Here is a 57,532-nt window from a genome sequence, read left to right as displayed (position 1 = left end):
GCACCCTGGGGCAGATCATTCCACCCTCGACCGTCCTGATCTTCATGGGCGACATCCTGCAGGGGGCCAATGCCCAGGCCCAGATGGCGCTCGGCAACTTCGCGCCCAATCCGGTCTCGGTCGGCGACCTGTTCGTCGGGGCCTTCATCCCGGGCTTCATCCTGGTCGGCCTTTACATGGGGTGGACCATCTGCCTTGCGGTCGCCCGGCCGCAGTCGGCTCCCGCCATGGTGATGTCCGCCGACGACCGGCGCGACCTGCCGAGGAACGTGGCCGTGGCGCTGATCCCGGCGCTGGCATTGATCGTGGCGGTGCTCGGATCGATCCTGGCCGGCATCGCCACGCCGACGGAATCGGCGTCGGTCGGCGCGGTCGGCGCCATGGCCCTTGCCGCCGCGCGCCGGCAGTTCAGCTACGCGATCCTGCGCCACTGCATGATGGCGACCATGCAGATCACGTCGATGGTGTTCGTCATCCTGTTCGGCGCGTCCATGTTCGCCCTGGTCTTCCGGACGCTGGGAGGGGACGCGCTGCTGGAGGAGTTCCTGACGGCGCTGCCGGGGGGAGTCACCGGGGCGATGCTGTTCGTGATGTGCCTGATGTTCGTCCTGGGTTTCATCCTGGACACGTTCGAGATCATCTTCATCGTGATGCCGCTGACCGCGCCGATCCTGCTCCAGATGGGAGTGGATCCGGTCTGGCTGGGCGTGATGGTCGGAATCAACCTCCAGACCAGTTTCCTGACCCCGCCGGTGGGCTTCTCGCTGTTCTACCTGCGGAGCGTCGCCCCGCCGTCGGTCGCGACGGGCCAGATCTACCGCGGCGTGATCCCCTTCGTCCTGCTCCAGATGGCCGGGCTGGCGATGGTCTGGTGGTTCCCGCAGCTCGCCACCTGGCTGCCCGCCATCGTCTTCGGCTAGGAAGCTCAGGCCCGGCGGAGGGCCACGATGGGGTCGAGCCGGGAGGCCTGCCAGGCCGGATAGAGGCCGAAGACCACTCCGATCGCTCCGGCGCCCGCGAAGGCGCCGAGGGCGGTCAGCGGCTCGAACGCCGGCCCGATCTCGGTCAGGGCATCCACCGCCAGGACGCCGCCGAAGCCCAGCAGCACGCCCAGCAGGCCGCTGACCAGGGCCAGCGCCGCCGCCTCGATCAGGAATTGGGACAGGATATCCCGCCTGCCGGCGCCGACCGCCAGCCGCAGCCCGATCTCCGCCGTCCGTTCGGTGACGGACACCAGCATGATGTTCATGATGCCGATGCCGGCGATCAGGAGCGACAGCGCCGCGATGCCGATCAGCAGCACGGTGAGCATCCGGGCGGAGGCGGCGCGGGCCTCGGCCACCTCCGACAGGTTCCGGATGTCGAAATCGTCCGGCTCGTCGGGCATCAGCTTGTGCCGCTGTCGCAGCAGTTCCCTGACCTCCCCGGTGGTCGCCTTCAGGCCCGCGGTGTCCCGGGCCTGGATCATCAGCGCGTTGACCGCCCCCGCGAAGATCACCGACGGGTTGGCCTTCAGCTGCTCGACCTTCTGGAAGCCGCTGGTGCCGGTCCCGTCGAAGCGCTTCTTGCCGGTGATGGCGCTGACCGCCTGCACCTTGGGCGCCGGCTTGTTGTTCAGCCGCATCCGCGCCGTCGTCAGGGGAACATAGACGACGTCGTCCTGGTCCGTGCCCTGGGCCGACTGGCCCTTCCGCTCCAGCACGCCCACGACCTGGAACGGCACGTTGCGCAGCCGGATCACCCGGCCGACCGGGTTCTCCCCGGGCTCGAACAGCCGCTCCAGGACGGTCTGCCCGAGCAGCGCCACCTTGGCGACCGTGGCGTCGTCCTCCGCCGTCAGGGTGCGCCCGGCGATCACCGGCCAGCCCCTGACGTCGAGGTAGCCGGCCGAGATGCCGTGCATGCGCGACCAGGAGTTCCTGTTGCCGTTGATCGACTGGCCGCTGCCCCACCACATGGCGCCGACTTCCCGGACCGAGGGAATCTCGGCGCGGATCGCCTGCCCGTCGTCCTCCGTCAGCAGCACGTTGGCATCGCCGCTCAGGCGGACGCCGCCCGGCCCGATCCGCTGCCCGGGCACCACCATGATCAGGTTGGCGCCCAGGTTCTGGATCTGGGCTATCACCTTCTCCTGGGTGGCGGTGCCGATCGCCACCATCAGGATCACCGCGGCGATTCCGACGGCGATGCCGGTCATGGTCAGGAGGCTGCGCAGCCGATGCAGCCAGAGGGCGCGGACGGCCGTCCGCAAGGCCATCATGTTCATCACGCCGCGCTGTCCTCGACCACCTGGCCGTCGCGGAAGGCGATGCGCCGCGTCGCATGCTCCGCCACGCCTCGGTCGTGGGTGACCAGCACGATGGTGCGTCCCTCCTCGTTGAGGGAGCGGAACAGCGCCAGGATCTCCTCCCCCGTGGCCTGGTCGAGCGCCCCCGTCGGCTCGTCCGCCAGGAGGATGCGCGGGTCGTTGACCAGCGACCGGGCGATGGCGACGCGCTGCTGCTGGCCGCCCGACAGCTCGGCCGGCCGGTGGTGCGCGCGCCCGGCCAGCCCGACCGCGGCGAGATGGCGAAGCGCCCGTTCCCGGCGCTCCCGCTTGCCCACGGCCGCATAGGTCAGCGGCAGCTCGACATTCTCCAGCGCGGTGTGGGTCGGCAGCAGGTGGAAGCTCTGGAAGACGAAGCCCAGCTTGCCGTTCCGGATGCGGGCGCGCCGAGGCTCGGGAAGGCTGCCGACCTCGTCCCCGTCGAGCCGGTACTGCCCGCCGCTGGGCGTGTCCAGGCACCCCAGGATGTTCATGAAGGTGGACTTGCCGGACCCCGAAGGCCCCATCACCGCGACATACTCGCCGGCCCCGATCGCCAGGCTGACGCCGCGGAGCGCGTGGACGGTCTGGCCGGCCATGCTGTAGGTCTTGGCAAGGTCGATGGCTTGGAGCAGGGGGCTCATGTCCCGGCCCCGGCGCGGCGGCCGATCACGACCTGCTGGCCCTCGCTGAGGTTGCCGCCCGTGATCTGGGTGAAGCCCAGGTCGGCGATCCCGGTGGAGACCGGCACGGCGGTGAAGGTGCCGGCCTTGTCGAGCACATAGACCTCCCCCCGGTCGGCCGGCCGCGGCGACCGGGGCTGGCCGGCCGGGCGGGACCCGGGCTCCGCCGGCGCCGGCCTGAACCGCAGCGCCGCCGAGGGCACCCGGAGCGCGTCCCGCTGCTCGGTCACCCTGATGTCCACGGTCGCGGTCATGCCGGGATAGAGCTGGAGGGAGTCGTTGGCCGCGGTGATGATCACCACGTAGGTGACCACGTTCTGGATCACCTGCGGCGCCTTGCGGACCTGGGAGACGGTGCCGTCGAACCGCTCGCCCGGAAAGGCCGAGACGGTGAATCCGACGGACTGGCCGGGCTGGACCGCCCCGATATCGGCCTCGTCCACGAAGGTCTCCACCTGGAGCCGGCGGAGGTCGCGCGCGATGGTGTAGAGGACCGGAGCCTCCAGGCTGGCGGCGACGGTCTGCCCGACATCCACGTTCCGTTCGATCACCACGCCGTCGATCGGCGAGCGGATCGTCGTCCGGTCCAGGTCCACCCGGGACTGGGCCAGGGCCGCCTCCCGCTGCGCCAGGGTCGCCCGGGCGACCAGCACCTCCGCCTCGGCCTCGCTGACCGAGGCGTCGGCCCCCTGGATCATGGTCTCCTGGGCCGCTTCCTCCGCCTGGGCCGCGGCGAGCCCCGCCTGGGCCTGGTCGAGCGCGCTGGCGGCCCGCTCCCGCTCGGCCACCGCGACGAAGTCGGCTCGGCCCGAGGCGAAGGCGCGCCGATGGTCCCGCCGGGCCTGCTCCGCGACCGACTGCGCGCTGAGCGCCTTGGCCTTGAGGATCTGCCGGGCCGCCCGGGCGTTCTCCGCCTCCGCCCGCGCGCGGGCCAGCTTCGCGGTCGCCGCCGCGATGCCGGAGGCCGCCACGTCCCGCTGCGCCGTCGCCTCCGCGACCTTGGCGGCGAAGCCGGCGGGGTCGATCTGGGCGACCGTCTGGTCCCGGGTCACGGTCGAGTTGAAGTCCGCGTCGAGCGACTGGACGCGGCCCGACACGGCGGACCCGACCTGGACCAGCCCCACGGCGTTCAGGGTGCCGGTCGCCGAAATGGTCCTGACGATGGTCCCGCGATCGACCGCCGCCAGCTCCACGTCGGGAATGTCGTGCCGGTCCTCGTCGAGGGCGGCATAGCCGCCGACCGCGCCGGCCAGGACGGCGGCGCCGACGGCTATCCACAATACGACGGCACGTCCCACGCTCTCGTCCTCCGCCTGATCAGGAGAGCATCATCCTGAAGGAACATGGCGTCGGCATGGCGGTGTCAAGGTGCCGCGGCCGGTGCTGTCGATGGGGGCGCCTGGGTGAGGTCGCCGAGGCCGAGGCGGAACCAGCCTTCCGGGCCCAGCGCCTCCAGGGGTTGGAAGCGCGCCTTGTACGCCATCTTCCGGCTGTTGCGGATCCAGTAGCCGAGATAGACGTACGGGATCCCCTCGGCCAGCGACTGGGCGACCAGCGACAGGATCATGAAGGTCCCCAGGCTCCGCTTCTCCTGGTCGGCGTCGTAGAAGCTGTAGACCGCCGACAACCCGTCGCGCAGCCGGTCGGTCAGGATCGCGCCGACCAGCCGGTCGCGCCGGTCGCGGACCTCGAACAGGCAGGTCTCGGCCCGGCCCTCGTCCACCATCGCGCTGTAATCGCCCAGGCTCATCCGCGCCATGTCGCTGTCGCCGTGGCGCGACGACTGGTAGGCGTGGAAAAGCCTGAACTGCTCGTGCGTCGCGATGGCGGGGACCTCCGCGACGCTGAGATCGGCATTGGCCTTCAGGATCCTGCGCATGCTGCGGCCGGGCTGGAAATCCGCCACCGGGATGCGCACCGGCACGCAGGCATTGCATCCCGGGCAGACCGGCCGGTACACGATGTCGTGGCTGCGGCGGAACCCGGCGCGGGACAGGGTCGAATTGACCTCGGACGCGTAGGGAGTGCTGAGACGGGTGAACAGCTTCCGCTCGACCCGGCCGGGCAGATAGGGGCACGGCATCGGGCCTGAACGGAAGAACTGCTGCAACGGCCGCGGTGGCGGCGGAATGACGGACATCTCTCCTGACCTATTGCTCCGCCATCGCCTCGGCCGGGACCGCGCCGAAGTAGGCCTTGCTGATCTCCGACGTCACGGCGTTCAGATGCAACTGCAACCAGTCCAGATATTCGTGAAGACCGGTCCTGATCACGTCCTCCACCGTCCGGGAATGGAGCGCGGCCTGGATCTCGTCGACCCGCTCCATCGCCACGTTGCCCCCTTTCAACATATAGCGCGACTTCAGCCTGACCAGCAATCCGTCTATCTGACGCACGCAAGTGGTAACCGACCGGGGGAAGCTCTCGTTGTACAGCATGAAGCCGGCCACCGCCGCCGGCGTCATGCCGCGCGGGTAGACCCGGCGGAAGGCGTGGTAGCCCGCCGCCGAGCGCAGCACCGCGTTCCACTGGCTGACGTCCAGGGCGGACCCGACATCGTCGGAATTCGGCAGCAGCGTATGGTACTTGATGTCGAGCAGGCGGGTCGTCTGGTCGGCCCGCTCCAGGTATTTGCCGAGCTGGTAGAAGTACCAGCCCTGGTCCCGGTAGAAGGTGCCCTCGGTGATGCCGGTATGGGCCTGGCACGCCTCCTTCACCATGCTGCACAGCCGCGTCAGGTTGTGCGGCGCTATGTCGGACGGGCCGAGCGCCAGCAGCCGATTGTAGAAGACATTGATCTGGGTCCACATCTCCGTGCTGATCAGAGGCCGCAGGGTCCGGGCGTTCTCCCGCGCGGCCCGCACCGCCGACACGATCGACGTCGGGTTCTGGACGTCGAGGACGTAGAAATTGACGACGTTCTGGGCCGTCGCGGACTGGTACCGGGCCAGGAAACGCTTCTCGTCCGCGTTGAGCTGGACGATCGACATCCAGTTCTTGGCGCCGCGGGTATCGCGGGAGAAGGTCTCGTGGACATCGAGGATGCGGGCGAGATTCTCGGCGCGCTCCATGTAGCGCGCCATCCAGAAAATGCACTCCGCGTAGCGGGCAAGCAGACTACTCAAGGACCCACGTGTCTTTCGACCCGCCCCCCTGCGAGGAATTGACGATCAGCGTGCCCTTGCGCAGGGCGACGCGGGAGAGGCCGCCGGGAAGCACCCAGGTGCTGCGCCCGGTGATGGCGAAGGGCCGGAGGTCCACGTGCCGCGGCTCGATGCCTTCCTCCACCAGGGTCGGGCAGACCGACAGGGGAATCATCGGCTGGCTGATATAGTTGGCGGGGTCGGCCAGGAGCTTGGCCCGGCAATCCTCCAACTCCGCCTTGGTGGCGCGCGGCCCGATGGTGATGCCGTAGCCGCCGGCCTCGCCCACGGGCTTGACCACCAGCTCGGACAGCCTGTCCAGGGTCAGGGCCAGACCTTCCGGCTCCCGGCAGATGTTGGTCTCGACGTTGGGGATGATCGCGTCCTGGTCCAGGTAATACTTGATCATGCGGGGGACGTAGCAATAGACCGCCTTGTCGTCCGCCACGCCGGTCCCGATCGCGTTCGCCAGGGTCACGTTGCCCTTGCGGTAGGCCTCCATGATGCCGGGCACGCCCAGGTGGCTGTCCGGCCGGAAGGCCAGGGGGTCGAGGAAGGCGTCGTCGACCCGGCGGTAGATGGTGTCCACCCGCGCCAGCCCGTTGGTGGTCTTCATGTAGACCCGGTCGTCGCGCACCACGAGGTCGCGCCCCTCGACCAGCGGCACGCCCATCTCGCGCGCCAGGAAGATGTGCTCGAAATAGGCCGAGTTGTAGGAGCCCGGCGACAGCAGCACGACCTGAGGATCCTGGATGTCCGCCGGCGCCACCTCGCTCATGGCTTCCAGCAGCTTGACGCCGTAATTGTCCACCGGCCGGATGCCGATGTCGCTGACCAGGTCGGGGAACGCGCGCATCATCATGTGCCGGTTCTCGACCACGTAGGACACGCCCGACGGGACACGGGCATTGTCCTCCAGCACGCGGAAGATGCCCTGGCCGTCGCGCACCAGATCGACGCCCATGATGTGGACGTAGGTGTCGAAGGGCACGTCCAGGCCGATCATCTGCGGCCGGAAGTTCTGGTTGCCGGTGACCAGGTCGGCCGGGATGATCCCGTCCTTCAGGATCTTCTGGTCATGGTAGATGTCGTGGAGGAACAGGTTGAGCGCGGTGACGCGCTGGACGACGCCGGCTTCCACCGCGCCCCATTCCCGGGCCGAGATCACGCGGGGGATGACGTCGAAGGGCAGGATCCGATCCACGGCGTCCTGGTCGGAATAGACCAGGAAGGTGATTCCGAGGTTGTACAGCTCCCGCTCGGCATCCTTGGCCCGGCGCTGGAGATCCGCGAAATCGAAACTGGAGAGACGCCCGCGGATCGCCGACGTATGCTCGGCCGGACTTCCCGGTCCGCCAAACAGCTCATCGAAGAATCCACCTGGGTCGTAGTTCGCGAGTAAGTCCGTGGGGACGGTACCGGATGGGTTCACGCTTGTTCCTCGGGGCTTGGACGCACGCAACGGGAGAAAGGCCCGCAGCCGAGCTGTTGTTCCGCAATTATGACCCGATTTTTTCGGTATTGACCAGAGTTTCTGAAAGGATTCTGCGGTGCAGCAAAAGTGCCGCAACCAGCCTTTCGAAATGCAGTGCGGGTCAAAAGTCAGGTGTGGGAACAAGGTGTGCCGTCGAGCAAGCAGCCGAGCTTGCCGAACCCAGGTATCCGGGTCCACAGGGCAGCGATCGCCGGAACGGATCGCCGCACTCGGGTCGCTCCCGCCGGCCCGGACAGCCGGAGGAAGCGACCGCGAAGGAAGATCGGGTCCGGCTTACAGGACCGAGTCGACCCACTGGTACAGGGCGCCCTTCGGCAGGGCGCCGATCTTGGTGGCGGCGACCTTGCCGTCCTTGAACAGCATCAGGGTCGGAATGCCGCGCACGCCGAACTGGCCGGGGGTCTTGGGGTTCTCGTCGATGTTCAGCTTGGCGACGGTGATCTTCTCGCCGTATTCGGTCGCCAGATCCTCCAGGGCGGGAGCGATCATCTTGCAGGGTCCGCACCATTCAGCCCAGAAATCGACCAGAACCGGGCCGGGCGCCTTGAGGACGTCAGACTCGAAGCTGGCGTCGGTGATCTTGGTGGTGCTCATGTTACCTCATCTTTGTCAATGGTGCGACGGCCAGGACATCCGGCAGGGATGGTGGCGGCACCCTCGTCCTCGTTGAAATGTAGGGGTGCCCCGTGCCCCGGGTCAAGCAGCGGGGCGTTCCCCATTTCCGCATGTGTGGAATGCCCTGCCGTCGTGACGATTGTCACTGTGAAAATTCACGGGAGGGAGAATGCTTCCGGTCGGGAGTCCGCTTGGTGACGAGGCCTCACCGCGCGGCGGCGGCCGGCATCCGGAAGGGCGGCACCGGCGCGGACAGGGAGGTGGAGCCGAACAGGCCGGCCCTCGCCGGGGAGGTCACTGTCGGGAAGGCGGAAAGGTCGCTGTTCCGCTTCGGGACGGGCTTGGCGGCGGCGGGCTTGGCGGGGGAGGTCACTATCCGGAAGGCCGAAAGGTCACTATTCCGCGTCGCGGCGGGCCGGGTGGGCTTCACCGGTGCCGACCCGGAGTGCCGGGCGGCGGGCTTCGCCGGCGCGGCCTGGGCGGGTTCGTCGTCCGGGTCGCAGTCCAGGCTCTCCAGGTCGGCGTCGGGGTGCGACCTGTCGCCGAGGAAGTGGTGCGGGACGCGCTTGTCCTGGACCACGCCACGCAGCTTCAGCCAGAGCTCGATCGCGCGCAGGCTGAGCCCGAGGCTCTTGCGCTCCAGCGCCTCCTCCATGATCGTCCGGACCAGGGCGGCCGCCTCCTCCAGGTCCGCTTGGTGATCGGCGAGGCGTCCGGCGCGGAGCTGGGCGACGCGGACCTGGATTTCCGGCTGGCTCATCAGGACGGCGCCGCGCTGCTTCGCGCCCTTGGGCGAGTAGCCCGCCCGCCGCGCCGCCTCCGCCCTGCCGACGCCGCAGGCCACGGCTTGGCAGAAGGCTTCCTGGCGGGGCGGCAGGACGATCACGGGCGGGGCGGATGCGGCGGAGGTTGGGGACTGCTGGTCGAGCATGGCTGGAGCGCCTTGGCCGGATGAGAACAATACAGGAACATTAGCTTTAATTCGCCGATGATGCAAGGGATGGGGAGGGGGCGCGTCCCGCGCACCATGGGCGGCGGGACGCCGCCCCTCCGCGTTCCGGTGCTTGCCGCCGCTTGGGTCGTTCTGTTCAACGCCCCCTTCTCGTCATGCGCGGGCTTGACCCGCGTATCCACGTGGTACCACCAACGCCTTCCCGGTTCGCGCGTGGAGGCGCGGCTCAAGCCCGCGCATGATGGAATGGTCGCAGGGGCAAGAGGGTGGGCGGAAACCCGTGCAGGCCGTGCCCAGCGTGTTTCATGCTGGCGTGGCCAATGCGGGCGTGGCCAATGCCGGCGTGATCGTCGCTGCTCCCGGCGGCGGGGAGACTGCCGCCGGGAGCGTCGAGGCGGTCCCCGGAGGAACCCGGACTCAGGCGTTGGCGGCGGCCCCGTCGGAGGCGGTCAGCAGCGCCATGAGTTCGCGCCCGATGCTGGCCCTCTCCTTATTCAACCGGTCGATTTCCCGGTTGAAGGGGGTGAGGCCGGCGCGGTCTAGCCAGTCCTTCTGACGGGCCTTGCGCTTCTTGTAGGCAGCGAGGCGAGCCTTGAACTGCCGCGTCAGCTCTTCCCGGTTCTCGGGATTCAGGGTGACGGCCCGCAGGTGGTGTTCCTCCAGGTCGGCCTGCGAGAAGCGCCGCGGCATGTCGGGCGGCAGTCCGAGTTGCCTTATCTCCTCCACCGTCCATTCCGGCCGGCCGACCTGCGGCTTGCCGCCGGACGGCCCGCGCCGGTACATGGCCGGCACCGCACTGTAAGCGCCGGCCCGGGTGGCTTCGGCGTCGCGGAGCCGGAGACCGACGGCGCGATACCGCTCCAGCACGGCGGCCACGCCGGCCGGGAACGCCGCCGGCGCCGATCCGGGCGTGAGCCCCGCCGACGCCAGGGTGACCGGGGCCGCCGTGGCGACGGAGAACAAGAAACGACGCGAAACCGCGCCGGGTATGGTAAGGCTGCTTTCAGCCATGATGTGGTTCTCACAGTGTGCATCGTGGTCAGGCCGGGTCGGGGAGGTGCGAACTCTCCGGACCGGCCGCCCTGCCGCGACTGCGGAAGGTGGCGGGAGACTGGACCGAATACGGGCGCAGGTCAAGGCGATAGGCTGATTTCGGGAGTAACCCGGCGGGTATGCGCGGCAAATGGTGTTTCGAGACGACATCTGATCGCTTTTGGCGTCTTCGGTAGCGATCCGTGGTCTGTCTCGGCTTTTCAAAGCGGCATTCAAAATCGTCTTGACAGACTACCGGTTGTGGTGCGTACTGCCGTCTCGCTTGCGAGCGGTTCGATACCGCCAAAAACCCCGGACCCGCTCGCAAGCCGCCAAGTGCTTGATATGGCACGCGGATCTTTGACATTGTGAAACGCATGCGGTCGAAGAATGCCGCTCCGGAACCCCCTGTCGCGACCCGCTCGAAATGGCGGCGAATTTGGTAGTGATATCAGTGGGTTATGGCAGGGGAGCTCTCCCGGGCAGAAATGCCTGGGCCTCATTGAAACGCCGAACTCCGCGCCGGCGAGGCTGAGCGGAACCGCCGGCTCTCCCGGGCAGAAATGCCTGGGCCTCATTGAAACCGGCCGACATGGTACCGGCGCTGCGGGTCGGCCGAGCTCTCCCGGGCAGAAATGCCTGGGCCTCATTGAAACGTTGCCTCCATTTTTCCCGTTTTTCTTCGCAATCCGCTCTCCCGGGCAGAAATGCCTGGGCCTCATTGAAACCGCCATGAGCGCGACAATCGCGATGGTGGCGACGACCATGACTCTCCCGGGCAGAAATGCCTGGGCCTCATTGAAACGTGGAACATGCCAGCGACGATCAGGGTGACTAGGCCGCTCTCCCGGGCAGAAATGCCTGGGCCTCATTGAAACGAGGTGTCGCGCGGCGTCATCGGCGTGACCGCCGCGAAGCTCTCCCGGGCAGAAATGCCTGGGCCTCATTGAAACTATGGAGCGGAGGGGCCTTAAGGCGTTGGGATCATTGAGCTCTCCCGGGCAGAAATGCCTGGGCCTCATTGAAACCCGTCCAGGTGGATCAGTGGAGCCGAGCGCAGCAGTGCAGGCTCTCCCGGGCAGAAATGCCTGGGCCTCATTGAAACAGGTCCTGCACGATTTCCTTCTGCGTGGGCTTCTTCTCTCCCGGGCAGAAATGCCTGGGCCTCGTTAAAACAAGTACATATCGACGACGCCGCCGGCCATCATGTTGTACTCTCCCAGGCAGCAATGCCTGGGCCTCATTGAAACGGCTCGTTGGAGACCGGCGCGGGGTTCTTGTACAGCTCGCTCTCCTGGGCAGAAATGCCTGGGCCTCATTGAAACACCAGGCGAACGGCTGGCCGGTGTCGTTGAGGATTTCGTCTCTCCCAGGCAGAAATGCCTGGGCCTCATTGAAACAGCTCAGAGCCGACGTAGGCGATGCGGCAGGCCGGCAGCTCTCCCGGGCAGAAATGCCTGGGCCTCATTGAAACACGTTCCAGACCCGCTCGATGTTCCCCGTGATGTGGGAGCTCTCCCGGGCAGAAATGCCTGGGCCTCATTGAAACACGCGCTGGCGGATCAGCAGCTTTCGGTGGGCGGCGCTCTCACCGGCAGAAAGGACGGGACGGGAGCCGAGGCAGCGCTGTGCCCGATCAGGTCGATCCGGCCGGGGGAGTCGGAACGACATCTGATCGCTTTTGTCGTATTCGGAAGCGATCCGCGGTCTGTTTCGGCTTGTCAAAGCGGGATTCAAAATCGTCTTGACAGACTATCGGTTGTGGTGCGTACTGCCGTCTCGCTTGCGAGCGGTTCGATACCGCCGAAAACCCCGGACCCGCTCGCAAGCCGCCAAGTGCTTGATATGGCACGCGGATCTTTGACATTGTGAAACGTATGCGGTGGAAAAATGCCGCTCTGGAACCCCCTCTCGCGACCCGCTCGAAATGGCGGCGAATCTGGTATTGATATCAATGGGTTATGGCAAGGGACCCTCCCAGGCAGAAATGCCTGGGCCTCATTGAAACCTGTTGCCGCTGTGCCGCAGGATCTCCAGCAGCAAAGCCCCTCCCAGGCAGAAATGCCTGGGCCTCATTGAAACAGCGATGGATGGAACACCTTGTCGATGTAGTACCGATTCCTCTCCCGGGCAGAAATGCCTGGGTCTCATTGAAGCTTTTCCTTGAACTCCAAATCGGAGCACTCGGCAGTCGCCTCTCTCCAAGGCAGAAAGGCCGGGGCGGGAAGTGAGTTTGAGATGTGCCCGATCAGGTCGATCCGCCCGAGACAGCTGATCCGATGCGTTGCGCCATGGGCGCAACCTACGATCTTCGGCCCGCATCACCTCTGCCCTGCATCGAGCCGTAGGTTGCGCCCATGGCGCAACATAGTGCGGAGAGTGGAACGGCCGGCTGCGATGACCGGAGCGGTTCAGCCTGATCGGGTTCCGCTCTAAGTATACTTGGATGGCGCGGAAGGGATTAGCGAAGAGTGACTTTGATTCGATTTCTCCGCCAGTTCATCGCTGCACCGAAGACAATAGTCATTCCGCCGGTGTGGGTCTCGACCGCAAGGAAGGGGAAGACCAAGGTGCAGTTCACTGCCGCGCTCGACGTCGCCGGAGTCACGCAAGGTGGCTTTGAGCTGATCGGCCGCGCGACCATCGAGATTGCCGACGAGGATCTGACGTTTCAGCTTCAATACACTGAGACCAAAGGCCGCAGAACCACGCCTTTAAGTAGAATAGACTGGCGGCCCAGGCATGAACACAGCAACAAAGGCATTGGACCTCTTGAGCTTCGCTGGAGTCCATTTACAGAATGCCACATCCATGACTTCAACGATAACGCCGAGTTGGGCGACGAAATCATGAGGGAGGACAATTTGCCCGTTGCAGTCCTGTTCCAAGATCCTGGATCTTTCGAGGGGCTATTGACTTTTGCTGGCGAAAAAATGAATATCATGAACATGGAGTTGGCAAGCTCGCCAGCCTGGCCGTCCGCATTCACGTTGACATCATGAACGAGGAACGCAAGAACCTGGAGGCGGTCGCTGCGGAAGTCGCAAAGCAGCTCGCGACTTCGCTGGCACGCAGAGACGGCGTGTACATCAAGACGCCTCTGATGTACCCTAGTGGAACATCCGTGCTCGTGCAGATCCTTGAAGAAGAAGGCCGCTTCGTCGTCACGGACTTCGGTGGCGGTGCGGATGAGGCTGACCTGATGGGCGGTCAGATGGTTTATGCAAGGCATGCCGCTTCTCTGGCGAAGAGAACTGGAGTCCATTTCGATGACTATTCCTTTTTCACCATGAGGGTGGCACGGGAACAGTTACCGGGAGCGGTGATAACCATAGCCAACTGCGCCCAGCGTGCGGTTCACATCACTGCCCTTAAACTGGCGGAGCGCCGGGTGGTCGAGGCCGAGGATCGCCTATACGACCGACTGGTGGGCGTCTTCTCTCGGCCGAAGGTGGTGCGTCACGCCGAACTGGTGGGTAGTTCCGCGACATCTTGGCATGTCGCCGCCCTTGTCGTGAACGACAACGATAAAAGAGTGGCGTTCGATCTGGTCAAGAACCATCCCGCGTCCGTCGCGTCGTCGGTGACAAAGTTCATGGATCTCGCTCGCCTGGAATTGGCCCCATCGCTGGTTGCTGTTGTTCAGAAAAAGGATGTGATGGGGACTTACATCAACTTGCTTTCAGCGGCGGCGACAAGCGTAATCGAGGAAGGCGCGCCGGATCATCTTCTGAGGCGGCTGGCCGCGTAGACTTGGTGAAGGCATTTCCTCACCCGACCTCCGGGGCTTCGTTTCGCCGCTGATGCAAGGAATAGGGAGGGTGCGCGTCCCGCGCACCGTGGGCGGCGGGACGCCGCCCCTCCGCACGGTTTCCGCAGAGGTGGCGCTGAACCCCCTCACCCCGACCCTCTCCCCCAAGGGGGGCGAGGGGGCGCCGCGTGGGGACCGTGCGCGGGCCGTGCGGAACTGTCCGGGATGGGCCGGAGCCGGCGTGTGGAAAGCGATCCCGGCGCGCTCCGCATGTCCTGGTCCAGGAGCGGCCCGGGAAAGGGTGTCGTCCGGACCCCCTCACACTGGCCCTCTCCCCCAAGGGGGCGAGGGGATCTTGTGTGGGCATGTTGGGAGCGATCGTCGCTAGCAAAGCTCCCTCTCCCCCTCGGGGGAGAGGGTCGGGGTGAGGGGGCGGGCGGAAGGGTTCCGCGGGTCACGGGGCGTGGGCGTCCAACAGGGCTTCCGACAGTTCCATCAGGCGGGGGCCGTCGGTCCAGAGCAGGACGCAGTGGACGGGGCGGTCGGGGTAGATCGCGGCGATCGCGGCGCGGTAGGCGGCCATCTGGCGCAGATAGACCGGCGAGACCTGCGATTCCACCAGCGGGGGCGGGCGGTTGGTCTTGTAGTCCACGATCCAGACTTCCTTGTCGGTCACCAGCAGGCGGTCGATCTGGCCGGACAGGGCGCGGCTGGAGACGAGGCCGACCACCGGCACCTCCGCCCGGCTGCCGGGGCCGAACAGGGGGGCGAAGGTCGGGTCGGACAGGACGGCCAGGGTTTCCGCCGTGATCATCTCCTGTCCCTCGGCCGTCAGGTTGTGGGCCGGGCGGGCGAGGAAGCGGCGGCAGGCGGCTTCGCGCAGGGCGGGGTCCAGGTCGGGCAGGGTCTGGAGCAGGCGGTGGATCAGGGTGCCGCGCAGGAAGCGAGCGCCGTCGTCGTTGCCCAGGGGGGAGCGGACGGCGGGTTCGGCCTCCTCCGGTCGGGAGGGGGTCAGCGGGCGGGAGGGCGTCGGCTCCTCCGGGGCAGTGGCGCGCGCCCACTGGGGCAGCGGGGCCGCGTCCAGGGCGAGGTCGTCGTCCCGGTGATCGTCCTTGGCCGGCACTGTCTGGGGGCCGCGCAGGCGCCAGCCCTCGCCGGACCAGCCGTCCTGGGGGGAGATCGCCGTGAAGTCGAAGCCGCAGGGCTCGCCGATCTCGCGCATCGCCTGTTCCGCCAACCGGTACCAGCAGGCGTCGGCCGGGTCGCGCTTGCCCTGCCAGCCGCAGATATACAGCCGGTCCTCGGCCCGGGTCAGGGCGACGTAGAGCAGGCGGCGGTATTCCTGGTCGCGCTTCTGGTCGGCGACGGCGCGGGCCCGGGCGCACATGCCGTCCTCCAGCGCCCGGCGGGGGGCGAACAGGGGCACGCCGTCGGCGCTTTCCGGCCACAGGATGCGGGGGCTCTGGTTGGGCACGCCCATGCTGTCGGGCAGGAAGACGATCGGCGCCTGCAAGCCCTTCGAGCCGTGGACGGTCATGATGCGGACGCGGTCGCCGCCCTGTTCCAGCTCGCGCTTGATCTCCGCCTCGCTGGCGTCGAGCCAGTGCAGGAACGCCTGGAGCGAGGGCGGGTGGCTGCGTTCGAAGGCCAGGCAGGCGGACAGGAACTCGTCCAGGGGGTCCTGGGCGTCGGGTCCCAGCCGCTTCAGGATGGCGCGCCGCCCGCTGACCGGGTCGGCCGGGCAGGGCGCGCTGAGCACGCGGGCGAACAGCTCGAACGGCCGGATGAAGTCGGTCTCGTTCTGGAGCGCGCGCAGATAGTCGCGGGCCGGCCTGAACAGCAGGTCCTCCTCGGCGCGCTTGCGCAGGGCCTGCCACAGGTGGCCGCGGCGGCCGTGGGCGATGTCGAAGAGCTGCTCCTCGGTCAGGCCGATCAGGGGGCTCTTCAGGACCGTGGCGAGCGTCAGGTCGTCTTCCGGAAGCAGCAGGAAGTTGGCCAGCGCCATCAGGTCCATGATGCTGAGCTGCTGGGTCAGCACCATGCGGTCCACGCCGGCGACCGGCACCTCGCGCTCCTTCAGGGCGCGGACCAGCTCCTCGACGAAGCCGGTGCGGCGGCGGACCAGGACCATCACGTCGCCCGGCCGGATCGCCCGGCCGCGCGCCGGCAGCTCCTCCCCGCGCGCCAGCCAGTCGCGGACCGTGTCGGCGATCACGGCGGCCAGCCGGGCGGGCGGGCTGTCGGTGCGCTGGCGGGTCAGCGGCGGCTCCCACGGGGCCGGGGCCTCCTGCTCGCGCGGGGCCACGGGCGGCCACAGCTCGACCAAGCCGGCATGGCCGCGCCGGAAGGCGACGTGGCGGATCGTGGTCGCCGTCTCGAACGCCACGCCGTCGCGGGCGGTCTGGAGCGAGAAGACGGCGTCCACCGCGTCCAGCACGGCGGCCGTCGAGCGGAACGAGATTTCCAGGTCGATCTTCTCCCAGCGGCCCGCCGCGATCCGGACCCGCTCCTGGAAATGGGAGCGCATGCGGGTGAACTCCGCCGGGTCGGCCCGCTGGAAGCTGTAGATCGACTGCTTCTCGTCGCCCACGGCGAACAGGGTGCGCGCCCGGTCGGAGCCGGCGGCCCCGGCGAAGAACTCCTCCGCCAGGGCCGCGACCACCTGCCACTGCTCCGGGTTGGTGTCCTGCGCCTCGTCGATCAGGATATGGTCGAGGCCGCCGTCCAGCTTGAACAGCACCCACGGCGCCACGCCGGGCTTGGTCAGCAGGTGCTGGGCCGCCAGGATCAGGTCGTCATAGTCCAGGCGCGAGCGGTCCTCCTTGAGCCGGGCGTAGGTCTCGATCAGGGCTTCGGCCAGCACCAGCAGGGCGGCGGTGGAGTTGGCGACTCCCGCCGACTTGACCCGGTCCAGCACTTCGCACAGCCGCTCCGCCTCGGCGATCAGGGCGGCCAGGGCGGCGGGGTTGGATGTGGCGGGCTTCTTGGTCAGCAGGGTCTTGCGGGGGGCGCCCTCGGCGGTCAGGAAATGCCTGACATAGTCGCGGAAGCGTTCGACGCGGTCCTCCGCGGCGTCCAGCCAGGATTGTACGGCGGCGCCGCGCTCCTGGTCGGTGCCGCTGCCGCCGGACAGGGCGCGGCAGGCGTCGCGCAGGCCGGGCACGTCGAAGATGTCGTCGCGGCAGGCGCGTTCGAGAATCGCCGCCTCGTCGGCGCCGGGCGGGACCTTGAGGTGGGTGAAGACTTCGGTGATGGTGGCGTCCAGCCCGCCGTGGCGGTCGATGATCCGGCGAATGCGTCCGCGCTCCATCGCGATGGACTTCAGGATATCGCCGAAATCGTCCTGCTGGATCTCGTTGGTCAATCGGGCCAGCGCCTTGCCGAGGCCGCTGTCCGGCTCGAACCGGGAGCGGGCCAGGACGGTGTCGCGCGCGGCGGCCAGCAGCTCGTCGGCGGTGCGTTCGTCCATCACGTCGAACTGGGGCGCCAGGTCGGCTTCCAGCGGGAAGCGGCGCAGCAGCGACTGGCAGAAGGCGTGGATCGTCTGGATCTTCATGCCGCCGGGGCAGTCCACCACCTGGGCGAACAGCCGGCGGGCGCGGGTGCGCATGTCGGCGTCGGGCCGGGCGCCGGTCAGGTCGGCCAGGCGGTCCTCCAGCCGGGCGTCGGTCAGGGTCGCCCACTGGGCCAGCGTGTTGTTGATGCGGATCGACATCTCCGCGGCGGCGGCCTTGGTGAAGGTCAGGCACAGGATCCGGGCCGGCAGGGTGCCGGCCAGCATCAGCCGCAGCACGCGGTCGGTCAGCACCTTGGTCTTGCCGGTACCGGCCGACGCACCGACCCAGACCGAGCATTCCGGATCGGACGCCAGCCGCTGTTTGACGTTGGGGTCCATCGGGCGGGAGGGGAGCTCGACGACGTTCATGGGCTGGTGCTCGTGCCGGGGGCGGTGAACATCGACGGTCGGCGCCGACGGGGGAAATCGGGGTCAGACCACCATTTCCCCGGTAGGCTGGCATACCGGAAAGCCGATGGGAAATGGTGGTCTGACCCCGATTTCCCCGGTTTCCCGGCTCCGGCCATCTTGTCGGGATTGGGTGCCATCGGTGTCACTCCACGGGCTCGCCGCCGGCGGCGGACCATTCCTGGACGCGGGCCAGGTGGCCGTAGTCGGTGTAGCGCGGCGCCCAGTCCGGGCGGGGGCGCGAGCGGTAGGGCGTCGCCGGATCGTCGAAGGTGCGGATCAGGTCGATCAGCCCGGTACGGGCCTGCTCGGCCAACAGGGCGAGGTCGCCCTTGACGGGGATCTCGGCGCCGGCCGGGTCGCCGCCCGACAGCTTCCAGAAGGCGAGGTCGCCCACGGGGGCGGCGTCCACCGTCTCGAACCCGCCGGCCGCCGCCATGACGGCTTCCAGCGGCAGCTGCGGCGCGAAGCCCAGGGCGACCTCCAGGTTCGACGGGGGCGTGCCGGTCTTGTAGTCGATGATGGCCAGGCCGCCGTCGGGGAGCTTGTCGATGCGGTCGGCCTTGGCGCGCAGCGTGAAGGGGCCGGCGGGACCTTCCAGCTCCAGCTTGCCCTTGATCTCGGTCGCCAGGGGACGGACCGTGCGGCGGCGCTCCGTCTCGAACTGGATGAACCAGGCGGCCACCCGCTCGAAGCGGGGCCACCAGAAGGCCCAGACCTCGGGCTGGCTCAGCAGCTTGCCGAAGGCGTCGCGGCCGAATTCGGTCAGCTTCTCCACGGCGGCGTTGGGAAGGGCGTCGGGATAGGCCTTGGTGAAGGCGTCCAGCGCCTGGTGGATGAACTGGCCGCGCTCGGAGGCTCCCGGATCGGCGGCGATCGGCTCCAGCGCCTCCAGCTTCAGGATGCGGCGGGCGTAGATCGCGTAGGGGTCGCGCATCCAGGTCTCGATCTCGGTGACCGACAGGCTTCGGGGGCGGGCGGAGAGCGGCGGGCGCGGCTCGGGCGCCGGGAGCGGGCGGACGGCGTCGGGTCGGTCGAGCTGGTCGACCCAGGACAGCCACTGCTCCGTCTCCATCTCGACGATGCCGTTCAGGTCCAGGCCGCGCAGCACGGTGTCGAGCCGCAGCAGCCAGCGGGACGGCACGGTCGGCGTGCCGTCCACCCGCTCGGCGCGGGACAGGACGACCCGAGCGCCGCCCGCGGCCTGGACGAAATCATGGGCGGCGACGCCGACCAGCCGCTCCGGCACGGGCAGCCCGAAAGCCTTGCGCATGGGCCGCGACAGCCAGGGATCGGAGGCGGCGTCGGGCGGCCAAGTGCCCTCGTTGAGGCCGCCGAGGATCATCACGTCGGCGTGCTGCAACCGGGCTTCGAGCAGTCCCAGGATGCTGAGGCGCGGGTGCCGGCCGTAGCGGGGGCGGACCACGTGGGCCGCCATCAGGGCTTCCAGGAAAGCCGGGTACTGGGACGCCGGGATCGGCGGGAAGTCGCCGGCCGCCTGGCGCAGCTCGTTGACGAAGCCGGCCGCCGCCTCGCCGTCCTCGTGCCGCCACAGCCGGTCGGGGCCGGAGAGGTCGTCGCCGGCGGCCAGCCGTTCGGCGAAGGCGACGTGCAGGGTCAGCCACTCGGCCGGGGGCTGCGGGTCGGGCGCTTCCATGGCGTCGAAGAAGGGGGCGGCCATGGCGTGCAGGTGCTCGACATACTGGACCAGCTCGCGCCTCGTGTCGTCGCCGCGGTCGAAGCGGTTGTTCTCGGCGTCGTCGAGGGCGGCGAGAAGGCCGCGGAAGCCGGGCGCCGGGCGGGGGCCGCGCAGGACGGCGCGTTCCAGGTCGCGGGCCTGGGTGCGGAACCACAGCGGGTTGAGGCCGCCGCCCGCCAGCGGGTGCTTGAGCACGGCCAGCAGCGGCAGCGGGTCGGCCCGCTCGACCGCGCAGGCGGCGGTCAGGCGCAGGTAGGTGCCGACGGCGGTGTCGGCCAGCGGCCGGCCGCCGGAATCGTCCACCGCGATGTTCCAGCGCTCCAGCGCGGTGGCGACCCGGCGGGCGAGGTTGCGGTCGGGCGTCACCAGGGCGGCGGTGCGGTCGGGGACTTCCAGCGTCTGGCGCATCATCAGGGCGATGACGGCGGCCTCCTCCTGGGAGGTCGGGCAGTCGATCCGGGTGATGTCCCGGAGCGCCGTTTCGTCGATGCCGTCGAGCCCTCGCCAGGCCTCCGTCGTCGCGGCGGGACGCATCGTCTCGCTGAGCAGCCGGGTGCGCGCCGGGTTGCCGGCGGTCAGCGGACAGTCCCAGGGCTGGACCCCGTCGCGCGGCAGGTCGAGCTTGCGGAGCAGGCTGGCCATGCCGTGCTGGGGGTGGCCGTCGTCGGACGCCGCCGCGTCCCAGCTCGTCCCGTCCATGTCGGTGTCGAGGCCGGGAAGGACGACGCAGCCGTTGGGCATGGTGGCGACGACGGCCAGGAGCTCGGCGGTCGCCGGGATGGTGCCGGTCGAGCCGGCGGCGATCACCGGGCCGGCCGGGGGGTTGGCCCGCCACGCCTCGGCCTGGGCCTTGAGGACGAGGTTGCGCCGCTCGGCGGCGTCGATGGCGCCTTCCAGCTCCAGGATGGTCGGCCAGACATGGGTCAGGATCTTCAGGAATTCGAGCGTGACCTGCCAGTGCTGGGCGTATTCCTCCGGCACGAGACCTTCGAGCCGGTCGAACGGCACCCCCTCGGTCTGCACCTGATCGAGCAGGCGGGCGAGGTCGGCGGCCAGCCGGGCCGCTTGGTCGGCGGTGATGGACTTGCCGTCCTTCCTGAGGATGGCCTGGGCGAGCAGAAGCTGGCGGCGCAGGCTGGTCAGGGCCGGCGGCAGGTCGAGCGCGCCGGCGAGGCCGGGGATCTCCTCGATCGCGAGGCTCAGCTCGTCGGCGTCGATGTCGCCGAGGGGGCTCATGCGCGGCAGGAGCTGGGGAGCGCCGCCGGACAGGCGGAGGAAGGCTTCGCGCAGGGTCCGGCAGGCGCGGCGGGTCGGCAGCAGCACGGTGTAGCCGGCGAGCGCCAGCGGACCGCCGTCCGCCTCCACGCGGGCGAGGATGCCGGTCGCCAGGGCATCGACGAACGGTACGCCCGAGGGGATGTTGAAGACTTGCGCCATGGGTCCGGGGCCTGTGGGTTCCTGGTGCGTCGGGCGGAGGCGTGCCGGAGACCTCCGGGACTCTCGGAACCCTACTATAGGTGGGACGCGGAACGCAAATCTTTCCTAGATATGGTGTTGTCAGGACTCGCCACGGTGCGGCCGGGACAGCCGATCCGATGCGTTGCGCCGCGGGCGCAACCTACGATCGTCGGCCCAAGTTACCTCTGCCGTGCATCACACCGTAGGTTGCGCCCATGGCGCAACATGGTGCTACCCTCAAGTTTCCCTAACCGCAATGACTGTTAACCGTTTGTCTCGAACGCTGATGCTGCAAGTGAAGGTCGGGTGAGGCGCCGCCGTTAACGACTATCCATGGTGCGGCCGGAATTCGAGGTGGTCGTCCACCTCTCCGATGCTGGCCGGGGTGCCGACGTGGAACCACAGGCCGTCGTGGCGCATCCCGTAGAGCCGCTCGCTTTCCAGCAGCCGGTCCCAGATCAGGTTGGTCGAGAAGGCGCCCGGCGGCACGTCGGCGAACAGTTCCGGCTTGAGGATCTGGACTCCGGCGAAGACGAAGGGGGCGATCTCGCCGCTGCGGCGGCGGGTCAGGCGGCCCAGCGGGTCCATGTGGAAATCGCCCTTGCCGTCGTAGCCGAAGGCGGCGACGGCGGGGTGGAGCAGCAGCAGGGCGTCCATGGTCTCCGGGTTCCAGGCCCGGGTCAGGCGGTCGATGGCCGGGGTGGGGCCGTCGAGCCACAGGATGTCGGAATTGACCGACAGGAACGGGTCGGTGCCGAGCAGCGGCAGGGCCTGCCGGATGCCGCCGCCGGTCTCCAGCAGGTCCGCCTCGGGCGACAGGAGGATGCGGGGGGACGTGCGGCCCGCGAGGTGGTCCGCGATCATCTCGCCCTTGTAGTGGGTGTTCACGACGGCGGTCCCGATGCCGGCGGCGGCGACGCGGTCGAGCGCGTGGTCGAGCAGGGGTTTCCCCGCCACGGGGATCAGCGGCTTGGGCTGTTCCAGCGTCAAGGGCCGCATGCGCAGGCCGAGCCCGGCGGCCAGCACCATGGCGTGGGTCAGGGTCGTCATTATTCGTGTGCTTTCGGAATGGCGGTGGGTGGAATGGCTGTGGGCGGAATGTCGGTGGGCGGATTGAAAAGGGGAGCCCGGACAGGGGGCGGCAGGGTGCGGTCGAACCAGTCGCGCACCGGCGCCAGGGCCGGATGCTCCAGCTTCGCTTCCAGCAGGCGCCAGACGCGGGGCAGGTGGCGCAGATAGCCGGAGCGGCCGTCGCGGAGATGCAGCCGGGCGAAGACCGCCACGATCCGGGTGTGCCGGACGGCGCCCAGAGCCGCGTAGGAACGCAGGAAGGCGGCCCGGTCCAGGCCGGGGAAGGCGTCCAGGTAATGGTCCAGCATGGCGGCCGCCAAATCGGACGGAACGTCGCGCCGGGCGTCCTCCAGCAGCGACACGAGGTCGTAGCCGATCGGCCCGAGGCCGGCGTTCTGGAAATCGAGCAGCCCGCAGGCGGAGGCGCCCGGACGGCCGTCGAGTCGCATCAGGTTGTCCACATGGTAGTCGCGGTGCATCAGCGACGTGCCGAATCCTACCGCGTCGGGGACGGCGGACCACCAAGCCCGTTCCAGGTCGGCGCGCTCCTCCGCGGTGGCGGCGCGGCCGAGGGCGGCCGGGACGTAGACGTCGGCCAGCAGCATCACCTGCTCGATGAACAGGGCGGCGTCGTAGCGGGGCAGGCCGAGCGGAGTTGCCGGGGCGGGGTCGAAGCGCCGGTGCAGGGCGACGAGGGCGTCCACCGCCAGGCGATAGAGCTCGGCGGGATCGGCGCCCTGGTCCATCAGGCGGGTGAAGGTGGCGTCGCCGAAGTCCTCGATCAGCAGCAGGCCGGCCTCGGGCTCCCCGGCGAGGATGTCCGGCGCCGAGAGGCCGAGGCCCTGCAGCAGGCGGGAGATCGCGACGAAGGGGACCACGTCCTCCGCTGGGTTCGGCGAGTCCATCAGCAGGGCGCTGTCGGTCCCGCGGCGGAGGCGGAGGTAGCGCCGCGCCGAGGCGTCGCCCGCCAGGGCCGTGCGGTCGGCATCGCCCCAGCCCTGCGCGGCCAGGAAACCGGCGATGGTGTCTTCGCGGTGGGTCACGGCTGCTCCAGGCTCCCCAGGCGGTCGGCCCAGCCGCCGTGGCCGGTCAGGGTGGCGCGGCGCGCGGTCGCTTCCGGGCCGAAGGACAAGGCGATGTCGAGCCGTTCCGGCGGCAGGAGGGAGCCCAGCCGGTCGGGCCATTCGACCAGGGCGATGCCGCCGGAGCGGGCCTCGTCCCAGCCGAGCTCGATCACCTCGTCCGGGCCGCCCAGGCGGTAGAGGTCGAAATGCCAGACCGGGGCCGCCGGGGTGTCGTAGGTCTGGACCAGGGTGAAGGTCGGGCTCGGCACCTCGTCGTCCGGGTCGCCCAGCGACTGGATCAGGGCGCGGGCGAAGGCCGTCTTGCCGGCGCCCAGGTCGCCGCGCAGCGCCACCATGTCGCCGGCGCGGAGCAGCGATCCGACGCGGCGCGCGAGGTCCGCCGTGGCGGCTTCGTCCCGGAGGTTAACGGTGATGGCCTGCTGGCGCGGTGCGGTCATGGTCGTGAGCTTGCTTCCCTGTGCCTGCCCCCGCGGAAGGCGGGGGTTTGATCGTGCCCGGAAATCCGCTAATGAGGGGCTGGCAGTGCAAAACTCTTCCTAGCTTTTCCGGAGTCCCCATGTCGAGCCCCGAGCAGCATACCGATGTCGCCATCATAGGTGCCGGTCCCGTTGGTCTGTTCGCCATCTTCGAATGCGGCATGCTTCGCATGAAATGCCATGTGGTCGATGCCCTCGACATGGTCGGCGGGCAGTGCGCGGCGCTCTACCCGGAGAAGCCCATCTACGACATTCCCGGTTACCCTTCCATTGACGCGGCCGACCTGATCGACCGGCTGAGCGAACAATGCGCGTCCTTCGGGCCGGTCTTCCATCTGGGCCAGCAGGTCACCGGGCTGACCCCGGCGGAGGGCGGGCGCTGGCTGGTGGAGACCTCGACCGGCACGCGGATCAATGCCCGCGCCGTGATCGTCGCGGCGGGCGTCGGCGCCTTCGGCCCGAACCGGCCGCCGCTGGACGGCCTGGAGCAGTTCGAGGGCAAGTCGGTCCATTATCTTGTCCGGCGGCGCATGGACTATGCCGGCAAGCGGGTGGTGATCGCGGGCGGCGGCGATTCCGCCGTGGACTGGGCGATCAGCCTGGCCGAGGTCGCGGAGAAGATCATGGTCGTGCATCGCCGGCCCAAGTTCCGCGCCGCCCCGGAAAGCGTCGCCCGGATGGAGCAGCTGACCCGGGAGGGCCGGATCGAGATGGTGGTGCCCTACCAGCTCGCCGGCCTGGAGGGAGCCGACGGCCAGCTGACCGGCGTGCGGGTCGCGACCCTGGACGGCGAGGAGAAGGTGCTGGACGCCGACGTGCTGCTGCCGTTCTTCGGGCTCGCCATGAACCTGGGGCCGATCGCGGAGTGGGGCCTCGACCTGGAGAAGCACCATATCCGGATCGACCAGGCGACCTGCGCCACCAGCGCGCCGGGCATCTTCGCGATCGGCGACATCGCGACGTATCCGGGCAAGCTGAAGCTGATCTTGACCGGCTTCGCGGAAGCCGCGTCGGCGGCCCATTCGGCCTTCCCGCTGGTCCATCCCGGCGAGGTGCTGCATTTCGAGTATTCGACCACCAAGGGGGTGCCGGGAGCGGCTTGACGGAGGACGGGACGAAACCCTTGGCTGTTTAAGCTGTTGTCCTGCCACGCACTGGAGGATGACCATGAAACAGCCGCATACCGAACAGACCGTCAAGCACACCGACGACCAGCAGAACACCGGCAACCACCACAAGCCGGATGCCCCCGACGCCGGCGGACCGGACAAGTTCGGCGGCACCCGCAAGGGTGCGGAGAACGTCGAGTCCGAGGGCGGGAAGAAGTAGCCTTCTCCCCTACTGGAAAGCTGCCTCCGCGAAGCTGCGGAGCTTGCGCGAGTGCAGCTTTTCCAGCCCGTTCTTGCGCAGCAGTTCCATCGCCAGCACGCCGATCTTCAGGTGCTGGTCCACCTGGTTCCGATAGAAATTGTTCGCCATGCCCGGCAGCTTCAGCTCGCCGTGCAGCGGCTTGTCGGAGACGCAGAGCAGCGTCCCGTAGGGCACCCGGAAGCGGAAGCCGTTGGCCGCGATGGTGGCGCTCTCCATGTCCAGCGCGATGGCGCGGCTCTGGCTGAAACGCTGGACCATCTCGCTGTGGTCCCGCAGCTCCCAGTTCCGATTGTCGATGGTCGCGACCGTTCCGGTCCGCATCACCCTTTTCAGCTCGTAGCCGGTCAGGCCGGTGATCTGCCCGACCGCCGCCTCCAGGGCCACCTGGACCTCGGCCAGGGGCGGGACCGGGACCCAGATCGGCAGGTCGGCGTCCAGCACATGGTCCTCGCGCACATAGCCGTGGGCCAGGACATAGTCGCCCAGCCGCTGGGTGTTGCGCAGGCCGGCGCAGTGGCCCAGCATGATCCAGGCGTGCGGACGCAGCACGGCGATATGGTCGGTGATCGTCTTGGCGTTGCTGGGGCCGACGCCGATATTGACCATGGTGATCCCGGAACCGTCCGGGCGCTTCAGGTGGTAGGCCGGCATCTGCGGCAGGCGCCCGACGCGGGTCCCCTGCGGGTCGGCCGGGCCCAGGTTCTGGTTGGGGATGACGAAGTCGCCCGGTTCGACGAAGGCGGTGTATTGGCTGCGGTAGGCCTTCTCCTCCGGATCGTTGGTCGGCGACATCACCTCCATGCCGAGCCGGATGAACTCGTCGATATAGAACTGGTAGTTGGTGAACAGGACGAAGTTCTGGAAATGATCCGGCGCGGTCGCGGTGTAGTGCTTCAGCCGGTGCAGCGAATAATCGACCCGCGGCCCGGTGAACAGCGCCAGCGGCTCCGGCTCGTCGGCCGCCTGCCGGTGGGTTCCGTTGACGATGCTGTCGTCCATCTGCGACAGGTCGGGCAGGTCGAAGCTGTCGCGCATCCGGCCGAGCCGTTCCGGGGTCAGGTCGCCCTCGACGTGCAGTCCCTCGGGAAAGGCGAAATGGACCGGGATCGGCTGCCGGCTGACTCCGACCTCCAGCACCACGCCGTGGTTGCGGCGCAGCAGCTCGAACTGCTCCAGGAAATAGTGGTGGAACAGGTCCGGGCGGGTCAGGGTGGTGGCGTAGGTGCCGGGGCCGGCGACGAAGCCGTAGGACAGGCGGGTATCGATCCGCGTGCTGGTCTCGGTATGGACGCGCAGGAACGGGTAGCAGGCGTGGACGCGCTGCTGCATCTCCTCGCCGTTGGAGAAGCGGCTGAAGCAGTCGCGCAGGTACGCGGTGTTCGCCTCGTAGATCTCGCGCACCCGATCGACCGCCGCGGCGGGATCGGTGAAGTGCTCCGCCGCGAAGGGAAGGCCGATATGGCTGTACGAGTTCTGCATCGTTACCTCAGGATTCGAGACCCATCAGGGAGCGGGCGAAGGAGCCGGCCTCGAAGGGGCGCATGTCCTCGATGCCCTCGCCGACGCCGATAAAGTGGACCGGCAGCTTGTACTTCTCCGCCAGGGCCACCAGGACGCCGCCGCGCGCCGAGCCGTCCAGCTTGGTCAGGATCAGCCCGTTCACGCTGACCCTCTCCCGGAACACCTCGACCTGCGAGTGCGCATTCTGGCCGGTCGTGGCGTCGAGCACCAGCAGGACCGAGTGGGGCGCCTCGGGATCGAGCTTCTTCACGACGCGGATGATCTTCTGGAGCTCGGCCATCAGGTTGGCCTTGTTCTGGAGCCGCCCCGCCGTGTCGATCAGCAGCACGTCGGTCTTCTCCCGCCGCGCCCGCTCCAGCGCGTCGAAGGCGAGGCCGGCGGCGTCGGCGCCGGTCTCCTTCGCGATCACGGGGCAGCCGGAGCGTTCGCCCCAGACCTGGAGCTGCTGGACGGCCGCGGCGCGGAAGGTGTCGCCGGCCGCGATGATGACCGACTTGCCCTCCTGCCGGAACTGCTTGGCCATCTTGCCGATGGTCGTGGTCTTGCCGGCGCCGTTGACCCCGACCACCAGGACGACGTGGGGCTTGGCGGCGGCGTCGATCTCCAGCGGCTCGGCGACCGGCTCCAGGATCTGGGCGATGCTGGCCGCCAGGGTGCGCCGGACCTCGTCGGGCGAGACTTCCTTGCCGAAGCGGGTGCGCGCCAACTCGGCGGTCACCTTGGCCGCCGTCACCGGGCCGAGGTCGGCGGTGATCAGCAGCTCCTCCAGTTCCTCCAGCGCCTCGTCGTCGAGCTTGCGCTTGGTGAAGATGCCGGTGATGCCGTCGGTCAGCTTGGTGGTGGACTTGGTCAGCCCCTCGCGCAGGCGCGACAGCCAGCCCTTGCGGGCGGGCTGCCCGGGTTCGGCGGCCGGCTCGGGAGCGGGGGCGAGCGCCGCGACGGGCTCCGGCTCCGGCTCGGGTTCCGGGACCGGTTCGGGCTCGGGTTCCGGCACCGCCTCGGCGGCGGGCTCCGGCTCCGGCTCCGGCGGGGTGTCGAAGACCTTGGGACCGGTGCCCTCGGATTCGGCTTCTGGCCTGGTCTCGGCCGGCTCCTGCTTGTTGCGGCGCCAGAATTTCAGCATGAAGTGCTCCGCTCGATCCGGCCGACCAGATGCTCGCCGTCGACGCCGACGATGGCGGTGCGCACGATGGCGCCGGGTTCGACCGGCTGGTCCAGGCGCACTTCGGCGAATTGCTCGGTACGGCCGATGGTTTCCTTTTCCGCCAGGACGGCGGCATGGGTTCCGACGCGCCCGGCCAGGAAGCGGCCGACGGCGCGCGCGCCGGCCTCCCGCAGGCGGGCGGCGCGCTCCCTGCGCAGGCCGCCGTCGACCTGCGGCATCTTCGCGGCCGGCGTGCCGGGGCGGGGGGAGTAGGGGAAGATGTGCAGCCAGGTCAGGCCGCAGTCGTCCACGGCGCGCAGCGTGTTCTCGAACATCTCGTCGGTCTCGGTCGGGAAACCGGCGATCAGGTCGGCGCCGAACACCATGTCCGGGCGCAGGTCGCGGGCGCGGCGGCAGAACTCGATCGCGTCGCCGCGCAGGTGGCGGCGCTTCATCCGCTTCAGCACCATGTCGTCGCCGGCCTGGAGGCTGACATGGAGGTGCGGCATCAGGCGCGGCTCCTCCGCGATCAGGCGCCACAGGTCGCCGTCGATCTCCACCGGGTCGAGCGAGGACAGGCGCAGGCGCTTCAGCTCCGGCACCTGGGCCAGCAGTCGGCGGATCATCTGGCCGAGCGTCGGGCCGCCGGGCAGGTCGGGGCCGTAGGAGGTGATGTCCACCCCGGTCAGGACCACCTCGTTGTAGCCGGACTGCACCAGCAGCCGAACCTGCCGGACCACCTCGCCGATCGGGACGGAGCGCGAATTGCCCCGGCCGTAGGGGATGATGCAGAAGGTGCAGCGGTGGTCGCAGCCGTTCTGGACCTGGACGAAGGCGCGCGCCCGGCCTTCCAGCCCGCCGATCAGGTGGCCGGCGGTCTCGGTCACCGACATGATGTCGTTGACCAGCACGCGCTCGGTCGGCGCGGTCAGGCCGAAGCTCTCCGGCTTCAGCTTCTCCTCGTTGCCGAGCACCTGGTCCACCTCGGGCATCGCCGCGTACTTGGCCGGGTCGATCTGGGCGGCGCAGCCGGTCACGATGATGCGGGCGCCGGGCCGCTCGCGGCGCATCTTGCGGATCGCCTGTCGGGCCTGCCGCTCGGCCTCGGAGGTGACGGCGCAGGTGTTGAAGATGACCGTGTCGGTCATGCCGGCGGCCGAGGCGTTCTCGCGCATCACCTCGGATTCGTAGGTGTTCAGCCGGCAGCCGAACGTGACGATGTCGGCGCTCATGCTTCCACCGGATCCAGGGCCACCCGATCCAGGGCCAACAGGTCCGGCGCCAGGTGGCCGGTGAAGCTGAGGGCGACCGGGCCGGTCATCAGGACATGGCCGTCCTCCCGCCACTCGATGACCAGGCTGCCGCCGTCGAGGATCACTTCGGCGCGGCGCTCGGTCAGGCCGCGGCGGACGGCGGCGACCTGCACGGCGCAGGCGCCCGAGCCGCAGGCCCGGGTGATGCCGGCGCTGCGTTCCCAGACCCGCATGCGGATCCGGGTCGGGGAGAGGACCTGGGCGAACTCGATGTTGGCCTTCCGGGGAAAGGCGGGGTGGTGTTCCAGCCGGGGGCCGACGCTTTCGAGCGGCACCGCCGCGACGTCGTCCACGAAGAACACCGCGTGCGGGTTGCCCATGCTCACCGCGACCGGCCCGGCGTAGCCGCCCTCGGCGACGTCGAGCCTCAGCGTGTCGGCGGGACCGGCCAGGGGAATGTCGCTCCAGTCGAGCCGCGCCGGCCCCATGTCCACGGTGACCATGCCGTCCGGGGCTGCGGAGGAGGGCAGGAGCCCGGCGATCGTCTCGACCACGGCGCCGGGCTGGCCCGACTCCCGCATCAGCAGGTGGGCGACGCAGCGCGTCGCGTTGCCGCAGGCGCCGGCCTCGCTGCCGTCGGGATTGCGGATGCGCATGAAGGCGGTGGCGCCGGAGGTCTTCGGCGGCTCGATCACGATGAACTGGTCGCAGCCCACGCCCGTGCGCCGGTCCGCGATGGCGCGGGCCTGAGCTTCGTTCAGGGACAAGTCGGTGCCGCGGGCGTCGATGACGACGAAGTCGTTGCCGAGCCCGTGCATTTTCAGGAACGGGATGGTCATGGTGCGCCGTTATATGGCGATCGCGGCTCTCAAGTCCATGGCCGCAGACCTGACCGGCTCCGACGGCGGGACGCGGCGCCCCGGCCGGCTCACCCGGCGCGGACCTTGTGCATGAAGGTCCCGACCTCGCGGTTGAGGGATTCCGACTGTTTGGACAACTGGCCCGCCTCGGACAGGACCTGGCTGGCGGCGCGGCTGGCCTCGTGGGCGGCTTCGGAGACGCCGGCGATGTTCGCCGAGACTTCCTGGGTGCCCCGGGCGGCCTGCTCCACGTTGCGGGCGATCTCGTCGGTCGCGGCGCGCTGCTGCTCCACCGCCGAGGCGATGGCGGTGGAGGCGTCGCTGACCGCGGCGATGGTCGCCGCGATGTCCTGGATGGCCGCGACCGCCTGACCCGTCGCCCCCTGGACCGAGGAGATCTGGCTGGCGATCTCCTCCGTCGCCTTGGCGGTCTGGCTGGCCAGGTTCTTGACCTCCGACGCGACGATGGCGAAACCCTTGCCGGCCTCGCCCGCCCGGGCCGCCTCGATCGTCGCGTTCAGCGCCAGCAGGTTGGTCTGGCTGGCGATGTCGTTGATCAGGCTGACCACCTCGCCGATCTTGTGGGCGGCATCCGACAGGCCCGCGACGATGGAGTTGGTACGCTCGGCCTTGGTCACGGCCTCGCGGGTGGTGCCGGTCGCCTGGGCGACCTGCCGGCCGATCTCCGCGATGGAGGAGGAAAGCTCCTCCGCCGCGGAGGCGACGGTCTGGACGTTGCCCGACGCCTCCTCTGCGGCGGCGGCGGCCGCGGCGGACTGGCGGGTCGCCTGCTCCGCGCAGGCGGACATGGAGCTGGCGGTCGCGGTCATCTCCGTCGCGGCGGAGGCGACATGCTCGACCACCGCTTCCACGTGGGACTCGAAATCGTCGGCGAGCGCCATGATCTGGCGCTTGCGCTCGGCCTCGGCGGCGGCCTTGGCCGACTCCTGCTCGGCCCGCAGCCGCTCGACGGCCAGCCCGTTCTCCTTGAAGAACTCCACGGCCTTGGCCATCCGGCCGATCTCGTTGGTGCGGTCCGCATAGGGCACGGCGACGCCGTAATCCTGCCGGGCAAGCCGTTCCATGGCGTCGCGGAGGCGTCCGATCTGGCCGCTCACGTTGCGGGTGATCGCCAGCGCGATGGCGACGCCGACGCCCACCATGACGGCAAGCGCCCCGACGATCAGCGTCCAGGCCTCGTTCCCGGTCTTCTCCGCGGCGGCGGCCGAGGCGGCGGCGCGCGTGCGGGCGGCTTCGGTCAGCCTGTCCATCCGCTCGCCGATCAGCCTGACCTGCTCGGCGCCGATGGTGCGGGTGATCTCGGAGGCTTCGGCGCGGTTGCCGGCTTTCATGGCGGCGATCAGGCGCGCCCGGATGGGTTGCCAGTCCCTGACCGACTTCAGAGCGGCTTCCACGTCGGTCAGGTCGCCGAGATAGCGTTCCTGGACCAGGGCCATGGCCGCGAAGACGCGCTTTTCCTGGAGGTCGACGGCAGCCACGGCGGCGTCGATCGCCGCCGCGTCGGGAGCCAGCGCCACGTCCTTCATGGAACGATGCATGGCTATGATGCCTGCGTTCGCCTCCAGCGCCGAGGTCGAGACCGCGAACGAATTGTGATAGAGCCGCGTCGTGAGCCCGGTGACGGTCTCGAGCTGGTTCAGGGCGAGCAGGCCGAGCAAACACGCCAGCGCCAGGACCGCCGAGAAGCCTGCCAGAAGGCGCGTCAGAAGGCTGCTGTTGCCGAGCGTCATGGTATCTCCTCCGGGGATCGGCCTTATGGGCGGCTTGGTCTGGATTGAGGAGCGTGCCGCCCTCTTTTCCGGATCGCGATGATCCATATCAAAAGTGGCAGTTCGCTCGGCTGCCTCACCTGGGATGGCGCCTGGAGATGTCCCGCAGAATCAGTTCGTTATAGAACGCTACGAGTTCGTAGCAGACGGATACGGCGGCGGCGCCACCGTGGTAGAAGGCGTTGGCATTGCTCCCGCCGCATGCATGGAACCGGACGGTCAGGTCGCGCGGCAGCTTGAACCCGGTCCCGATATCTCGGACGACGGCTTCGATCAGGCCCGACTCGTGCAACAGGGATGCGACATAGTCCTGGCCGGCTGCCGGCGGCTCGAATTCGAGCGTCACGGCGCTTCGCCGGTCCGCGCGGGTCTCCGCGGGAAGCATGTGCGGGGCCAGCAGGCGGCTCCAGCCGGCACGGGCCTGCTGGTAGTCCCCGGCGCACGAGGTGCGCCGGTCGGAGGGCAGGTTGACGCTGTCGGCCAGTTCGGCGAAGCCTGCCGGATCGCTGCCGTACATCAGGCAGACGACGGAATAGAACCGCTGCATGTCGAGTGAATGCTCGCCCCACCAGGACGGTTCGGCGTTGCCGGCCTCCTGCTGCCAGAGATCGCCGAGGTACCAGCCGTCGGCCGCGGCGACGATCAGCTCGTCCATCACCGGGTCAGGCTGGTCCGGGATCATCATGATGCTGGCGAGGTTGTCGGCGGCGTCCTCCTCGTGGCCCAGGACGGGAAGGCCGAGCAGGTCGATCAGGGCATGGCCCAGCTCGTGATACAGGATGAAGAGGGTGTTGCCGAGGATGAACAGGTCGGCTTCCCGGCGTTCCTCCGCCGTGACCTGCCGGGCGGTGGCGGGAAAGGCGAGGGACAGGATGACGGCGATATACGCCACCAGACGGCGGAAGCCGCCCCGCACCCCCATCATGTCCGGACCTCCCCAGGGGATGGATTCCCCGTACTCCGCCCGGAAGTATTACGTCGAGGCCCGGACTTACTCAAGCATTCTCAGCGCATCGACAGGATCGCCAGCATCGCGGTGCCCACCGCGATGCGGTACCAGCCGAACGGGGTGAAGCCGTAGCGGCTGACGAAGGCGACGAGGCTCCTGACCACGAGCAGTCCGGCCAGGAACGCGGCGACGAAGCCGATCGCGATCACCAGCGAACCGTCGGAGGTCAGGGTGCTGTAGTTCTTGTAGGTGTCGTAGACCACGGCGCCCGCCATCGTCGGGATCGCCAGGAAGAACGAGAACTCGGCCGCCGTCCGGCGCTCGACGCCCATCAGCAGCGATCCCAGGATCGTGGCGCCGGACCGCGAGACGCCCGGGATCATGGCCAGCGTCTGGACGAAGCCGATGCCGAGCGCGAGCCTGGGCGAGAAGGCCTCGACCTCGAAATGGCGAGGCTCGGGCAGGTTCCGCTCGATCACGAGGATCGCGATGCCGCCGAGGATCAGCGCGACCGACACCACGTAGGGCGAGAACAGCACGCTCTTGATGAATCCGTGGGCGAACACGCCGATCACGACGGCCGGCAGGAACGCCAGCAATATGGCGATCACGAAGCGGCGCGACGCGGCGCTGGTCGGCAGCGTCACCGCGATATGCCAGAGCCGCTGGAAATAGACGACGCAGACCGCGAGGATCGCGCCGAGCTGGATCACCACCTCGAACAGGCGTCCGGGCGGACCCTGGAACCCCAGCAGGTCGCCGATCAGGATCAGGTGCCCGGTGGAGGAAACGGGGATGAATTCGGTCAAGCCTTCGACCACGCCCATCACCAGGGCGCTTATGAGAGTGCTGTCGTCCATAATCTTTACAGATCCGTGTCAGGCCGGCCGGAAAATGCCGGCGTGACCGCGCACCTCCGGGGGGAGGGGCGTCACGCGCGGCGGAATACCAGCTTCTTTGAGGCGGTGAAATTGAAAAAGAGCCCCGACAGGGATCCGGCCGCCACGGCAAGGGCGGGGTGGGCGGCGAAGGGATCGCCCGACGCCACCAGCGCCGCATATACCGCGTAGTTCACGGCACCGCCCAGGGCGTTGACCGCGACGAAGCGGGCCCATTGGTGGTGGATCTTGCCGGCATGGGCGCCCGTGAAGGTGAAAGCGCGGTTGAGCGCCCACGTGGTCGTCGCCGCCGCCAGGTACGAAACCACCCGCGACGCGTAGAGGCCGAGGCCGCTGATATCCAGGCACAGGTACAGGACCGCGATGTCGACCAGCAGTCCGACCACCCCGACGATGCCGAAGCGGATGAACTCCCCCCGGAAAAGCCTTCGGATCATCGCCTGTCCTTCGAGTCGCGCGCCGGGTCGCGGACGCCGGGGGCGGGGATCCGGAGATACTGCATGCGCTTGATCTCGCGCCGGCCGCGGGTCACCGTCTCCAGGATGAGGCCGCAGGTCAGGCTGAGGAACCCGAGCAGCATCAGCCCGGTGGACAGGACCGCCGTCGGCAGGCGCGGCACCAGGCCGGTCTGCATGTAGGTCGCGACCACCGGCCAGGCGAGCACGATCGACAGGAACGCCAGCACGCCGGCGATCGCGCTGAAGAACTGAAGCGGGCGCTCCTCCTTCACGAGCACCATGATCAGCTTCAGGATGCGGAAGCCGTCGTAATAGGTCCGCAGCTTGCTGGCGGAGCCCGGCGGGCGGTCCTTGTAGGGGGTCGTGACGTCGGACATGGGCATGCGCAGTTCAAGCGCGTGGACTGTCAGTTCCGTCTCGATCTCGAAGCCGCCGCTGAGGGCCGGGAAGCTCTTGACGAAACGGCGCGAGAACACCCGGTATCCGGACAGCATGTCGGCGACCCGGTTGCCGAAGATCTTGGCGACGATGCCGGTCAGCATCATGTTGCCGAAACGGTGCCCAGGCCGGTAGGCCGCGGCGATGTCGGTCACCCGCGCGCCGTTGACCATGTCGAGTTGCTGGTCGACCAGCTTGGCGACCAGGGCCGGCGCGCTGGGCGCGTGGTAGGTATCGTCACCGTCGACCAGGACATAGACGTCGGCCTCGATGTCGGCGAACATCCGCCGGACCACGTTGCCCTTGCCCTGGAGGGGTTCGGTACGGACGATGGCACCGGCTTCGCGCGCCAGTTCGACCGTGCGGTCCTTGGAATTGTTATCGTAGACGTAGATGGCGGCGCCCGGCAGCGCTGACCGGAAATCGCGGACCACCGCGGCGATCGACGCCTCCTCGTTGTAGCAGGGGATCAGGACGGCGATCTCCAGGCCCGTCAGGCCGGGTAAGGCCGCCTCGAGCGAGCCGCCGTCCGGAGCGGCCACGGCGACGGGGGAGCGCTTGGCTGCCGGGCTGAGATCCTGGCTGGCGTCGGAGAACTGGTCTATCAATTGTCACCTGATGACGAAGTAATTCACTGTCGATCCACCGTCGGCCGCCGGACCGCGCAGAAACTGTGCGGTTCGCCCAGGTTGTTGTGGATCACCTGGCAACTTTCCCAATCGAGCGTCAATCCGTAGAACGCCGCGGCGTCGGCCGCAATATCGGTATCCGGGACCGTCGCGATCATAAAGTAATCTCCGCGATGGTCCATCACCCTACGCCGAAGCACTTCAGAATACCCGTTGTCGGTCGAATCGGGCTGGACGAAATTGCTCTGCAACCTCACGAAGGGGATCTGCGGCGGAAAGGAGGGGATCAGGTGGCCAACCGGCTGGTACCCGCCGATCAGCACCATCGTCCGGTCCGGATCGGGGATCACGGGCATGTCGAATTCCACGACGTTGCTTGTCCAGGCAGACCGCCCCCAGGTCCCCCAGACCGTCGTCGCCTGGAGGACGGCCAGCACCGAGGCCGTGACGGCGATACGCACGGCGCGGGACAGCGGAAGCACTCCGAGCGCCAGGACGATGCAGAGGGGGGCCAGCATCTCGAGCGGGACCGCGTACCGGTAGATGCAGAACATCCAGGCCCAGGCCGCGTAGGAAAGCGCCGCCACCGTCAGCAGCCAGCGGGCGATGCCGGGCCGGGAGAGGGCATGGGACGCGCCGGAGCGCCGGGACGCCGGGGCGGCCAGGATGCCTGCCAGCGCCGCTACCGGAAACAGGACGTAAAGCGTCAGGATCCGGTGGTCCCGGAAGGCGATCTCTCCGGCGACCTCCGGATCGGCGCTGATCCTGAACGGAAGCGTCAGTCTTTCCCAAACGGATTTCGGCTGATAGGCCAGGTCCTTGTAGTCGCTGATGGCGCCCAGGGGCGACCGGAAGATGTTGTTGTAATAGGGGTGCAGGGGATTGCCGTGGGTTTCCCACAGGAACCACATCCAGTGCCCGGACAGCAGCGCCACGGCCGCGACGACGCCCAGGCCGCAGGCCACCGCCAGCAGCAGCCGGCGGCCGGGAGCGGCGGGAGCGGCCAGGAAACCGAAACAGACGCCGATGCAGTAGATGACCGAGGGCTGCTTGAGTCCCATGGCGGAGCCGACGAGAAGGCCGGACAGGAAGGCGAGGCTAATGGCCGCCCGCCGGGGACCGGCGAACAGGCGGTCCTGCGTCCGCGCGATCAGCGCCAAGGCTCCCAGGAAGCCGAGTCCGACGGTGCTGTCATGGAACGTGGTGCCGAGCTGCGCCACGCTTCCGCCGCCCAGCACGCCGACCAGTGCTACGGCACCGGCGGCCCAGACCTTCCGCACCGGATCGTCGACCAGGAGAACGGTCCGGGCGAGGGCGAACAGCAGGACGAAGTTAAGGCTCTGGACGAAGGCCAGCACGCCGTAGGCGACCGGGGCGGGCACCGCGTTGCCGAGCAGGAAGAACGGAATGTCGAGCGTCGGGTTGTAGAAGCTCGGCGTCTGGGCCGGCACGACATCGAAGAAGAAGCGCCCGTTGAGGAAGCTATAGGGATTGTACCAGTGATAGTTCCTCAGGTCCCAATTGGCATCCTGCCCCAGGGACAGGTTGAGCAGAACCATGCCGAGGGGAACGGCGCAGGCCAGCGCCAGGGCCGTCAGCCTTGCCGTCCGGTCTCCCGCGCGACGGGCCGGCGTGATCGGGATCGAAAGCGTCAAGGGAACCGGCATGGAATGGTTGGGCCCTGACGGGCGAAGGCACTTAGTTACCCGCCGGTTGCCGCGCGATCAAGTTTGCCGTAGGTCGGCCTCGGCCGAAGGCCGACGCCGACATCGTGGCCGGAGCGTTGACGCAGGGTGTCGGCGTTCGCCTCGACGGGCGAAGGCCGACCTACGCCACTCCGCTCCGCAGAACTCATCAAAATCACTTTGCAGCACCACTAGTTACCCGCCGGTCACCGCGCGATCAAGGCTCCGCGGCGCAGGGACCCTTTCCGCCGGAGCTCAGCCGGGCCGGAGATCGGGAAAGACGTCGGCGAGTGACCGGGCTTCCATCAGGCAGTCCATGTAGGCGTCGAGCTGATCCATGGTCGCCGAGGCGATCAGGTCATCGATATCGGCCGGCAGGTCGCCGAACCGGCGCCTGAGCTGCCGCGACAGCATCTCCGCCTTCGCTTCGGCTTTGCCTTCGGCCCGCAGTTCGCGCTCCCAGATCTTGATCCGCTCCGACAGCATGTCCTGAACCTCCCCTAGTCCCGACGGGACCGCCACCGGCCCGTCCCCGCCAACCAGCGCCGCCACGGCCTGGGCCACCACCTCGCCGAAGGCCAGCTTCAGCGAGTCGTGGTCGGCATGCCCCTGGAACCAGCCGATCACCTCGCCGACCAGTCCGGGCAGCTCGGCGGGCCGGGTGCAGGTCTCGATCCGGAAGAGCAGCGCCACCAGCCCGTCCTTCCGGGCGAGGTCCTCGGCGCCGAGCCTGCCCTCGTCGATGAGATGATAGCGGATGCCCGGCTGCCAAGGCCAGAGCGCCGCGTCGGGGGCCAATCCCATCAGGCCGGCGGCGTCGAGCGGCGCGTTCCATGGGGCCTCGCCGTTGTAGAGCACCACCGGCAGCACCGGCGGCAGGGGCGAGCCGGGCGGCAGCTTCAGCTCCCGGATGAGATGCTGCCACAGCAGGCCGACATAGACCATGACCCGGATCGCCATCCACCAGTCGGAGCGCGACTGGAACTCCAGCATCAGGTAGATGTGGACGACCTCGCCGGACAGGGTCGGCACGCGCCAGATCAGGTCGCCCTCCCGCCGGCGGCCGTCGCGGGCGTGGAACTTGGCGTTGACCCGTTCCATTCGGGTGAAGTCCAGCCCGGCGGCGACGTCCTCCGGCACGAAGCCGCGGATCAGCTGCTCGACCATCAGCGGGTGCGAGAAGAGGCGGTGGTACAAGCTGTCGGAGGCGGGCATCGGGGCGGGTATCCCGTGGGATGGAACAGCCCCTCTCTGCATGCGCCCGCAACCTTGCGCAAGCGGGCGACGCGGCCCGCGACCCTATGCCCCGGGGAGAAGGAGGCGACTCACCCCCGCCCGACCGCGCGCCAGCCGATGTCGCGGCGGCAGAAGCCTTCCGGCCAGCTGATCCTGTCCACCGCCTCGTAGGCCAGGGACTGGGCTTCGCGCACCGTCGGGGCGATGGCGGTCACGCCCAGCACCCGGCCGCCGTCGGCCAGGACATGGCCGTCGTCCGACAAGACGGTGCCGGCATGGAAAACCGTGACGTCGGGCAGGGCGCCGGCCTCGTCCAGACCGTGGATCTCGGTCCGGCGGGCATAGTCGCCGGGATAGCCCTTCGCGGCCATGACGACGCACAGGGCCGTGTCGTCGTACCAGCGGAGCTGGAAGTTCCTGAGGACGCCGTCGCGGGACGCGATCAGGGCCGGCAGCACGTCCGACATCATCCGCTTCATCAGCACCTGGGTCTCCGGGTCGCCGAAGCGGGTGTTGTACTCCAGCAGCTTCGGCGCCGGTCCCTGGGCCGAGTCCACGATCATCAGGCCGGCATAGAGCACGCCCTTGAAGGGCCGGCCCTCGGCCGCCATGCCGCGCACGGTCGGCTCGATGATCTCCCGCATGACCCTGGCCTCCAGCGCCGGGGTCATCACCGGCGCGGGGGAATAGGCGCCCATGCCACCGGTGTTGGGTCCGGTATCGCCGTCGAACGCCGCCTTGTGGTCCTGGGCCGAGACCAGGGGCAGGGCGGTGGTGCCGTCGACCAAGGCGAAGAAGCTGGCCTCCTCGCCCGCCAGGAACTCCTCGATCACCAGTTCGGCGCCGGCATCGCCGAACCGCGACTCGACCATCGCCTCGTCGATCGCGGCCAGCGCCTCCTCGACGGTGCGGGCGATGGTCACGCCCTTGCCGGCCGCCAGTCCGTCGGCCTTGACGACGATGGGAGCGCCGCGCGAGTGGACGAAGGCGCGGGCCGACTCGGCGTCGGTAAAGCGGCCGTAGGCGGCGGTCGGAATGCCGTACTTGGCGCAGAGATCCTTCATGAAGCCCTTGGAGCCCTCGAGCGCCGCGGCTGCCGCGGTCGGGCCGAACGCCTTGACGCCCGCGGCCTCCAGCCGGTCCACCAGGCCAAGCACCAGCGGCTGCTCGGGCCCGACGACGACGAAATCGACGTCGTTCTCCGTCGCGAAGCGGACCAGGCCGTCGAGGTCGTCGGCCTTGATCGCGACGCACTCGGCCTCGCGCGTGATTCCCGCGTTGCCGGGTGCGCAATAGAGCTTGTCGCAGAGGGGGGACGCCGCGATCGCCCAACAGAGCGCGTGCTCGCGTCCACCCGAGCCGACCACAAGTACCTTCATGAGCCTCTTGTCCTCTACGACGTCCTTTTGAAGCCCTGTTTCCAGGGCGTGCTTTCGGAGCCCTGTTTCCAGGGCGGGGGCCTTACAGTCTTGTTGCGAAGGCGAAGGCTTGTATCATGCCGACGCCATGACACAAGACCAACCCCTAATGGATCGCGACCCGGTCCCCGGCCGCCCCGGCTCGAACCTTGCCGAGTTCACCGTGACAGAATTGTCGCGGGCGCTGAAGCGCACGGTCGAGGAGTCCTTCGGCTATGTGCGCGTCCGGGGCGAGGTTTCCCAGCCCAAGCGGCACGGATCCGGCCACGTCTACCTGCGCCTGAAGGACGAGACCTCGGTCATCGAATCGGTCTGCTGGCGCGGCACCGCCGCCAAGCTGGCCGTCCGGCCCGAGGAGGGGATGGAGGTCATCTGCACCGGCCGCCTGACCACGTATCCCGGCCGGTCGCAGTACCAGCTCGTCATCGAGAACATGGAACTGGCCGGCGAGGGCGCGCTGCTCAAGCTGCTGGAGGAGCGCAAGCGCCGGCTGGCCGCGGAGGGGCTGTTCGATGCGTCGCGCAAGCGCCCCCTGCCGTTCCTGCCCGGGGTGATCGGGGTCGTCACCTCGCCGACCGGGGCGGTGATCCGGGACATCCTGCACCGACTCGCCGACCGCTTCCCGCGCCACGTGCTGCTGTGGCCGGTCGCCGTGCAGGGGGAAGGGGCGGCGGGCCAGGTCGCCGCCGCGATCAAGGGGTTCAACGGGATCGCGCCGGGCGGGCCGGTGCCGCGTCCGGACCTGATCATCGTGGCGCGCGGCGGCGGGTCGCTGGAAGACCTGATGGCCTTCAACGAGGAGATCGTGGTGCGTGCCGCAGCCGACAGCGCGATCCCGCTGATTTCGGCCGTCGGGCACGAGACCGACACCACGCTGATCGATTTCGCGTCGGACCGGAGGGCACCGACGCCGACCGCCGCAGCCGAGATGGCGGTGCCCGTCCGGGCCGAGCTGATCGCCCTGGTGCTCGAATTCCAGCGCCGGCTGCATGGCGGCACCGGGCGGATGATCCTGGAGCGGCGGAACCTGGTGGAGGGTCTGGCGCGCGGCCTGGGCGATCCGCAGGCGCTTCTGGAAGGTTGCGTCCAGCGGCTGGACGACCGCTGGGAACGGCTCGGCATCGCGGTCGCCGGCACGATCGAGCGCCGGCGGACGCGGGTCGCCGAACTGGGCGCCAAGCTGCGCCACCCGCGCGAGGTGATGACGGCGGCGCGCGGGCGGCTGCAATCGGAGGCGCGCGCGCTGGGCGCGGGCCTGCGCCATGTCGTCGCGGCGGAGGAAAGCCGGCTCGGCCGGATCGCCTCGCGGCTGACGCTGCTGCCGATCCGCATCCGGGTCGGTGACGGCGACAGGAGGCTGGCGGAGCTGGGCGAACGGATGGACGCCGGCTATGCCCGGCTGGTCGCCGAGCGGGCGAGCCGCCTGAAGGCGGGTGCCGCTTTGCTGGAGAGCTATTCCTACCGAGGCATCCTGGAGCGCGGGTTCGCCCTGGTGACCGACGGTGCCGAGCAGCGGGTCACTTCCGCCGGCGACGCGAAGGCCGGCATGCCGGTGACGCTGGAATTCCATGACGGCAAGGTCGATGCCGTCGTCGGGAGCGGCGGGCTGGCGCGCAGGGCGGAAACGCCGAAGCAGCCGCGCAAGACGGAAGCGAAAGCCAAGCAGGGGTTGCTGTTCTGAACGTTGGCCGGCTCGATCCGGCCAGCACCCGGCCGGCTCAGTCCGGCCAGCGGCGGTGGAGCCACAGCCACTGCTCGGGCCGGGCGCGCACCCATTCCTCGACCAGGGCGTTGATCCGGACCATCATGGCTCGGATGTCGGCTTCGCGGTCGCCGGTCGTCGGCACGTCCATGGGCGGAAGCACGGTCAGCCGGAAGTTCGCCCCGCCCAGGCGTTCAGGTACGGCGGGGACGATCGCGCAATCGAACCGGAGGGCGAGCTGGGCGATGGCCGGCGCGGTCATGGCGTCCCGGCCGAAGAACGGGATCGGGATGCCGTCGTTCATCTTCTGGTCGATCAGCATGCAGACGCTGCCGCGGTTCTTCAGCGTCGCCATGACCTCGCGGGCGCCGTCGCGGCCCTTGGGGACGAATCGGCTGCCGGTGACGGCCCGGACATGGTCGATCAGCCGGCCGGCGGCCGGGTTGTTGGGGCGGCGGTAGACGGCCGTGACCGGCAGGCCATTGCGGGTCGCCCCCATCAGGTTGATTTCCCAGTTGGCGATATGGGCGGAGAAGAAGAGCGTGGGCGTCCGGGTCTCGGCCATCCGCCGGATGGTCTCGGCGCCGATCACCTCGGTCCGGTGCCAGACTTCGTCCAGGTGGGCGTACTCCGCCATCACCCGGCCGAGATTGTCCCACATGCCGCGCAGGATCTCGTCCTGGCGCCTCGGCGTCTCGTCGGGCAGCGCCCGCTGGATGTTGCGCAGGGCCTTGCGCGAGGCGCGCAGCCTGGGGCCGACGGTCCGGCCGATCCATCCCCCAAGCCCGGAAGCGGCGTCCAGCGGCAGGACCGCGAAGATGCCGTAGACCGCGTACAGGACGGCAGCTTCGAGCGGATATCCCAGGTAGCGCCGGCGCAGCCGGGCGAAAGTCGTTCTAGTGGACATCGGGAACTGCGGACGGGATCGGGGAGGGGGCGTAGCGGGACAGCAGCAGGGCGGGTGCGGACGGATCGTCCCAGACGACCGACACCGGCACCACCCGGACCATCGCGCGGGCATCCGGAGGAAGCCGCACGGCGTCCTTCGCGGTGGTGACCAGGGATGCGCCGAGACCGGCGGCATGTTCGACCAGGCGCATCACCTCGTCCGGCAGATAGGGATGGTGGTCGGCGAATGCGACCCTGCCGACGATCCGGGCTCCCATGTCGTCGAGCGTCCGGAAGAACTTGGCCGGCCTGCCGATGCCGGCGAACGCGACCACGGGCTGGCCGCGCAGGGCCCGCGCGGTCGCGGGATCGGGCTCCAGGCGGGCCTGGAGAAGGGGAAGGCGTCCGCCGACGCGCCGCGCCACGCCGGCGGTGTCGCGGCCCAGCACGACCACCGCGTCGGCCCTCGCCAGCCCGCTGTCGACCGGCTCCCTCAGGGGACCGGCCGGGATGGTGTGGCCGTTGCCGAACCCGGCCCCGCCATCGACCACCAGGATCGACAGGTCTTTCTCCAAGCGGGCGTTCTGGAAGCCGTCGTCCATCACGATGATCTCGGCCCCGGTCGCGGCGGCGCTCCTGGCTCCGGCCAAACGGTCGCGGGCCACCCAGGTCGGGCGGGCCTGGGCCAGAAGAAGCGCCTCGTCGCCGACGGCGGCGGCGTCGTGGCCGGTAAGGTCGACCAGGACGGGGCCTTTCTCCCGCCCGCCGTAGCCCCGCGTCAGGAACCGGACTTCACGGGTTCCCAGGAGGGCGGAGACGGCCAGCGCCACCGGAGTCTTGCCGGCGCCGCCGGCGACCAGGTTCCCGATGCAGATGACCGGAACCCCGGCAGGCTCGGGATGGGCCGACGCCCGGCGGGCCCGGCCGACCGCGGCGAACAGGCGCCCGGCCGGCGACAGCAGGCGCGATGCCATGCCGGGCGGCGCATACCAGAAGGCCGGTGTCTTCAGGGGCATGGAGCGACGCCGGCGGCGGCGAGGGTGGGGACCAGGGCGTCGAGCACGGCATCGACCACCCGCCGGTTCCGGTCGGCCACGGCCGCGGCGGCCGTCGCCAGCCGCGACCGCTCGGCGTCGTCGGTCAGCAATCGGCCGACCTCCCGGGCCAGTCCGTCGGCGTCCTGCACGGTCACGGCGGCATGGTCGGCCCGCAGCTGGGCCGCCACTTCGGAGAAGTTCGTCATGTAGGGACCGTGGATCACGGCGCAGCCGAGCTGGGCCGGCTCGACCGGGTTGTGGCCGCCGATCGGCACCAGCGATCCGCCGACGCAGACGACGGGCGCCAGCCGGAAGAACAGCCCCAGTTCGCCGACGGTGTCGGCGACATAGACCTCGTGCCCCGGGCCGGGCAGGTCGCCGGCCGAGCGAAGCGCCCGGCCGAGGCCGCGTTCTTCCAGCAGGCGGGAGACTTCGCCGCCCCGCTGGGGATGGCGCGGGACGATCACCGTCAGAAGGCCGGGCAGGCGGTCGCGCAGGGCGGCGTGGACGCCGGCCGCCACGGCCTCCTCGCCGGGATGGCTGCTCGCCATCAGCCACGAGGGCCGGCCGCCGAAGGCTTCGCGCAGCCCGGCCAGGGCCGCGGGGTCGGCCGGCAGGGGCTCGGCGGAGAATTTCAGGTTGCCGACGCAGCGCACGTCGCGGGCACCCAGCCGGCGCAGCCGGTCCGCCTCCGTCTCCGTCTGGGCCAGGCACAGGCCGAAGGTGCGCAGAAGCGGCCGGATGAAGCCCGGCACCCGGCTCCAGTTGCGGAACGATCCGGCGGACATCCGGGCATTGACCAGGGCCGCGGGAATCCGGCGACGTCCGATCTCGCACAGCAGGTTCGGCCAGATCTCGGACTCGATCCAGAGCGCGAGGTCGGGCCGCCAGTGATCCAGGAAACGCCGGACATAGGGCATCCTGTCCACCGGCACATACTGGTGGATCGCGCGGTCGGGAAGGCGGCGCGCCATCAGGTCGGCCGAGGTGACGGTGCCGGTCGTGACGAGCACGGTGAGGTCCGGATACCGTTCCAGCAGCCGGTTGATCAGGATCAGGACCGACAGGGATTCCCCGACGCTGGCGGCATGAAACCAGGCGAGCCGCCCGGGCGGGCGATCCGCGGAGGCGCGGCCGAGCCGTTCCGGGGCCCGGGCCGGATCTTCCTTTCCGGCTGCACGGCGGCGGGCGAGATACAGCCGTATCGCGGGCCCGCCGATTTCCGTCAGCCCGCGATAGATCGTCTGCAACATCTGAGAACGGTGACCAGTCCGGCGTGAAAAAGCGCGGCACCTTACCACGATCGTCGGGGAGGGCTAAGGCTTTTCGACTTAGGACTGTACCAATCGGTCCGAACAGCTCAAAGGCTTGAGGTTGTTGATGAATTGTTCGGCCGAGGCGCGCCAGGACCAGGCCAGGGCATGTTCGCGGCAGCGTTCCGGGGGAATGGCGAGGGCGGAGTTGACGGCCTTGCCCAGATCCTCGTCCAGGCAGCCGACCGCCGCGCCGTCCAGCACGTCGAGCGGTCCCGGCACCGGAAAGGCGGCGACCGGCACGCCCGACGCCAGCGCTTCGAGCAGGACGAGGCCGAAGGTGTCCGTCCGGGACGGAAAGACGAAGACGTCGGCCGCGGCGTAATACTGCGCCAGCTCTTCCCCGTGGCGGGCGCCCGCGAACTTCACGCCCGGATAGCGCCGGCGGTACTCCTCCAGTTGCGGGCCGTCGCCGACCACGTATTTGGTGCCGGGAAGATCCAGCCTGAGGAAGGCCTCCAGGTTCTTCTCCACCGCGACGCGGCCGACATACAGGGTGATCGGCCGCGGATCGTCCAGGAAGGCTTTGGACCGCGGCCGGAACAGCTCGGTATCCACCCCGCGGGACCAGCGGCGGATGTTGCGGAAGCCGCGGGCCTTGAGCGCGTCCTCGATCGACTGCGTCGCGACCATGACCGCGGCGGCCGGGGCATGGAAGCGCCGGACGACCGCGTAGCTCAGCGCCAGCGGTACCGGGGCGCGGTCCCGGACATACTCCGGAAAGCGGGTGTGATAGGCGGTCGTGAACGGAATGCCGTTCTTCAGGCAGTAGCTTCTGGCGGCGAACCCCAGCGGCCCCTCGGTCGCGATGTGGATGGCGCCGGGGTTGGCGGCCTCGATCATGCGGGCGAGCTTGCGGCCGGCGCCGAGCGCCAGCCGGATCTCCGGATAGCTGGGCAGCGGAACGGTCCGGAAGCGGTCCGGGCCGATGATCTCGACGGCGTGGCCGAGTTTCTCCAGCTCTTCCCGAATGGTCGTCAGGGTGCGGACGACGCCGTTGACCTGGGGGTACCACGCATCCGAAACGATCAGTATCTTCACGCTGCCGCCCTGGCTGAGACCTTGACTGGCAGCAAGCGACGTGAAGCCGCCCAGTTTATGATTTCCAGCTCGCCGCTCTCGTGCTCGACGAGAGCCGTGCAGGATTCGACCCAATCTCCGTCGTTGCAATAGAGCACCCCCTCCATGGGACGCATTTCGGCGCTGTGGATATGCCCGCAGATGACTCCATCGACGTTGCGGCGGCGCGCCTCCTCCGCCAGCGCCTTCTCGTAGTCGCCGATATACTCGACGGCGTTCTTGACGCGGTGCTTCAGGTAGGCCGAAAGGGACCAGTACGTGAAACCCAGCTTTCGGCGCACATAGTTGAACCAGGTGTTGATCCCGAGCAGCGCCGTATAGGCGCCGTCGCCCAGGTGGGCGAGCCATTTGGCGTATTTGACGACGGCGTCGAACTGGTCGCCGTGGATCACCAGGAGCCGCCTTCCGTCGGCCGTGGTATGGACCGCATCCTCGACCACGGCGACCCCGCCGAAGTTCAACCCGATATATTCCCGGAACGCCTCGTCATGGTTGCCCGGGATGTAGAAGACCTTGGCGCCCTTGCGCGCGCGGCGCAGAAGCTTCTGGACCACGTCGTTGTGGGCCTGCGGCCAGTACCAGCTGCGCTTCAGCCGCCACCCGTCGACGATGTCGCCGACGAGATACAGGTACTCGGACTCGTGACAGCGGAGGAAATCCAGAAGAAGGTCGGCCTGGCAACCGCGGGTTCCCAGGTGAACGTCCGAGATCCAGATGCTTCGATAGTGCCGCACACCAATGTCTGGCTGCATGCGCCGGCTCCTCTAGGGCTTGCGAAGTCGGCGCCGATATACATCTAAATAGAGGTCGCTGACAATGCATCGGTGAGACGAGATTTCTCCAGCAGTGTAATCTTATTATTTTTGTAATGTTGATGCCTTTGACCTGTAACAATCCAGGAAAACTACATAACTCTATAAATCATTTTGGGACTCATTGCCGCAGCCGCGATGCGTACCGGACCCGGCGCGCGCCGGATCGAGGAAATTTCGGCGGCGGGCAACGGTCCCGCGCCCCATATGGCTAAACAGGTCTTTCTTGCTCTGCCTGAAAAGCCATTAGGGGAGGAAACCATGCCGAAGCCAGACGGCCGGATCACCGACCAGAACCCGATGGGCACCGACGGGTTCGAGTTCGTCGAGTACACCGCTCCGGATACCAAGGAACTGGGCGCCCTGTTCGAACGGATGGGGTTCACCGCCGTGGCGCGCCATCGTTCCAAGGACGTGACCCTGTACCGTCAGGGCGGAGTCAACTTCATCGTCAACGCGGAGCCCGACAGCTTCGCCCAGGCCTTCGCCAGGGTCCACGGCCCCAGCGTCTGCGCGATCGCGTTCCGCGTCGCCGACGCCGCCCATGCCTACAGGAGGGCCGTCGAACTGGGCGCCAAAGGGGTGGCCGGCACCGCAGGGCCGATGGAGCTGAACATCCCGGCGATCCAGGGCATCGGCGGCAGCCTGATCTATCTGGTGGACCGCTACGGCGACCGCAGCATCTACGACGTCGATTTCGAGTTCGTCGAGGGGGCGGAGAGCGCGCCGAAGGGACTCGGCCTGACCTCGATCGACCACCTGACCCACAACGTGCATCGCGGCCGGATGACGGAGTGGTCCGACTTCTATACGAAACTGTTCAATTTCCGCGAGATCCGGTATTTCGACATCGAGGGCAAGCTGACCGGGCTGAAGTCCAAGGCGATGACCAGCCCCTGCGGCAAGATCCGGATCCCGATCAACGAATCCTCCGACGACAAGTCGCAGATCGAGGAATATCTCCGGGCCTACAAGGGCGAGGGCATCCAGCACATCGCGCTGGCGACCGAGGATATCTACGGAACGGTCGAGCTGGCCCGCAGCCGGGGCGTGGAGTTCCTGGCGCCGCCCCCCGACACCTATTACGAGATGCTGGCGGAGCGGCTGCCGGGACACGGCGAGGACGTGGAGCGCCTGAAGCGGGACCACCTGCTGATCGACGGCGCGCCCGGCGGCGGCCTGCTGCTCCAGATCTTCACCAACACGGTGATCGGGCCGATCTTCTTCGAGGTGATCCAGCGCAAGGGCGACGAGGGGTTCGGCGAGGGCAATTTCCGGGCGCTGTTCGAGAGCATCGAGCGCGACCAGATCCGCCGCGGCGTGCTTCAGGAAGACGGGTGAGGGGGCGGGGGAGCCGGCTCCCTAAGCCTCCTTCAGACCGCTGAAATGGACGCCGAGCATCTCGGCGGCCGCGTCGATCACGGCGGGATCGACCGGCGGCGGCGCGATGTTGACGTCCCTGCGCAGGGCCTGGGTGATGATCTCCAGCGAAGCGACCCTGGCATGCCACTTGCTGTTCGCGGCGATGGCGTGCCAGGGGACGGCGAGGGTGGAGGTCTTGTCGAACATGTCCTCGGCCGCCCCGACATAGTCGTCCCAGCGCGCCCGGTTGCGCAGATCCTCCTCTGTCAGCTTCCAGCGCTTGTAGGGGTTGGTCAGGCGTTCCCGGAAGCGGTCGAGCTGTTCCTCCTGGGTGATGTGGAAGAACAGCTTCACGATACGCACGCCGTCGTCCACCAGCAGGCGCTCGAACTCGTTGATCTCGTCGTAGGCGCGTTTCCATTCCTTGGGCTTGGCGAACTCCTGGACGCGCTCGACCAGCACCCTGCCGTACCAGGAGCGGTCGAAGATCGCGAAGGTGCCGGGGCCGGGCAGGCGCTGCCAGAAGCGCCACAGGTAATGCTGGCCTATTTCCTCCTGCTTGGGGGCGCCGATCGGCCAGACATGGAATCCCCGCGGATCGAGCGGTTCGGTGATCCTGCGGATGGCACCGCCCTTGCCCGCGGCGTCCCAGCCCTCGAACACCAGCACGGCCCGCCGCTTCTCGTGCCAGTAGGTCTGCTGGATGTGGAGCAGCTCGGTCTGGAGGGCGTCGAGCCGCTTCTCGTAGGCCGCCTTGTCGGCGAAACGGTCGCCGTCCTGGACCAGCTTGTCCAGGCGGATCTTCGACTTGTCGGGCTTGATCTCGGTGCGGCTCATCTGGGTCGTCTCGTCTGCGGCGGGAGGGCTTGTGCGGAGTTCAACGCGTGGAACCATAGTTCGGTCGCATCGGTTTAATCCGCAACCGGCGGGCAGGGGGCAGGCGGCCGGAGCGTGGAACCACGCCGTGCCGGTACCGCCGCCCGAAGCTACCCGCGAAAGTTCAACGTTGCGAGGATGGGCTAGTGACTCTCGGACCGCGGATCTACAATCTTTTCCCGCTGCTGGTCGGCTCGGTCCATGATTGGTCCGGGCATCTGGCGCGCATCGCCGGAATGCAGTTCGACTGGGTCTTCCTCAACCCCATCCATTACCCGGGGTTCTCCGGCAGCCTCTACGCGGTCAAGGACCCGTACCGGCTGCACGATCGCTTCCAGGGCGGAGCGTCGGAACACCCCGACGACCTGATCCGGGGCTTCTGCCGGAACGCGCGGGAGAAGGGCCTGCGGGTGATGCTGGATCTGGTGGTCAACCACACCGCCAAGGACGCGGTCCTGGCCGAGCAGCATCCCGACTGGTACCGCCGCGAGGCCGATGGCAGCCTCTACAGCCCGCGCGCGGTCGATCCGGTCGATCCGAGCAACGTCACGATCTGGGGCGACTTGGCCGAGCTGGACTACGAGAACGAGCAGGCCCGCGCCGGGCTGGTCGAGTACTGGGCCAACTATGTCCGCCACCATGTCGGCCTGGGCGTCAAGGGCTTCCGCTGCGACGCCGCGTACCAGGTGCCCGCCTCGGTCTGGCGGGCGCTGATCGACGCCGCCCACGAGGTGGACGGCGAGGTCGAGTTCTACGCGGAGACCCTGGGCTGCACGATCGAGCAGGTCGATGCGCTGGGCGACGCCGGGTTCGACTATCTGTTCAACAGCGCCAAATGGTGGGACTTCCAGGCCCCCTGGCTGCTCGACCAGTACAACCAGTTCCGCCACATCGCCCCGTCGGTCGCCTTCCCCGAGAGCCACGACACCGACCGGCTGGCCGCCGACGTGGGCAGCCAGGACCGGGAGCGGCTGGCCGCGCACCTGAAGATGCGCTACCTGTTCTCGGCCTGCTTCTCCTCGGGCGTGATGATGCCGGTCGGCTACGAATACGGCTTCACGCGCAAGATGGACGTGGTCAAGACCACGCCGGAGGACTGGGAGGAGCCGAAGGTCGACATCAGCCAGTTCGTCGCCGACGTGAACGCGATGCGGGCCGCGACGCCGGCCTTCAACGTGGAAGGCCCGCAGTTCCGCATCACGGCCCCGCACAGCCCGCTGGTCGGCCTGTGCCGCAAGGGCGCCGGCGACGTCGACGATTGCGCCGTCATCCTGATCAATCCCGACGAGAACCGGTCCCACACCATCGATCCCGGCCCGCTGCTGGCCGCGACCGGCGGGCAGTTCGACGGGTTCCGCGACGTGACGCCGCAATGCTCGCCGCAGCTGTTCCGGCCGGGCGAGCCGATCGTGCTGGCGCCCCTGGAGATGAGGGTGTTCCGCGGCAACCCGGAGGCCCGGGCCAAGGTCTCGAACGGCGTGGATAGCGCCGAGCGCAAGGAAGCCTCGGGACGGCTGCTGGAGAGCCTGGCGGCGGACCGCATCGCCATCGAGGCGATCTATCCCGAGCTGGACGGCGGCCGCTTCGCGATCAAGCGCGAGGTCGGCGACGTGCTGGAGGTCTGGGCCGACGTCTTCTCCGACGGGCACGAGAAGATCAACGCCTGCCTGAAATACCGCGTCCAGGGCGACGACGCCTGGCACGAGGAGCCGCTGGTCTTCTTCGACAACGACAGGTGGACCGGCCGCATCCCGCTGACCCAGAACGGCCGATACTGGTACACGGTCGAGGCGTGGCGCGACCTGTTCGAGACCTGGCGGGGCGACTTCATCAAGAAGCGCGACGCCGGCCAGGTGATCTCGCTGGAGCTGATCGAGGGGCGGGAACTGGTCGAGCGGGCCGCCGCCAAGGCCACCGGTCCCGACCGCGAGGTGATGGACACCACGCTGAACCGGCTGGCCCACGGCGGGGAGGACGGCGGACGGGCGGACGACGAGCTGGCGACGAGGCTGCTGCTGTCTAACGACCTGCACATCGCCATGCGCCGGTCGGGCGAGCGCACGAACCGGTCCCGCTACAAGAGCGAGCTGGAATGCTTCGTAGACCGGACCGCGGCGCGCTACGCCGCGTGGTACGAGGTGTTCCCGCGCTCCATGAGCGACGATCCGAACCGCCACGGCACCTTCGACGACGTCATCAAGAAGCTGCCCTATGTGCGCGACATGGGCTTCGACGTGCTTTACTTCACGCCGATCCACCCGATCGGGCGGACCTTCCGCAAGGGCAGGAACAACACCCTGAACGCCGGCGAGGGCGATGTCGGGAGCCCCTACGCGATCGGCTCCGACGAGGGCGGCCACGACGCGCTGCATCCCGAGCTGGGCAGCTTCGAGGATTTCGAGCGGCTGGTGAAGGCTGCCCATTCCCACGGGCTGGAGATCGCGATCGACTTCGCGATCCAGTGCTCGCCCGACCATCCCTGGATCAAGCAGCATCCGGAGTGGTTCGACTGGCGCCCCGACGGCACCATCAAGTATGCCGAGAACCCGCCCAAGAAGTACCAGGACATCGTGAACGTCCACTTCTACCGCGGCGCCATGCCCGACATCTGGTACGCGCTGCGCGACGTCGTGCTGTTCTGGGCGGACCGGGGCGTCAAGATCTTCCGGGTGGACAACCCGCACACCAAGCCGCTGCCGTTCTGGGAATGGATGATCCGCGAAGTGCAGGACCGCCATCCCGACGCGCTGTTCCTGGCCGAGGCCTTCACTAAGCCGAAGATGATGAAGCGGCTGGCCAAGGTGGGATTCACCCAGAGCTATTCGTACTTCACCTGGCGCAATTTCAAGCAGGAGATCACGGACTATCTGGTCGAGCTGACCTCGCTGGAGCCCAAGGAGTACATGCGGGCCAACTTCTTCGCCAACACGCCCGACATCAACCCGCCGATCCTGCAGACCGGCGGCCCGGCGGCGTTCAAGATGCGCGCCGTGCTGGCCTCCACCCTGTCCAGCGTCTACGGCCTCTACAGCGGCTACGAGCTGTGCGAGGGCGCGCCGATCCCGGGCAAGGAGGAGTACCTGAACTCCGAGAAGTACGAGATCAAGGCGTGGGACTGGGACCGGCCGGGCAACATCCGGAGCTACATCACGCGGATCAACAAGATTCGGCGGGAGAACCCGGCGCTGCACGAGTACGACAACCTGCGCTTCTACAACGCCTTCGACGACAACATCCTGTATTACGGCAAGATGACGCCGAACAAGGACAACTTCATCCTGATCGCCGCCAACCTGGACCCGCACAACGCCCACGGGGCGACCATCGAGGTCCCGCTATGGGAACTGGGCCTGCCGGACAGCGCCCACGTGGAGGTCGAGGACCTTTTCACCGGCGGGCGCTTCTTCTGGTACGGCAAGCTCCAGCAGATCCATCTCGACCCGTTCAATAACCCCTGCGGGATCTGGCGGATCATTCCGCCGGGGCTCGGCCTGCGGACATAGGTCCCGGTCGCCGTCCGGATCGGCGGCTGCGGCAATTTGCCCACCGCCGCAGCCGTCGATCCGGACATCCAAATGTAATTTTTTTAATCGCTGGTGCTCAGGATCTTGCCGGACGCGGCTCATCCGCGTCCGGTCGAGTCCGGGGGATCAGTGATGTCGGTTCGGTTGGGATTGCCGCAAGTCAGGCTTCAAGGCCGCCTCATGGCCCTGGTTTTCCTGGCATCCGCCGGCATGGTCGTCATCGGCGTCATCGCGCTGGTCAATCTCCGCTCCGAACTGCTGCATGACCGCGTGCTGAAGGCGCGCGACCTCGTCGATGCCGCGGCCAACATCGCGGTCACCCACGCGGAGATGGCCGCCAGGGGCGCCGTGCCCCAGGACGCCGCCAGGCGGGCGGCGGTCGACGCGATCGCCATGCTGCGCTACGAGAACACCAATTATTTCTGGATCAACGATCTCGACGGCATCCTGATCGGTCATCCGACCCTGCCGGAGCGGATCGGCCGAAGCGTCCTCGACATCAGGGACGCCGACGGCATGGCGATGTTCGAGGCGTTCAACCAGGTCGCGCGGGAGCAGGGCAGCGGTTTCGTCCGGTACCGCTGGACGAAGCCCGGGGAAACCGAGCCGCTGCCGAAGATTTCGTACGTGAAACGCATCCCCGGCTGGGACTGGGTCGTCGGCACCGGGATCTACGTCGATGACGTCGACCGCGTCTTCCGGCAGAAGGCCCTGTTCCTGGTCGCCATCTTCGCGGCGGTGATGGCCGTCGTGCTGGGCGGGGCGGCCCTGGTCACCCGATCGATCGTGCGCCCGCTCTCCGGCCTTCGGCTGGTTATGACCCGCCTGTCCCAGGGCTCCGTCGACGTCGCGGTGCCGGCCACCGGCCGGGCGGACGAGATCGGCGACATGGCCCGGACGGTCGAGGTGTTCAAGGACGGGCTGATCCAGGCCCGCATGCTGTCCGAAACCCAGGAGAGCCAGCGGCTGGAGAAGGAGCGCAAGCAGCGGCAGATGGAGACCTTCATCCGGGAGTTCGAGGTGACGGTCGTCGGCATCCTGGACGGCCTGACCGCCGCCGACCAGGCCATGCGCGACAACGCCCGGCGGATGTCGGCCGGCGTGCGGGAGACCCAGGCGCAGGTCGCGACCGTCTCCGCTTCCTCGGGGGAGGCGCTGGCCAGCGTGCAGACCGTGGCGGCCGCCGCGGAGGAGCTGAGCAGCTCGATCCACGAGATCTCGCGGCAGGCGACGCAGGCATCGGCCATGGCGGTGACGGCGGTGAGGGAGACGGCCGTGACCAGCGACGCGATCCGCCTCCTGGAGGAGAAGGTCGGCGGGATCGGCGCCGTCGTCCAGCTGATCGCGGACATCGCCGGGCAGACCAACCTGCTGGCCCTCAACGCGACCATCGAGGCCGCGCGCGCCGGGGAGGCCGGCAAGGGCTTCGCCATCGTCGCGTCGGAAGTGAAGGCGCTGGCCACCCAGACCGCCCGGGCGACCGAGGAGATCACCCGCCGGATCGCCGAGATCCAGGGCGGCACCCACGCGTCGGCGGAGGCCATCGCGGCGATCGTGCAGGTCAACCGCGACATGAGCGGGGTCGCCGCGGCGATCTCGACCGCGGTCGAGCAGCAGCACTCGGCCACGCAGGAGATCGCGCGCAACGCCGACCAGGGAGCGGCGGGAACGGCGGGCGTGACCGACGCGATCGCCCTGGTCGAGCTGGCCGCGACTGAGTCTGCCGGCGCCACCGAGGAAATGCACCGGACCGCCGAGGCGCTCGGGGAATACGCCGAGGTGCTGAAGCGGAAGGTCGACGGCTTCCTGAAGCAGGTCCGCTTCGAGGAGGTCGAGGTCGGCGCCCTGGTCGAGTGGGGGGCGGACCTGGAGTTCGGTATCCCCCGCATCGACGCCGAGCACAGGAAACTGCTGGAGCTTGCCAACCGCGTTTACGCCAGCGTGAAGCGCGGAGAGGACCCGAAGGTCCTGTCCGCCGCCTTCGACGAACTGCGCGCTTACGCCTTCGAGCATTTCAGCGAGGAGGAGGAGTTCATGACCCGCATCGGCTATCCGGAGGCGGGCGAGCACCGCCGCCAGCACCAGATGTTCATCTCCCGCCTCGACGCGCTCTCCGAGACCTACCGCAAGGGCGCCGAGATCCGGGGAATCGACGTGGTCGGCCTGCTGGGCGGATGGTGGCAGACCCACATCAAGGGAGCCGACGGGGCGGTGGCGCGCTTCGCCGCGGAGCGGCGGCCGGCCATCCGGCAGGCTGCCTGACCCGGTCCGCCTCCCGCGGATCAGGGGTCTCTTCCGGTCATCCCGATGGTGCAGTGCGACGGGACGGGTATATCGATCCAAATGTCACCAATGCGGTATGCAACCGCCACGATTCCCGATAGAGTGCGACCAACACATAAGAATCGGCCTGTCCCAGGAGCGCGCGGTGGATATTCTGGAAACCATCAAGGATTATGGTAACTATTACTATGCCGTTGTTTTTGCATGGACATTTCTCGAAGGTGAAACGTTCGTCATTTTCTCCGGCGTGGCTGCGCGCGAGGGCATCCTTGACCTTACGACGCTGATCGGTTTCGCCTGGGCGGGAAGCTTCCTCGGGGACCAGCTCTACTTCCTGATCGGCAGGCGCTACGGGGCCCGGCTGTTGCTGCGCTTTCCCCGCTGGAAGCCGGGCGTCGACCATGCGCTGAACCTGCTCAAGCGGTACAGCACCGGCTTCATCCTCAGCTTCCGCTTCATCTACGGGGTGCGCAACTTCAGCTCCTTCGCCATGGGAATGAGCGGGCTGCCATGGTCGCGCTTCGCCATCCTCAACTTCATCGCCGCCGGGGTCTGGGCCATATGCTTCGCAGGCGCCGGCTATCTGGCCGGCATGGCGCTCCAGCACGTGCTGGGCGACCTGGCGACCGGCTTCGGCCTGCTGATGCTGGCGGCGTTCCTGATCGCGATCCTGGTGCTGTTCAAGATGTCGCGGAAGCGGCCGGCCCCGCCGGAGCCGACGGTGTCGGGCCGGAACGTGCCGGCCCAGGCGGAGTGAGAGGCGGAAAGACCCTCGGTCATCGCTGAGGGAGCGGCGGCGACGCGGCTTGTTATACTTTTTCCGCAGTTCAAGTATAACAATCCGGGGACGGCCGATGGAACGACTGCCCTTCGCCCTTCAGATGGCTTACGCCGACCTGCTCGACGAGGCCAGGAAGGATCTCATCCGGCCCCACGACATGGCCGACTACTGGCCCGGCACAGTGGAGTTGATCGATTAATCGTAGGTCGGCCTCGGCCGAAGGCCGACGCCGACAGCATGGCCGGAGCGTTTGACGCAGGGTGTCGGCGTTCGCCCTGGCGGGCGAAGGCCGACCGACCGCGCTCCGCTCCGCAGGACTTGTCAGGACCATCTTGCAGCACCGCTGCTGGGAAGACCTCTGCGAGCGCGGCCCCAGACGGCGGGACCTTGCCGAGGCCGCCTCCGGGCCGGCAGCCGGCGATCCGTCAGTCGTCGACGCGGATCATGGCGTTGAAGGCGATGGAGATCCGCTCCGCCGGGCCGTGGTAGGGGTGGACATAGTGGTTCAGCCAGCCGGGGAACAGCAGCATCAGCCCGTTCTCCGGCTTGATCGTCAGGCTGGGCAGCATCGAGAATTTCGGGTGGTGGAAGGCGGTGGGGAAGCTGCGGGGATCGACGAACTCGATGCAGCCGTTCTCCGGCCAATCGCCTTCCGTCTGGTCGACGTCGATGTAGTAGACGCCGCTCCAATGCGACTTCGAGTGATTGTGCAGCTTGGTGTAGCCGCCGCTCGGGATGATGTTTCCCCACATCTCGCCGTTCACGAAGCACTTGGCCGGGTCGAGCGCCTGGCCGAAATAGGTCTGGGTGACGGCGATCACGGCCTTGGCCACCTGGCCCTTCAGCCGGTTCAACGCGGGATGATCGTGTTCGAACAGGTCCTTCCGGCCCTGCCAGCCCCGGACTGCCGACATGTGCTTATCGGGCGTGGCGTCGCGCTCCTTCCGGAGGAAGGCCGCCAGCTCGGCGTTCATCGCGGCATGGTCGCGGATGCGCGCCTTGAACAGCGGCGTTCCGAAACAATACATCACCGCTTCGTTCAGCTTGATCGACTGCATGCGGATACCTTTCGCCTGTCGTTGCGGGGGTCGCCCGCGGACCCCCGATACGGGACGCGATACGGAACGGAGGCCGGGCCGCTTCCCGCCTCCGCCTGCCGGCTACGTCGTTGACACCTGATAACATGGTTAACACAGCCGGGGCCTGGACAGAATTACCCGTCGCGGCGACGATCGACATGTCTCCGTTGCGCGGACCGTGCCTCGGCCCTATGGTGCTGCCCTGATCCCCAGGTTTTTGGCGCAGGCATGTCCGACCTCAAGCATATCCGTAACTTCTCCATCATCGCCCATATCGATCACGGCAAGTCCACCTTGGCGGACCGGATGATCCAGATGTGCGGGGGCCTGGACTCGCGGGAGATGCGCGAGCAGGTGCTGGACAGCATGGACATCGAGCGGGAGCGCGGGATCACGATCAAGGCGCAGACCGTGCGCCTGCTCTATACCGCCAAGGACGGCCAGCAATACCAGCTGAACCTGATGGACACCCCCGGCCACGTGGACTTCGCCTACGAGGTCAGCCGGTCGCTGGCGGCGTGCGAGGGATCGATCCTGGTGGTGGACGCCAGCCAGGGCGTCGAGGCCCAGACGCTGGCCAACGTCTACCAGGCGATCGACAACAACCACGAGATCATTCCCGTCCTGAACAAGATCGACCTTCCCGCGGCCGAGCCGGACCGGGTGAAGGAGCAGATCGAGGACGTGATCGGACTGGACGCGTCCGACGCCGTGATGATCTCCGCCAAGACCGGCCTCGGCATCCCCGACGTGCTGGAGGCGATCGTCCAGCGGCTGCCGCCGCCCAAGGGCGATCTCGACAGCCCCGTCAAGGCGCTGCTGGTCGACAGCTGGTACGACCCGTACCTGGGCGTCGTGATCCTGGTGCGCGTGGTCGACGGCCAGCTCAAGGTCGGCATGAAGATGCGCATGATGGCGAGCGGGGCCGCGCGCGAGATCGACCGCGTCGGCGTCTTCACGCCCAAGCCCCTGCTGACCGGCGTGCTGAACCCCGGCGAGATGGGCTTCATCACCGCCGGCATGAAGGACATCACGGAGACCAAGGTCGGCGATACCATCACCGACGACAAGCGGCCCGCGACCCAGATGCTCGCCGGCTTCAAGCCGTCGGTGCCGGTGGTGTTCTGCGGCCTGTTCCCGACCGACGCCGCCCAGTTCGAGCACCTGCGCGACAGCCTGGGCAAGCTGGCGCTGAACGACGCGAGCTTCCATTTCGAGGCGGAGACGTCGGCGGCGCTGGGCTTCGGCTTCCGCTGCGGCTTCCTGGGCCTGCTCCACCTGGAGATCATCCAGGAGCGGCTGGAGCGCGAGTTCGACCTGGACCTGATCACCACGGCGCCGTCGGTGGTCTACAAGATCCACATGAACGACGGCAGCGTCCTGGACCTGCACAATCCGGCCGACATGCCCGACCC

Annotated in this window: 45 protein-coding genes and 1 CRISPR repeat array (2 of these 46 only partly in view); of the genes, 12 read left to right on the top strand and 33 right to left on the bottom strand. The window is 68.4% G+C overall.

Annotation, left to right across the window (positions count from 1 at the left end):
- Positions 1-920: the 3' portion of a TRAP transporter large permease gene (locus IGS68_RS18080; protein WP_201081466.1), read on the top strand. It extends 433 nt beyond the left edge of the window; only the last 920 of its 1,353 coding nucleotides appear in the window; the start codon falls outside the window, past its left edge; the stop codon is at positions 918-920.
- A gap of 5 nt (positions 921-925) precedes the next feature.
- Here the strand turns inward: IGS68_RS18080 and IGS68_RS18075 are convergent, their stop codons facing one another.
- From IGS68_RS18075 to IGS68_RS18035, 9 genes are all read right to left on the bottom strand, one after another.
- Positions 926-2,266, bottom strand: a complete 1,341-nt coding sequence (locus IGS68_RS18075; RefSeq protein WP_247881392.1) for an ABC transporter permease — start codon at positions 2,264-2,266, stop codon at positions 926-928.
- The gene (locus tag IGS68_RS18070; RefSeq protein WP_247880955.1) at positions 2,266-2,949 is read right to left on the bottom strand and encodes an ABC transporter ATP-binding protein; all 684 of its coding nucleotides are present in this window, start codon (positions 2,947-2,949) and stop codon (positions 2,266-2,268) included. The genes IGS68_RS18075 and IGS68_RS18070 overlap by 1 nt, the downstream gene beginning before the upstream one ends.
- Positions 2,946-4,286 carry an efflux RND transporter periplasmic adaptor subunit gene (locus tag IGS68_RS18065; RefSeq protein WP_201072267.1) on the bottom strand — a complete coding sequence of 447 codons (1,341 nt, stop codon included), beginning with the start codon at positions 4,284-4,286 and terminating at the stop codon, positions 2,946-2,948. The genes IGS68_RS18070 and IGS68_RS18065 overlap by 4 nt, the downstream gene beginning before the upstream one ends.
- 65 nt (positions 4,287-4,351) lie before the next feature.
- Positions 4,352-5,128, bottom strand: coding sequence for an arginyltransferase (locus IGS68_RS18060; RefSeq protein ID WP_201072266.1), 777 nt, complete (start codon positions 5,126-5,128; stop codon positions 4,352-4,354).
- Between the two features lie 10 nt (positions 5,129-5,138).
- A complete protein-coding gene (locus IGS68_RS18055; RefSeq protein ID WP_201072264.1) occupies positions 5,139-6,113 on the bottom strand; it encodes an alpha-E domain-containing protein in 975 nt (324 codons plus the stop codon).
- The gene (locus IGS68_RS18050) at positions 6,106-7,563 is read right to left on the bottom strand and encodes a circularly permuted type 2 ATP-grasp protein (RefSeq protein ID WP_201072262.1); all 1,458 of its coding nucleotides are present in this window, start codon (positions 7,561-7,563) and stop codon (positions 6,106-6,108) included. The genes IGS68_RS18055 and IGS68_RS18050 overlap by 8 nt, the downstream gene beginning before the upstream one ends.
- Before the next feature lie 336 nt (positions 7,564-7,899).
- Positions 7,900-8,220, bottom strand: coding sequence for a thioredoxin TrxA (gene trxA, locus IGS68_RS18045; RefSeq protein WP_158044606.1), 321 nt, complete (start codon positions 8,218-8,220; stop codon positions 7,900-7,902).
- A 226-nt stretch (positions 8,221-8,446) separates the two neighbouring features.
- Positions 8,447-9,172 (bottom strand): terminase small subunit, encoded by a 726-nt coding sequence (locus IGS68_RS18040; RefSeq protein WP_201072260.1) that lies wholly within the window; start codon positions 9,170-9,172, stop codon positions 8,447-8,449.
- Positions 9,173-9,610: 438 nt separating this feature from the next.
- A complete protein-coding gene (locus IGS68_RS18035; RefSeq protein ID WP_201072258.1) occupies positions 9,611-10,204 on the bottom strand; it encodes a hypothetical protein in 594 nt (197 codons plus the stop codon).
- Between the two features lie 493 nt (positions 10,205-10,697).
- A CRISPR array of direct repeats spans positions 10,698-11,774; the repeat unit is 37 nt; unit sequence GCTCTCCCGGGCAGAAATGCCTGGGCCTCATTGAAAC.
- A 922-nt stretch (positions 11,775-12,696) separates the two neighbouring features.
- Here IGS68_RS18035 and IGS68_RS18030 point away from each other — a divergent pair.
- Positions 12,697-13,227: a hypothetical protein gene (locus IGS68_RS18030; protein ID WP_201072256.1), complete on the top strand. Its 531-nt coding sequence runs from the start codon at positions 12,697-12,699 to the stop codon at positions 13,225-13,227.
- Positions 13,224-13,976, top strand: coding sequence for a hypothetical protein (locus tag IGS68_RS18025; protein WP_201072254.1), 753 nt, complete (start codon positions 13,224-13,226; stop codon positions 13,974-13,976). Before IGS68_RS18030 ends, IGS68_RS18025 begins: the two co-directional genes overlap by 4 nt.
- A gap of 454 nt (positions 13,977-14,430) precedes the next feature.
- Here IGS68_RS18025 and addA read toward each other — a convergent pair whose 3' ends face one another.
- The 5 genes from addA to tsaE form a co-directional block, all read right to left on the bottom strand.
- Positions 14,431-17,901, bottom strand: a complete 3,471-nt coding sequence (addA, locus tag IGS68_RS18020; RefSeq protein WP_201072252.1) for a double-strand break repair helicase AddA — start codon at positions 17,899-17,901, stop codon at positions 14,431-14,433.
- 184 nt (positions 17,902-18,085) lie between these two features.
- Entirely contained in the window at positions 18,086-21,076 is a 2,991-nt protein-coding gene (addB, locus tag IGS68_RS18015; protein WP_201072250.1) for a double-strand break repair protein AddB, read from the bottom strand.
- Positions 21,077-21,424: 348 nt separating this feature from the next.
- The gene (locus IGS68_RS18010) at positions 21,425-22,147 is read right to left on the bottom strand and encodes a nucleotidyltransferase family protein (RefSeq protein WP_201072248.1); all 723 of its coding nucleotides are present in this window, start codon (positions 22,145-22,147) and stop codon (positions 21,425-21,427) included.
- Entirely contained in the window at positions 22,147-23,211 is a 1,065-nt protein-coding gene (locus IGS68_RS18005; RefSeq protein ID WP_201072246.1) for an aminoglycoside phosphotransferase family protein, read from the bottom strand. The genes IGS68_RS18010 and IGS68_RS18005 overlap by 1 nt, the downstream gene beginning before the upstream one ends.
- Positions 23,208-23,690, bottom strand: coding sequence for a tRNA (adenosine(37)-N6)-threonylcarbamoyltransferase complex ATPase subunit type 1 TsaE (tsaE, locus tag IGS68_RS18000; protein WP_201072244.1), 483 nt, complete (start codon positions 23,688-23,690; stop codon positions 23,208-23,210). The genes IGS68_RS18005 and tsaE overlap by 4 nt, the downstream gene beginning before the upstream one ends.
- A 119-nt stretch (positions 23,691-23,809) precedes the next feature.
- On the opposite strand from tsaE, the gene IGS68_RS17995 reads away from it, so the two are divergent.
- Both IGS68_RS17995 and IGS68_RS17990 read left to right on the top strand, forming a co-directional pair.
- Positions 23,810-24,832, top strand: coding sequence for an NAD(P)/FAD-dependent oxidoreductase (locus tag IGS68_RS17995; RefSeq protein ID WP_201072237.1), 1,023 nt, complete (start codon positions 23,810-23,812; stop codon positions 24,830-24,832).
- Positions 24,833-24,896: 64 nt separating this feature from the next.
- Positions 24,897-25,058, top strand: coding sequence for a hypothetical protein (locus tag IGS68_RS17990; protein WP_201072235.1), 162 nt, complete (start codon positions 24,897-24,899; stop codon positions 25,056-25,058).
- 9 nt (positions 25,059-25,067) lie between these two features.
- Here IGS68_RS17990 and IGS68_RS17985 read toward each other — a convergent pair whose 3' ends face one another.
- From IGS68_RS17985 to purD, 12 genes are all read right to left on the bottom strand, one after another.
- A complete protein-coding gene (locus IGS68_RS17985; RefSeq protein ID WP_201072234.1) occupies positions 25,068-26,579 on the bottom strand; it encodes an AMP nucleosidase in 1,512 nt (503 codons plus the stop codon).
- Between the two features lie 7 nt (positions 26,580-26,586).
- A complete protein-coding gene (gene ftsY, locus IGS68_RS17980) occupies positions 26,587-27,744 on the bottom strand; it encodes a signal recognition particle-docking protein FtsY (RefSeq protein WP_201072232.1) in 1,158 nt (385 codons plus the stop codon).
- Positions 27,738-28,997 carry a tRNA (N(6)-L-threonylcarbamoyladenosine(37)-C(2))-methylthiotransferase MtaB gene (gene mtaB, locus IGS68_RS17975; RefSeq protein WP_201072230.1) on the bottom strand — a complete coding sequence of 420 codons (1,260 nt, stop codon included), beginning with the start codon at positions 28,995-28,997 and terminating at the stop codon, positions 27,738-27,740. Before mtaB ends, ftsY begins: the two co-directional genes overlap by 7 nt.
- Positions 28,994-29,857 carry a diaminopimelate epimerase gene (dapF, locus tag IGS68_RS17970; protein ID WP_201072223.1) on the bottom strand — a complete coding sequence of 288 codons (864 nt, stop codon included), beginning with the start codon at positions 29,855-29,857 and terminating at the stop codon, positions 28,994-28,996. Before dapF ends, mtaB begins: the two co-directional genes overlap by 4 nt.
- Positions 29,858-29,946: 89 nt before the next feature.
- Entirely contained in the window at positions 29,947-31,629 is a 1,683-nt protein-coding gene (locus IGS68_RS17965) for a methyl-accepting chemotaxis protein (RefSeq protein WP_201072221.1), read from the bottom strand.
- Positions 31,630-31,744: 115 nt separating this feature from the next.
- Positions 31,745-32,593 carry a DUF4344 domain-containing metallopeptidase gene (locus tag IGS68_RS17960; protein WP_201072219.1) on the bottom strand — a complete coding sequence of 283 codons (849 nt, stop codon included), beginning with the start codon at positions 32,591-32,593 and terminating at the stop codon, positions 31,745-31,747.
- An 80-nt stretch (positions 32,594-32,673) separates the two neighbouring features.
- Positions 32,674-33,477 carry an undecaprenyl-diphosphate phosphatase gene (locus IGS68_RS17955; protein ID WP_201072217.1) on the bottom strand — a complete coding sequence of 268 codons (804 nt, stop codon included), beginning with the start codon at positions 33,475-33,477 and terminating at the stop codon, positions 32,674-32,676.
- A gap of 71 nt (positions 33,478-33,548) precedes the next feature.
- Positions 33,549-33,953, bottom strand: a complete 405-nt coding sequence (locus tag IGS68_RS17950) for a GtrA family protein (RefSeq protein ID WP_201072215.1) — start codon at positions 33,951-33,953, stop codon at positions 33,549-33,551.
- Positions 33,950-35,020 carry a glycosyltransferase family 2 protein gene (locus IGS68_RS17945; RefSeq protein ID WP_459559317.1) on the bottom strand — a complete coding sequence of 357 codons (1,071 nt, stop codon included), beginning with the start codon at positions 35,018-35,020 and terminating at the stop codon, positions 33,950-33,952. Before IGS68_RS17945 ends, IGS68_RS17950 begins: the two co-directional genes overlap by 4 nt.
- A 23-nt stretch (positions 35,021-35,043) precedes the next feature.
- Positions 35,044-36,696, bottom strand: a complete 1,653-nt coding sequence (locus IGS68_RS17940) for a hypothetical protein (protein ID WP_201072213.1) — start codon at positions 36,694-36,696, stop codon at positions 35,044-35,046.
- Between the two features lie 285 nt (positions 36,697-36,981).
- Positions 36,982-37,941 (bottom strand): Rpn family recombination-promoting nuclease/putative transposase, encoded by a 960-nt coding sequence (locus tag IGS68_RS17935; RefSeq protein WP_201072211.1) that lies wholly within the window; start codon positions 37,939-37,941, stop codon positions 36,982-36,984.
- A gap of 110 nt (positions 37,942-38,051) precedes the next feature.
- Positions 38,052-39,341, bottom strand: a complete 1,290-nt coding sequence (gene purD / locus IGS68_RS17930) for a phosphoribosylamine--glycine ligase (RefSeq protein WP_201072210.1) — start codon at positions 39,339-39,341, stop codon at positions 38,052-38,054.
- Between the two features lie 148 nt (positions 39,342-39,489).
- Here purD and xseA point away from each other — a divergent pair, with 148 nt between their 5' ends.
- The gene (gene xseA / locus IGS68_RS17925) at positions 39,490-41,061 is read left to right on the top strand and encodes an exodeoxyribonuclease VII large subunit (RefSeq protein ID WP_201072208.1); all 1,572 of its coding nucleotides are present in this window, start codon (positions 39,490-39,492) and stop codon (positions 41,059-41,061) included.
- A gap of 37 nt (positions 41,062-41,098) precedes the next feature.
- Here xseA and IGS68_RS17920 read toward each other — a convergent pair whose 3' ends face one another.
- From IGS68_RS17920 to IGS68_RS35610, 5 genes are all read right to left on the bottom strand, one after another.
- Positions 41,099-41,989 (bottom strand): LpxL/LpxP family acyltransferase, encoded by an 891-nt coding sequence (locus IGS68_RS17920; RefSeq protein WP_201072206.1) that lies wholly within the window; start codon positions 41,987-41,989, stop codon positions 41,099-41,101.
- On the bottom strand, positions 41,979-42,980 hold the full coding sequence (gene lpxK, locus IGS68_RS17915; RefSeq protein WP_201081460.1) for a tetraacyldisaccharide 4'-kinase: 1,002 nt from the start codon (positions 42,978-42,980) through the stop codon (positions 41,979-41,981). The genes IGS68_RS17920 and lpxK overlap by 11 nt, the downstream gene beginning before the upstream one ends.
- A complete protein-coding gene (locus IGS68_RS17910) occupies positions 42,977-44,260 on the bottom strand; it encodes a 3-deoxy-D-manno-octulosonic acid transferase (RefSeq protein ID WP_201072205.1) in 1,284 nt (427 codons plus the stop codon). The genes lpxK and IGS68_RS17910 overlap by 4 nt, the downstream gene beginning before the upstream one ends.
- A gap of 78 nt (positions 44,261-44,338) precedes the next feature.
- A complete protein-coding gene (locus tag IGS68_RS17905; RefSeq protein ID WP_247880954.1) occupies positions 44,339-45,361 on the bottom strand; it encodes a glycosyltransferase family 4 protein in 1,023 nt (340 codons plus the stop codon).
- Complete coding sequence (locus IGS68_RS35610; RefSeq protein ID WP_247880953.1) at positions 45,358-46,152, bottom strand: UDP-2,3-diacylglucosamine diphosphatase; 795 nt, start codon at positions 46,150-46,152, stop codon at positions 45,358-45,360. Before IGS68_RS35610 ends, IGS68_RS17905 begins: the two co-directional genes overlap by 4 nt.
- Before the next feature lie 321 nt (positions 46,153-46,473).
- On the opposite strand from IGS68_RS35610, the gene hppD reads away from it, so the two are divergent.
- Positions 46,474-47,553, top strand: a complete 1,080-nt coding sequence (hppD, locus tag IGS68_RS17900; RefSeq protein ID WP_201072200.1) for a 4-hydroxyphenylpyruvate dioxygenase — start codon at positions 46,474-46,476, stop codon at positions 47,551-47,553.
- A 21-nt stretch (positions 47,554-47,574) separates the two neighbouring features.
- Here hppD and IGS68_RS17895 read toward each other — a convergent pair whose 3' ends face one another.
- Positions 47,575-48,411, bottom strand: coding sequence for a polyphosphate kinase 2 family protein (locus IGS68_RS17895; RefSeq protein ID WP_201072197.1), 837 nt, complete (start codon positions 48,409-48,411; stop codon positions 47,575-47,577).
- A gap of 185 nt (positions 48,412-48,596) precedes the next feature.
- Here IGS68_RS17895 and IGS68_RS17890 point away from each other — a divergent pair, with 185 nt between their 5' ends.
- The 4 genes from IGS68_RS17890 (at position 48,597) to IGS68_RS36015 (ending at position 55,237) form a co-directional block, all read left to right on the top strand.
- A complete protein-coding gene (locus IGS68_RS17890; RefSeq protein ID WP_201072194.1) occupies positions 48,597-51,953 on the top strand; it encodes a maltotransferase domain-containing protein in 3,357 nt (1,118 codons plus the stop codon).
- Positions 51,954-52,154: 201 nt separating this feature from the next.
- Complete coding sequence (locus IGS68_RS17885; RefSeq protein WP_201072191.1) at positions 52,155-54,236, top strand: bacteriohemerythrin; 2,082 nt, start codon at positions 52,155-52,157, stop codon at positions 54,234-54,236.
- Positions 54,237-54,402: 166 nt separating this feature from the next.
- On the top strand, positions 54,403-55,014 hold the full coding sequence (locus IGS68_RS17880) for a DedA family protein (RefSeq protein WP_201072180.1): 612 nt from the start codon (positions 54,403-54,405) through the stop codon (positions 55,012-55,014).
- A gap of 97 nt (positions 55,015-55,111) precedes the next feature.
- Positions 55,112-55,237 (top strand): hypothetical protein, encoded by a 126-nt coding sequence (locus IGS68_RS36015; protein ID WP_256445689.1) that lies wholly within the window; start codon positions 55,112-55,114, stop codon positions 55,235-55,237.
- 226 nt (positions 55,238-55,463) lie between these two features.
- Here IGS68_RS36015 and IGS68_RS17875 read toward each other — a convergent pair whose 3' ends face one another.
- Entirely contained in the window at positions 55,464-56,096 is a 633-nt protein-coding gene (locus IGS68_RS17875) for a TIGR02466 family protein (RefSeq protein ID WP_201072178.1), read from the bottom strand.
- A gap of 249 nt (positions 56,097-56,345) precedes the next feature.
- Between IGS68_RS17875 and lepA the strand changes: the two genes are divergently transcribed.
- On the top strand, positions 56,346-57,532 hold the 5' portion of the coding sequence (lepA, locus tag IGS68_RS17870; RefSeq protein WP_201072177.1) for a translation elongation factor 4. The gene runs 616 nt beyond the window's last position; 1,187 of the gene's 1,803 nt are visible here — the first part of the coding sequence; it begins with the start codon at positions 56,346-56,348; the stop codon falls past the right edge of the window.

The organism is Skermanella sp. TT6, from assembly GCF_016653635.2.
Taxonomy (GTDB): domain Bacteria; phylum Pseudomonadota; class Alphaproteobacteria; order Azospirillales; family Azospirillaceae; genus Skermanella; species Skermanella cutis.
Note: the sequence above shows the minus strand (reverse complement) of the source record. Positions and strands in the feature narration are given on the sequence as shown.

Bases quoted from the DNA above. Each gene is read 5' to 3' on its own strand.
- IGS68_RS17895 (WP_201072197.1), bottom strand. From the start codon at position 48,411: ATGAGCCGCACCGAGATCAAGCCCGACAAGTCGAAGATCCGCCTGGAC.
- mtaB (WP_201072230.1), bottom strand. From the start codon at position 28,997: ATGAGCGCCGACATCGTCACGTTCGGCTGCCGGCTGAACACCTACGAA.
- hppD (WP_201072200.1), top strand. From the start codon at position 46,474: ATGCCGAAGCCAGACGGCCGGATCACCGACCAGAACCCGATGGGCACC.
- xseA (WP_201072208.1), top strand. From the start codon at position 39,490: ATGGATCGCGACCCGGTCCCCGGCCGCCCCGGCTCGAACCTTGCCGAG.
- IGS68_RS18070 (WP_247880955.1), bottom strand. From the start codon at position 2,949: ATGAGCCCCCTGCTCCAAGCCATCGACCTTGCCAAGACCTACAGCATG.
- IGS68_RS17920 (WP_201072206.1), bottom strand. From the start codon at position 41,989: ATGTCCACTAGAACGACTTTCGCCCGGCTGCGCCGGCGCTACCTGGGA.
- IGS68_RS18040 (WP_201072260.1), bottom strand. From the start codon at position 9,172: ATGCTCGACCAGCAGTCCCCAACCTCCGCCGCATCCGCCCCGCCCGTG.
- IGS68_RS36015 (WP_256445689.1), top strand. From the start codon at position 55,112: ATGGAACGACTGCCCTTCGCCCTTCAGATGGCTTACGCCGACCTGCTC.
- IGS68_RS35610 (WP_247880953.1), bottom strand. From the start codon at position 46,152: ATGCAGCCAGACATTGGTGTGCGGCACTATCGAAGCATCTGGATCTCG.
- addA (WP_201072252.1), bottom strand. From the start codon at position 17,901: ATGAACGTCGTCGAGCTCCCCTCCCGCCCGATGGACCCCAACGTCAAA.
- IGS68_RS17965 (WP_201072221.1), bottom strand. From the start codon at position 31,629: ATGACGCTCGGCAACAGCAGCCTTCTGACGCGCCTTCTGGCAGGCTTC.
- IGS68_RS18060 (WP_201072266.1), bottom strand. From the start codon at position 5,128: ATGTCCGTCATTCCGCCGCCACCGCGGCCGTTGCAGCAGTTCTTCCGT.
- IGS68_RS17960 (WP_201072219.1), bottom strand. From the start codon at position 32,593: ATGATGGGGGTGCGGGGCGGCTTCCGCCGTCTGGTGGCGTATATCGCC.
- IGS68_RS17935 (WP_201072211.1), bottom strand. From the start codon at position 37,941: ATGCCCGCCTCCGACAGCTTGTACCACCGCCTCTTCTCGCACCCGCTG.
- IGS68_RS17985 (WP_201072234.1), bottom strand. From the start codon at position 26,579: ATGCAGAACTCGTACAGCCATATCGGCCTTCCCTTCGCGGCGGAGCAC.
- dapF (WP_201072223.1), bottom strand. From the start codon at position 29,857: ATGACCATCCCGTTCCTGAAAATGCACGGGCTCGGCAACGACTTCGTC.
- IGS68_RS17885 (WP_201072191.1), top strand. From the start codon at position 52,155: ATGGCCCTGGTTTTCCTGGCATCCGCCGGCATGGTCGTCATCGGCGTC.
- IGS68_RS17995 (WP_201072237.1), top strand. From the start codon at position 23,810: ATGTCGAGCCCCGAGCAGCATACCGATGTCGCCATCATAGGTGCCGGT.
- addB (WP_201072250.1), bottom strand. From the start codon at position 21,076: ATGGCGCAAGTCTTCAACATCCCCTCGGGCGTACCGTTCGTCGATGCC.
- IGS68_RS17875 (WP_201072178.1), bottom strand. From the start codon at position 56,096: ATGCAGTCGATCAAGCTGAACGAAGCGGTGATGTATTGTTTCGGAACG.
- IGS68_RS18025 (WP_201072254.1), top strand. From the start codon at position 13,224: ATGAACGAGGAACGCAAGAACCTGGAGGCGGTCGCTGCGGAAGTCGCA.
- trxA (WP_158044606.1), bottom strand. From the start codon at position 8,220: ATGAGCACCACCAAGATCACCGACGCCAGCTTCGAGTCTGACGTCCTC.
- IGS68_RS18075 (WP_247881392.1), bottom strand. From the start codon at position 2,266: ATGAACATGATGGCCTTGCGGACGGCCGTCCGCGCCCTCTGGCTGCAT.
- IGS68_RS17955 (WP_201072217.1), bottom strand. From the start codon at position 33,477: ATGGACGACAGCACTCTCATAAGCGCCCTGGTGATGGGCGTGGTCGAA.
- ftsY (WP_201072232.1), bottom strand. From the start codon at position 27,744: ATGCTGAAATTCTGGCGCCGCAACAAGCAGGAGCCGGCCGAGACCAGG.
- IGS68_RS17910 (WP_201072205.1), bottom strand. From the start codon at position 44,260: ATGTTGCAGACGATCTATCGCGGGCTGACGGAAATCGGCGGGCCCGCG.
- tsaE (WP_201072244.1), bottom strand. From the start codon at position 23,690: ATGACCGCACCGCGCCAGCAGGCCATCACCGTTAACCTCCGGGACGAA.
- IGS68_RS18010 (WP_201072248.1), bottom strand. From the start codon at position 22,147: ATGACGACCCTGACCCACGCCATGGTGCTGGCCGCCGGGCTCGGCCTG.
- IGS68_RS18035 (WP_201072258.1), bottom strand. From the start codon at position 10,204: ATGGCTGAAAGCAGCCTTACCATACCCGGCGCGGTTTCGCGTCGTTTC.
- IGS68_RS17990 (WP_201072235.1), top strand. From the start codon at position 24,897: ATGAAACAGCCGCATACCGAACAGACCGTCAAGCACACCGACGACCAG.
- IGS68_RS17950 (WP_201072215.1), bottom strand. From the start codon at position 33,953: ATGATCCGAAGGCTTTTCCGGGGGGAGTTCATCCGCTTCGGCATCGTC.
- purD (WP_201072210.1), bottom strand. From the start codon at position 39,341: ATGAAGGTACTTGTGGTCGGCTCGGGTGGACGCGAGCACGCGCTCTGT.